52 protein-coding genes (1 of these 52 only partly in view) are annotated in these 57,671 nt (G+C 57.8%); 18 read left to right on the top strand and 34 right to left on the bottom strand.

Translation table 11 applies throughout. The features are described 5' to 3' along the window. A partial coding sequence (locus tag LARV_RS19145; RefSeq protein ID WP_075072415.1) for an IS3 family transposase occupies positions 1-553 on the top strand: 553 nt, incomplete at its 5' end. 166 nt (positions 554-719) lie between these two features. Here the strand turns inward: LARV_RS19145 and LARV_RS19150 are convergent. Further along, entirely contained in the window at positions 720-1,385 is a 666-nt protein-coding gene (locus LARV_RS19150) for an ester cyclase (protein ID WP_075075418.1), read from the bottom strand. Between the two features lie 177 nt (positions 1,386-1,562). Further along, on the bottom strand, positions 1,563-2,168 hold the full coding sequence (locus tag LARV_RS19155; RefSeq protein ID WP_075075419.1) for a transposase: 606 nt from the start codon (positions 2,166-2,168) through the stop codon (positions 1,563-1,565). Between the two features lie 317 nt (positions 2,169-2,485). Between LARV_RS19155 and LARV_RS19980 the strand changes: the two genes are divergently transcribed. Then, positions 2,486-4,381 carry an ABC transporter ATP-binding protein gene (locus LARV_RS19980; protein WP_083522782.1) on the top strand — a complete coding sequence of 632 codons (1,896 nt, stop codon included), beginning with the start codon at positions 2,486-2,488 and terminating at the stop codon, positions 4,379-4,381. 123 nt (positions 4,382-4,504) lie between these two features. Next, on the top strand, positions 4,505-6,325 hold the full coding sequence (locus tag LARV_RS19170; protein WP_075075420.1) for an ABC transporter ATP-binding protein: 1,821 nt from the start codon (positions 4,505-4,507) through the stop codon (positions 6,323-6,325). Between the two features lie 656 nt (positions 6,326-6,981). Here LARV_RS19170 and LARV_RS19175 read toward each other — a convergent pair. Together LARV_RS19175 and LARV_RS19180 are read right to left on the bottom strand one after the other, a co-directional pair. Beyond that, a complete protein-coding gene (locus LARV_RS19175; RefSeq protein ID WP_075075421.1) occupies positions 6,982-8,289 on the bottom strand; it encodes a hypothetical protein in 1,308 nt (435 codons plus the stop codon). Then, on the bottom strand, positions 8,286-8,969 hold the full coding sequence (locus LARV_RS19180) for an RNA polymerase sigma factor (RefSeq protein WP_172797948.1): 684 nt from the start codon (positions 8,967-8,969) through the stop codon (positions 8,286-8,288). The genes LARV_RS19175 and LARV_RS19180 overlap by 4 nt, the downstream gene beginning before the upstream one ends. Before the next feature lie 186 nt (positions 8,970-9,155). Here LARV_RS19180 and LARV_RS19185 point away from each other — a divergent pair, with 186 nt between their 5' ends. After that, positions 9,156-9,374 (top strand): helix-turn-helix transcriptional regulator, encoded by a 219-nt coding sequence (locus tag LARV_RS19185; protein ID WP_075075422.1) that lies wholly within the window; start codon positions 9,156-9,158, stop codon positions 9,372-9,374. Beyond that, the gene (locus LARV_RS19190; RefSeq protein ID WP_075075423.1) at positions 9,371-9,670 is read left to right on the top strand and encodes a hypothetical protein; all 300 of its coding nucleotides are present in this window, start codon (positions 9,371-9,373) and stop codon (positions 9,668-9,670) included. Before LARV_RS19185 ends, LARV_RS19190 begins: the two co-directional genes overlap by 4 nt. 413 nt (positions 9,671-10,083) lie before the next feature. Here the strand turns inward: LARV_RS19190 and LARV_RS19195 are convergent, their stop codons facing one another. The 5 genes from LARV_RS19195 to LARV_RS19220 all read right to left on the bottom strand — a co-directional run bounded on the left by LARV_RS19195 (position 10,084) and on the right by LARV_RS19220 (position 15,456). Then, positions 10,084-11,439 (bottom strand): DUF4367 domain-containing protein, encoded by a 1,356-nt coding sequence (locus tag LARV_RS19195; protein ID WP_075075424.1) that lies wholly within the window; start codon positions 11,437-11,439, stop codon positions 10,084-10,086. Beyond that, positions 11,432-12,007, bottom strand: a complete 576-nt coding sequence (locus LARV_RS19200) for an RNA polymerase sigma factor (protein ID WP_083522786.1) — start codon at positions 12,005-12,007, stop codon at positions 11,432-11,434. The genes LARV_RS19195 and LARV_RS19200 overlap by 8 nt, the downstream gene beginning before the upstream one ends. Before the next feature lie 248 nt (positions 12,008-12,255). Next, positions 12,256-12,525, bottom strand: a complete 270-nt coding sequence (locus tag LARV_RS19205; protein WP_075075425.1) for a FeoC-like transcriptional regulator — start codon at positions 12,523-12,525, stop codon at positions 12,256-12,258. A 1-nt stretch (position 12,526) separates the two neighbouring features. Continuing rightward, positions 12,527-14,743 carry a ferrous iron transport protein B gene (feoB, locus tag LARV_RS19210; protein ID WP_083522787.1) on the bottom strand — a complete coding sequence of 739 codons (2,217 nt, stop codon included), beginning with the start codon at positions 14,741-14,743 and terminating at the stop codon, positions 12,527-12,529. A 20-nt stretch (positions 14,744-14,763) separates the two neighbouring features. Further along, on the bottom strand, positions 14,764-15,456 hold the full coding sequence (locus LARV_RS19220) for a metal-dependent transcriptional regulator (protein ID WP_075075426.1): 693 nt from the start codon (positions 15,454-15,456) through the stop codon (positions 14,764-14,766). Between the two features lie 84 nt (positions 15,457-15,540). Between LARV_RS19220 and LARV_RS19225 the strand changes: the two genes are divergently transcribed. The 4 genes from LARV_RS19225 to LARV_RS19240 all read left to right on the top strand — a co-directional run bounded on the left by LARV_RS19225 (position 15,541) and on the right by LARV_RS19240 (position 18,761). Continuing rightward, positions 15,541-16,017 carry a hypothetical protein gene (locus tag LARV_RS19225; RefSeq protein WP_075075427.1) on the top strand — a complete coding sequence of 159 codons (477 nt, stop codon included), beginning with the start codon at positions 15,541-15,543 and terminating at the stop codon, positions 16,015-16,017. A gap of 152 nt (positions 16,018-16,169) precedes the next feature. Then, positions 16,170-17,336, top strand: coding sequence for a TolB family protein (locus LARV_RS19230; protein WP_075075428.1), 1,167 nt, complete (start codon positions 16,170-16,172; stop codon positions 17,334-17,336). Between the two features lie 62 nt (positions 17,337-17,398). Continuing rightward, positions 17,399-18,013, top strand: coding sequence for an HD domain-containing protein (locus LARV_RS19235; RefSeq protein WP_075075429.1), 615 nt, complete (start codon positions 17,399-17,401; stop codon positions 18,011-18,013). A 220-nt stretch (positions 18,014-18,233) separates the two neighbouring features. Further along, on the top strand, positions 18,234-18,761 hold the full coding sequence (locus LARV_RS19240) for a hypothetical protein (RefSeq protein WP_075075430.1): 528 nt from the start codon (positions 18,234-18,236) through the stop codon (positions 18,759-18,761). 161 nt (positions 18,762-18,922) lie between these two features. Here LARV_RS19240 and LARV_RS19245 read toward each other — a convergent pair whose 3' ends face one another. After that, positions 18,923-19,120 carry a hypothetical protein gene (locus LARV_RS19245; protein WP_075075431.1) on the bottom strand — a complete coding sequence of 66 codons (198 nt, stop codon included), beginning with the start codon at positions 19,118-19,120 and terminating at the stop codon, positions 18,923-18,925. A gap of 177 nt (positions 19,121-19,297) precedes the next feature. Here LARV_RS19245 and yjjX point away from each other — a divergent pair, with 177 nt between their 5' ends. Beyond that, on the top strand, positions 19,298-19,840 hold the full coding sequence (gene yjjX / locus LARV_RS19250) for an inosine/xanthosine triphosphatase (RefSeq protein WP_075075432.1): 543 nt from the start codon (positions 19,298-19,300) through the stop codon (positions 19,838-19,840). A gap of 260 nt (positions 19,841-20,100) precedes the next feature. Here the strand turns inward: yjjX and LARV_RS19255 are convergent, their stop codons facing one another. Both LARV_RS19255 and LARV_RS19260 read right to left on the bottom strand, forming a co-directional pair. Continuing rightward, the gene (locus tag LARV_RS19255; RefSeq protein WP_075075433.1) at positions 20,101-22,350 is read right to left on the bottom strand and encodes a transglutaminase family protein; all 2,250 of its coding nucleotides are present in this window, start codon (positions 22,348-22,350) and stop codon (positions 20,101-20,103) included. Beyond that, positions 22,347-23,714, bottom strand: coding sequence for a DUF58 domain-containing protein (locus LARV_RS19260; protein ID WP_152031888.1), 1,368 nt, complete (start codon positions 23,712-23,714; stop codon positions 22,347-22,349). The genes LARV_RS19255 and LARV_RS19260 overlap by 4 nt, the downstream gene beginning before the upstream one ends. Before the next feature lie 203 nt (positions 23,715-23,917). On the opposite strand from LARV_RS19260, the gene mgrA reads away from it, so the two are divergent. Next, positions 23,918-24,910, top strand: a complete 993-nt coding sequence (gene mgrA / locus LARV_RS19265) for an L-glyceraldehyde 3-phosphate reductase (protein ID WP_075075435.1) — start codon at positions 23,918-23,920, stop codon at positions 24,908-24,910. 63 nt (positions 24,911-24,973) lie between these two features. Next, a complete protein-coding gene (locus LARV_RS20480) occupies positions 24,974-25,150 on the top strand; it encodes a hypothetical protein (RefSeq protein WP_172797950.1) in 177 nt (58 codons plus the stop codon). A gap of 187 nt (positions 25,151-25,337) precedes the next feature. Here the strand turns inward: LARV_RS20480 and LARV_RS19270 are convergent, their stop codons facing one another. After that, entirely contained in the window at positions 25,338-26,195 is an 858-nt protein-coding gene (locus LARV_RS19270) for a DegV family protein (RefSeq protein ID WP_075075436.1), read from the bottom strand. A gap of 232 nt (positions 26,196-26,427) precedes the next feature. On the opposite strand from LARV_RS19270, the gene LARV_RS19275 reads away from it, so the two are divergent. After that, complete coding sequence (locus LARV_RS19275; RefSeq protein ID WP_075075437.1) at positions 26,428-27,246, top strand: class I SAM-dependent methyltransferase; 819 nt, start codon at positions 26,428-26,430, stop codon at positions 27,244-27,246. A gap of 96 nt (positions 27,247-27,342) precedes the next feature. On the opposite strand, the gene LARV_RS19280 is transcribed toward LARV_RS19275, so the two are convergent. From LARV_RS19280 to LARV_RS19320, 9 genes are all read right to left on the bottom strand, one after another. Next, complete coding sequence (locus LARV_RS19280; protein WP_075075438.1) at positions 27,343-28,074, bottom strand: zinc dependent phospholipase C family protein; 732 nt, start codon at positions 28,072-28,074, stop codon at positions 27,343-27,345. A gap of 16 nt (positions 28,075-28,090) precedes the next feature. Next, positions 28,091-28,345, bottom strand: a complete 255-nt coding sequence (locus LARV_RS19285; RefSeq protein WP_083522788.1) for a DUF1232 domain-containing protein — start codon at positions 28,343-28,345, stop codon at positions 28,091-28,093. Next, positions 28,342-28,506: a hypothetical protein gene (locus LARV_RS20485; protein WP_172797951.1), complete on the bottom strand. Its 165-nt coding sequence runs from the start codon at positions 28,504-28,506 to the stop codon at positions 28,342-28,344. Before LARV_RS20485 ends, LARV_RS19285 begins: the two co-directional genes overlap by 4 nt. A gap of 231 nt (positions 28,507-28,737) precedes the next feature. Then, complete coding sequence (locus tag LARV_RS19295; RefSeq protein WP_075075440.1) at positions 28,738-29,838, bottom strand: ABC transporter ATP-binding protein; 1,101 nt, start codon at positions 29,836-29,838, stop codon at positions 28,738-28,740. Between the two features lie 9 nt (positions 29,839-29,847). Next, positions 29,848-31,569 (bottom strand): ABC transporter permease, encoded by a 1,722-nt coding sequence (locus LARV_RS19300; protein ID WP_083522789.1) that lies wholly within the window; start codon positions 31,567-31,569, stop codon positions 29,848-29,850. Positions 31,570-31,650: 81 nt separating this feature from the next. Continuing rightward, positions 31,651-32,775: an ABC transporter substrate-binding protein gene (locus LARV_RS19305; RefSeq protein ID WP_201785963.1), complete on the bottom strand. Its 1,125-nt coding sequence runs from the start codon at positions 32,773-32,775 to the stop codon at positions 31,651-31,653. A gap of 99 nt (positions 32,776-32,874) precedes the next feature. Next, the gene (locus tag LARV_RS19310; protein WP_075075441.1) at positions 32,875-33,576 is read right to left on the bottom strand and encodes a response regulator transcription factor; all 702 of its coding nucleotides are present in this window, start codon (positions 33,574-33,576) and stop codon (positions 32,875-32,877) included. Beyond that, positions 33,545-34,546 (bottom strand): sensor histidine kinase, encoded by a 1,002-nt coding sequence (locus LARV_RS19315; RefSeq protein ID WP_152031889.1) that lies wholly within the window; start codon positions 34,544-34,546, stop codon positions 33,545-33,547. The genes LARV_RS19310 and LARV_RS19315 overlap by 32 nt, the downstream gene beginning before the upstream one ends. A 127-nt stretch (positions 34,547-34,673) precedes the next feature. Further along, entirely contained in the window at positions 34,674-35,210 is a 537-nt protein-coding gene (locus tag LARV_RS19320; protein WP_330219134.1) for a methylated-DNA--[protein]-cysteine S-methyltransferase, read from the bottom strand. Positions 35,211-35,450: 240 nt separating this feature from the next. On the opposite strand from LARV_RS19320, the gene LARV_RS19325 reads away from it, so the two are divergent. Beyond that, positions 35,451-35,891, top strand: coding sequence for a CoA-binding protein (locus LARV_RS19325; protein ID WP_075075443.1), 441 nt, complete (start codon positions 35,451-35,453; stop codon positions 35,889-35,891). Positions 35,892-36,129: 238 nt separating this feature from the next. Further along, entirely contained in the window at positions 36,130-36,714 is a 585-nt protein-coding gene (locus LARV_RS19330; protein ID WP_075075444.1) for a flavodoxin domain-containing protein, read from the top strand. 431 nt (positions 36,715-37,145) lie between these two features. On the opposite strand, the gene LARV_RS19335 is transcribed toward LARV_RS19330, so the two are convergent. The 5 genes from LARV_RS19335 to LARV_RS19355 form a co-directional block, all read right to left on the bottom strand. Continuing rightward, positions 37,146-37,721: a hypothetical protein gene (locus LARV_RS19335; RefSeq protein ID WP_075075445.1), complete on the bottom strand. Its 576-nt coding sequence runs from the start codon at positions 37,719-37,721 to the stop codon at positions 37,146-37,148. Between the two features lie 18 nt (positions 37,722-37,739). Next, a complete protein-coding gene (locus LARV_RS19340; protein ID WP_075075446.1) occupies positions 37,740-38,708 on the bottom strand; it encodes an RHS repeat-associated core domain-containing protein in 969 nt (322 codons plus the stop codon). Positions 38,709-38,842: 134 nt separating this feature from the next. After that, positions 38,843-39,169: a hypothetical protein gene (locus LARV_RS19345; protein WP_075075447.1), complete on the bottom strand. Its 327-nt coding sequence runs from the start codon at positions 39,167-39,169 to the stop codon at positions 38,843-38,845. A 10-nt stretch (positions 39,170-39,179) separates the two neighbouring features. Then, a complete protein-coding gene (locus tag LARV_RS19350; protein ID WP_083522790.1) occupies positions 39,180-46,214 on the bottom strand; it encodes an RHS repeat-associated core domain-containing protein in 7,035 nt (2,344 codons plus the stop codon). 531 nt (positions 46,215-46,745) lie between these two features. Beyond that, complete coding sequence (locus LARV_RS19355; RefSeq protein ID WP_075075449.1) at positions 46,746-48,872, bottom strand: Tex family protein; 2,127 nt, start codon at positions 48,870-48,872, stop codon at positions 46,746-46,748. Positions 48,873-48,994: 122 nt separating this feature from the next. Here LARV_RS19355 and LARV_RS19360 point away from each other — a divergent pair, with 122 nt between their 5' ends. After that, positions 48,995-49,369, top strand: a complete 375-nt coding sequence (locus tag LARV_RS19360; RefSeq protein WP_075075450.1) for a hypothetical protein — start codon at positions 48,995-48,997, stop codon at positions 49,367-49,369. A gap of 289 nt (positions 49,370-49,658) precedes the next feature. Here the strand turns inward: LARV_RS19360 and LARV_RS19365 are convergent, their stop codons facing one another. Both LARV_RS19365 and LARV_RS19370 read right to left on the bottom strand, forming a co-directional pair. Further along, positions 49,659-50,240, bottom strand: a complete 582-nt coding sequence (locus LARV_RS19365; protein WP_075075451.1) for a TetR/AcrR family transcriptional regulator — start codon at positions 50,238-50,240, stop codon at positions 49,659-49,661. A gap of 7 nt (positions 50,241-50,247) precedes the next feature. After that, a complete protein-coding gene (locus LARV_RS19370) occupies positions 50,248-50,607 on the bottom strand; it encodes a hypothetical protein (RefSeq protein ID WP_075075452.1) in 360 nt (119 codons plus the stop codon). Between the two features lie 547 nt (positions 50,608-51,154). Between LARV_RS19370 and LARV_RS19375 the strand changes: the two genes are divergently transcribed. Continuing rightward, positions 51,155-51,781, top strand: a complete 627-nt coding sequence (locus LARV_RS19375) for a GyrI-like domain-containing protein (RefSeq protein ID WP_075075453.1) — start codon at positions 51,155-51,157, stop codon at positions 51,779-51,781. Between the two features lie 128 nt (positions 51,782-51,909). Next, a complete protein-coding gene (locus LARV_RS19380) occupies positions 51,910-52,353 on the top strand; it encodes a YcgN family cysteine cluster protein (protein ID WP_075075454.1) in 444 nt (147 codons plus the stop codon). Between the two features lie 716 nt (positions 52,354-53,069). Here the strand turns inward: LARV_RS19380 and alr are convergent. The 5 genes from alr to LARV_RS19405 form a co-directional block, all read right to left on the bottom strand. Beyond that, on the bottom strand, positions 53,070-54,227 hold the full coding sequence (gene alr, locus LARV_RS19385) for an alanine racemase (RefSeq protein WP_075075455.1): 1,158 nt from the start codon (positions 54,225-54,227) through the stop codon (positions 53,070-53,072). A 698-nt stretch (positions 54,228-54,925) separates the two neighbouring features. Beyond that, a complete protein-coding gene (locus tag LARV_RS19390; protein WP_083522799.1) occupies positions 54,926-55,627 on the bottom strand; it encodes an ABC transporter ATP-binding protein in 702 nt (233 codons plus the stop codon). A gap of 14 nt (positions 55,628-55,641) precedes the next feature. Continuing rightward, positions 55,642-56,415, bottom strand: a complete 774-nt coding sequence (locus LARV_RS19395; RefSeq protein ID WP_075075457.1) for an ABC transporter ATP-binding protein — start codon at positions 56,413-56,415, stop codon at positions 55,642-55,644. Further along, the gene (locus LARV_RS19400) at positions 56,393-57,457 is read right to left on the bottom strand and encodes a branched-chain amino acid ABC transporter permease (protein ID WP_075075458.1); all 1,065 of its coding nucleotides are present in this window, start codon (positions 57,455-57,457) and stop codon (positions 56,393-56,395) included. Before LARV_RS19400 ends, LARV_RS19395 begins: the two co-directional genes overlap by 23 nt. Before the next feature lie 2 nt (positions 57,458-57,459). Continuing rightward, positions 57,460-57,671: the 3' portion of a branched-chain amino acid ABC transporter permease gene (locus LARV_RS19405; RefSeq protein WP_075075459.1), read on the bottom strand. 664 nt of this gene lie beyond the right edge of the window; only the last 212 of its 876 coding nucleotides appear in the window; its start codon lies beyond the right edge, outside the window — the gene reads right to left on this strand; the stop codon is at positions 57,460-57,462.

Raw genomic sequence — 57,671 nt, forward strand, 5'->3', positions numbered from 1 at the left:
CACCACTCAACGCCAGGCCGGAGTGATCCCTGCGCCGAACCGGCTCAACCAGAATTTCTCTGCCTCCGCGCCCAACCGGAAATGGGTTAGTGATTTCACCTACATCGAAACCGCCGAGGGATGGTTGTATCTGGCAGTGGTACTGGATCTGTTTTCGCGCCGAGTGATTGGCTGGGCAATGAGCGCCAAGATGGATACGCAATTGGTGGTGTCTGCCTTGGAGATGGCGTTGCTGGGCCGCCGTCCACCGGCTGGCCTGCTGCATCATTCCGACCAGGGTAGCCAGTACACCAGCGCCGCTTACCTCAATTGCCTCAACACCGCCCTGGCGGAACTCAGCATGAGCGGGGCAGGCAACTGCTACGACAACGCCGTGATGGAGAGCTTCTTCAGCACCCTCAAAACCGAATGCGTCACCGGCGTTTTCTTGACCCATGCCCAGGCTCGCACAATCATCTTTGAATACATGGAGGTTTGGTACAATCGCCAACGACTACACTCGACTTTGGGCTATCGCAGCCCGGTTGATTTCGAACTAGGTCTCACCCTTTAATTGTGTCCATTAAATCGGGGTAAGCCCAACCTTCATGTCGGATCTCCGGGGGCAAGCACTCCAACCAGTAGCACAGCCGGGTCGCGCCTCCGATTCGACCTACAAGACACTTTTCCCTTCTCTTTTTTTTCTCCGTGTACTCTGTGTCTCCGTGGTGAATCCCCTCTTATTCTTCCGGCGGCGTGAAGCGGAAGCCCTGCTGGCGCATCCAGGACTGCCCGTCCTCGATGCCCCAGCTCTCGACGATCCTGCCATCCGCCACGCGGAAGATATCGCACTCGGCCCACACCGCCTGGCGGTTGTACTCGCTGCTCGTGGCACGGTTGATGGCGTACACCGCCACCAGGTCGCCCTGCTCGACCACGCGCTCGACCGTCGTCGTCAGGTCGCGGGCCTCCTCTTCCAGGTAGTGGATGAAGGCGTCCCGGATGGCGCCGAAATGCTGGTCGAAGCCGGCCACCAGCCCGCGTTCGACCGTCGCCTCCAGCAGTTCCTCGCCGCGCCGGAGTTGAAGCACCACCCGGGTGCCGATCACCCCCTGCCCCCACAACCCGGCCTTCAGAGCCTCGTAACCGGTCCAGGTGTGCTGCGCGTCGGCCGCCTCCAGAATCTCGTCACCCGGCAGCACCAGGCCCACGGCCGGGCCGCCCGGCGCCACCAGCCGCACCAGCACCTTGTCTTCGCGTTCGGTGGTCAGCAGCCCACAGCCGACATAGGGTGGGTTGTGGCTGATCGAACTGGCGTCGAAATACTCGTCGATCAAATCGAAGCGCCGTTGATTCAGGATTTGCTCGAAAAAACCAATCACCGTCTCGCGGGGCATGCGTTTCATGGGTCACCTCCTGAGGAGAACAAGAACCGCTGAGGTTGAATCAGCGGCTGGGAAGAATGAGGAACGTGTTCCGCACGAGGATGAAGTTGGCAAAGGTCAAATTCATTATAGGGAGTTTGAGAGGTAGAGGCAAGGAAGAGAATTGGGGGAGGTGAAGAGTGACGCGGTAGGGGCAATTCATGAATTGCCCCTACCGCTGATCGGGTTTGCCCTTAAAGGGTTTTCATCGTCCTCCGTCCACTTGCCCGGGTTACCGACGATGTATGACTGGATGCGCTGGTATTCTTCTTCGCTTTGTATGATGTGCTCGTAATAATTTCGTTGCCAGACGAGGATGACAGGCGAACCCAGGATCTGATTGATCCGTTTTGCAGTGTTCATTTTTAAGTAACCAACCACCAACGGCAGGGTCATCCGACGCAGTTCCATGCGTTGGGATAATCGATCCTCCGGGAAATTCTGTAGAGGCAATTCATGAATTGCCTCTACAGAATTTCCGGGGGCTGCGGCGTCATCCTGAATCTCCACCACCCCGTGAAAATGGTTAGGCCTGACAATCGCCGCGCCCAAATCGATGGGTGGATACCGGTTCGGCAAGGACATCCAAACCTCCTCGACGATGCGCCTGATGGCGTTCAGGCGCATCTCACCGTTTACAATCTCGCCGAACAGGCTTTCACGCCCGCGTGTGACGAGCGTGATGAAATACGCGCCGGGCTGCGAATAATCATACCCGGGCAGGCGGATCGACTGGCGGTCGTGAATCGAGTGATCGAAATTCATGATTGCCCTCCATAGAGATGAGTGGCCAGGCCGATCGTGTAAGGGCAATTCATGAATTGCCCTTACACGATCGCCAATTTTGAACTAAATCATAGCATGCGGCCTCGCCCGGTCACCGCCAATCCGCATTCCGAATCCACGCCTCACCCCCTCACGCTTCACCTCCCACATAGAACAAACTATCCAAAAGTACAGGGGAGTCCTTTCCGCTTTGCGGTAAAATGGAGGTCGCCTCTGTATTCAGCTCTTAACGTTTCCTCTGAGCTCTCTGTGATCTCTGTGGCTTTTTTCTTCCCTTTCTTATCTCTTAGGACTCTATGAACTCTGTGGCTACCGCTTCCTCTTCCACCTCTGAATTCACCCTCCCCGACCGCTTTCACACCGACCGGCGCTCGCCCTGGCGTTGGGTGTTCTCGCATGCCGTGCACAACTGGCACCTGTGGCTGATGGCCATCACCGGCTCGATCACCAACGCGGTCGCCGCCGGCTGGGGACCCATGCTGATCGGCGCGGCCTTCAACTTTATCGTTTCCAAACCCTCCGACTTCCATTTTCTGGGTCAAATCGCCATTCTGATCGCCATTTCGCAGGGCTCGCGCGGCGTCTTACAGCTCATGCGCAACTTCGGCTTCGAGCTGCTGGCCCAGCGCGCCGAGCGCGACGTGCGCGACGAGCTTTACACCTCGCTGCTGGGCAAGAGCATGACCTTCCATTCGCTGCAGCCGGTCGGCGACACCATGGCCCGCGCCACCAACGACGTGCGCGAGGTCAACTTCATGTTCAGCCCGGGCTTCAACATGGTCATCGGCTCGCTCATCTTCCTGGTGGTGCCGGTGGTGATGGCCGTGCAGTATCACCCCTCGCTGGTGATCACGCCCATCCTGTTCATCATCATCTACTTCATCCTGCTGCGGCGCTACCTGCGCTCGCTCGAACCGGTCACAGACGAGGTGCGCGTCTCGTTCGGCGCGCTCAACATGCGCCTGGCCGAAGCGCTGGACGGCATCGAGGTCGTCAAGGGCTCGGCCCAGGAAGCCAGCGAAAAGGAGCGTTTTGCGCACAACGCCATGCGCTTCCGCGACGCAGCGGTCCGGCAGGGCGACATCGAAGCCCGCTTCCTGCCCTTCCTGGTGCTCAGCATCGCCTACGCCTTCGGCCTGCTGCACGCCATTTTGCTCTACCGCCAGGGTCTGCTGCGGGTCGGCGACGTGGTGGGCTACTTCGGCCTGCTGCTGATGCTCGATTTCCCCACCTTCAGCTCCATCTGGGCCTACTCGCGCATCGCGCTGGGCCTGGCCGGAGCGCGCCGCATCCTGGAAGTGATCAACCGCGAGAACAACCTCGACCAGAACGCAGCCGGTTTCAAGGGCCCCATGCGCGGCGAGATCGAATTCGACGCGGTCAGTTTCTCCTATTCGGCCAATTCGGCTGCCGCCGGCGGCGCGCTGGTCATTCCCGGTTACACCGATGAAGGCGCCCGCCATCCGGTCCCGCCCCGCGACCTGGTCCGCCCGCTGGAACCGATCGAAACCGACGCCCCGAACGATTCGCTGGCCGGCCTGAGCTTCAAGGTGCCAGCCGGCAAGACCGTGGCCATCGTCGGCCAGACCGGGTCCGGCAAGACGACGCTGGCGCGCCTGGTCAACCGCACCTACGATGTGAACGCCGGCGGCGTGCGCGTGGACGGGGTGGATGTGCGCGATTGGAACCTCGAAACGCTGCGCCGCGGCATCTCGATCATCGAGCAGGATATCTTCCTCTTCTCATCGACCATCGCCGAAAACATCGCCTTCGGCCAGCCCGGCGCCACCCAGGAGCAGATCGAAGCCGCCGCCAGGGCCGCCCAGGCACATGAATTCATCATGACCTTCCAGGACGGTTACCAGACCGTGGTCGGCGAGCGCGGCGTGACGCTTTCGGGCGGCCAGCGCCAGCGCATCGCCCTGGCGCGCGCCTTCCTGACCGATCCGCGCATCCTCATCCTGGACGATTCGACTTCGGCCATCGACTCGGCCACCGAAGACCGCATCCAGCGCGCCATTTACCAGGCCGCCAAGGGCCGCACCACCCTCATCATCACCCACCGCCTCTCCCAGATCCGCTGGGCCGACCAGATCGTCGTCCTGCGCCAGGGGCGCATCTCCGCCATCGGCACGCATGACGAACTGCTGAAGAGCAGTGAGGCATATCGCAGAATTTTCGCGGGGGCGTGACGGGTCAATGAGTTCTGTGTTCTGAGGAAGAGACCGGAATTTCGTCTCAACCACTGATCTCTTCCCCCATTACTCTTCACGCCTCACGCTTCACCCATTACTCATCACTTACACAGGTTCACCATGGGATTCTTTGCTGGCCTCGACGCCGAAAAATACGACAGACAATACTCCGACCGGCAACTTGCCCGGCGGGCGGTGGCTTATTTCAAGCCCGTCGCCGGAAAACTGGCCTGGCTGGTGCTTTTTACGCTCATCGTCGCCGGCTGCGGCGCGCTGCTGCCAATTATCGTCTCCAACGGGATCGATTCGATCCAAAATAACCCCGCCGCTTCCCCGGCCCTGCTGATCGCCGGCTTGGTGTTGCTGGTGGGCGTCACGGGCTGGTGCGCCAACTGGGCCGCCCGGCGCCTGGCCGTGCGCGCCATCGCCACGGTGGTCTACCAGTTGGCCGTGGACGCCTTCGCGGCCGCTTCTTCTCACGACTTGTCGTTCTACGACCAGTTCTCCTCGGGCAAGGTTGCCTCGCGCATCACCTCCGATACCCAGGATTTCGGCCAGCTCGTCACCCTCATCAACGACACCGCCGCCCAACTGGTCGAATCGCTCATTCTGGTGGTCGTCCTGCTCAACATCGACCCACTGATGACACTCTATCTGCTAGCCATCGTGCCCGTCGTGGTTGTGCTGACCCTGCTCTACCGCAATCTGGCCCGCAAGGTCACCCGCAACGGCATGCGCGCCATGGCCAATGTCAACTCCACCATCAAGGAAACCGTCAGCGGCATCTCGGTGGCCAAAAACTTCCGCCAGGAAGCCCACATTTACACTGAGTTCATGCAGGCCAACCGCACCGCCTACAACGTCAATGTGCGCCGCGGCCTGGTGCTGACCATCGTCTTCCCCACGCTGAATGCGCTGGGCGGCCTGGTCTCCGCTGCCCTGGTTTACTTTGGCGGCCTGTCGGTGGCGGCCGGCGCGGTCACCATCGGGGCCTGGTACATGTTCCTGATGAGCTTCGACCGCTTCCTTTTCCCGGTCCTCAACCTGGCCTCCTTCTGGACCCAGGTGCAGAACGGCCTCTCGGCCGCCGAGCGCGTCTTCGCCCTCATCGACGCCGAACCCGCCGTCACCCAGGTCGATGCGCAGCCCGCCGGTTCGCTGCGCGGCGAGGTCGAATTCGACCACGTCACCTTCGAATATAAAACCGGCGAACGCGTGCTGGACGATTTCAAACTGCGTGTAAAACCCGGCGAAACCCTGGCCCTGGTCGGGCACACCGGCGCTGGCAAGTCCTCCATCGCCAAACTGATCGCCCGCTTCTATGAGTTCCAATCCGGCAACATCCGCATCGACGGGCGCGACATCCGCTCTTTCGATCTGACCGATTACCGTAAACACCTCGGCATCGTCTCGCAGTCGCCCTTCCTCTTTTCCGGCAGCGTGCTCGAAAACATCCGCTACGCCGTGGCGGACGCCAGCCGCGCGGAGATCGAATCCATCGCCCACCAGATCGGCGGCGGCGAGTGGCTGGAAACGCTGCCGGACGGGCTGGACAGCGAGGTCGGTGAACGCGGCGCGCGGCTTTCCATGGGCCAGCGCCAGCTCGTCTCGCTCATGCGCGTGCTGGTGCAGAAGCCGGCCATCTTCATCCTGGACGAGGCCACCGCCAGCATCGATCCGTTCACCGAAGTGCAGATCCAGCAGGCCCTCAACCTGATCCTCAAGCGCACCACCAGCTTCCTGATCGCGCACCGCCTGTCCACGGTGCGCTCGGCTGACCGCATCATCGTCATCGAAAAGGGCCGCATCATCGAGGAAGGCAGCCACGATGGGCTGCTGGCCCGGGGCGGCCACTACGCCACGCTTTACAACACCTACTTCCGCCACCAATCGTTGGAATATATCGAACAGGCCCGCGAGCGGTTGGCGATTAGCAGTTAGCGATTGACAGTTAGCGATTGGCTGTTAGCGGTTCGTTTTGTAGGTTGGGTTGAGTGATGATAACCCGAGCTCTGAGGTGTATGGGCCGGAACGAAACCCAACATTCCGCAACGGCCGTGAATGTTGGGTTTCGGGGTGAATTCGATTCCGTCGAAATCCCGAATTTCCTCACCCCTCAACCCAACCTACGATCTGTTAATAACACAATCTAAAAGAATGTTTCATCCGTGGGGGATGGTATGGCCAGAGCAAAAACGTCTTGTCCTCCCTACGAAACCAGGGTACTTGTAGATTACGTTCAACATTGGTGGCAAGATAGTCCATACAATGGTGATGGCGGAACGCGTACTACAAATCTCCCCAATTAATCGATAACGACCTTCAATTTAGCACCCGTGCCATTGGATCATTGCGACCCTGGCACGGGTGTATACGATTGATCGCCGATTACAACACCTACTTCAGGCATCAATCACTGGAGTACGTCGAACAGGCAAGGGAGCGGTTAGCAGTTAGCCATTAGCCATTAGCCGTTAGCCTTAGCTGGCGCAGGCCTGCCCCGCTATTCAGGGTTTCCAACCCCCTATCGGGTACAGGCCGAGCGCCTCTTCTCATCGGTCTCCGACCACTTTGCTGACCACCTGCCAATTCCTCCTTTACGGAGTTGGATTGAATTCAAAATCCCAGGGTCCTTCGATGGTATGGATCAATAAATTTTGGACCGCCTGATTGGCTTCGGCATCGGTCATTCCGGCCGGTTTCCTGAGGATCCGCCACAAATGGGCATTGTCAAGACTGATGGTTTCAAAATCCACCTCGATGCCTTGCTGCGCCAGTTTCTCTTTCGCATCCTCTTTGAATGAGTCGGTTAAATTACCTTCGTTTTCAATCGCCAACAATCGCGCAACATGGACATTGATTCGATTGACTTCTTGATTCGCTGGCTCAGGAATGGCATACCCCACCGTCTCACAAATCTCACCCTGCTCGTTTACAAACGGTCCATTCAATACTTCGTTCATTGGAATGGGTACACTGCCGATCCAATCCAGCGTAACCCCATCGAGCATCCATTCAATTCCGCTCCTCGGCAATTGGGGGTTGACCGGAGATTGATAGCACAGTTGCAGATCGATATAAGAAGGGTTCAAAGTGACTTCATTCAACCGCATCTTGATGCCGTTCTTCTCGACGGTCTGGCCGGGCAGGATGCTGACGCCCGGATAAACGGGGGTCTGGAAATCCAGATGGTAGTTGCCGTAGACAGGATATGGGGTCATTTCGGGTAAATTATTCTCTTCAAAATTCCAATACGGCCCGCAAGGCCCGACGGTTAAATCCAGACTCAGGTTGATCGTGCTCTGCTTGCTCGCGTCCAGTCTTTGGTATCCAATGTAGGTCAGGTCGATCGAATTCCATTGTTGATCGGCGTGAATATTCACATCAGCCAGGTTAACGCCGATGTGGACGCCGCTATCATTCGTGATGTATGGATTACACACAAAATTGTTGATATCAGCCGCCTGCTGAGCGTTCAAACCCGTAATCGTGATTTGAAAGGCGACCCGGGCCTCATCCGCATAAGCCCAATTGAGATTCACCTTCAAATTCTCGATCGAAGGGGTAGCCGTTCCGGCCAGGTTTCCGGCCGGGCTTGTTTGTCGGGCAAAAAGGGTGGATTGGGCAGGTTGATTCTTTACTGAAACCAGTCCCGCATCCTGGACTGCCTGCAACCCTGGGTCGATCATGATTCGGTAGAAAGCATACGCTGCCGCAGTCACCATCACCAAAGCAATCAATACGATCAGCGGCGCCCCCGAAATCCTCAGCCTGGCGACCGGCTTCTCAATCTTATCTTCCTTTATCAAGATCGCCATAATTTTTGGCCAGGGATTGGCATGCTTCGAAACCCCTGCCTTCGCTAATTCATCCAGGGCGTTGGAAATTAAAAGATCCTGGTTCACGGCTGCATCCTTTCTGGTTTGAGCAGCGCGGATAACTTCTTCCGCGCCGCGTTTAACAACCATTTGACCGTGCCTGGAGCGGAGTTGAGTTTTCCCGCCATCTCTTTTTCATTCATCTCCAGATAATATCGAAGCACGATCACTTCCCTCTGGCGGGGAGAAAGCTTCTGAATTACTTCCCAAAGTCGAGCGCTCAATTCGGAAGCCTCAGCCAATTCTTCAACGGACGACCCTCTGGAACTCAACAGCTTCACCAGATCGAAATCCTCTTCGTCGTCATCCATCGAAAGTTGTCGGGCCTGTTTTTGAGAAGCCTGTACTGCCTGATTGGCGACAATGCGGAAGAACCAGGGTGCGAAAGGGCGGCTTGCATCGAATTGTTGAATCGACCGGAAAACGTGTAGAAAAGCATCCTGAACGATGTCCTCGGCTAATTGGGTATCTCCGGCGATCAAATAGGCAACCCGAATCGCTTTCTCATGATATTGATTTACAACCCACTCCAGCCCACGGATGTCTCCCTGCTTCAGGCGGTATATTGCTTGATGTTCATCCATGATTCTCCTGTGATTATTTTTTCTGCCTGAAAGGTGTGGCCACATCATATATATCATCGCACGATCAAAAAGGTTGGGTAAAGAAAGAAAAGAATCTACTTCTTTCGTGCGTTTCGGGGTCAACCTCCGCTCCATTGCCAATTCCTTTCAGCCCTCCCACCCCAACCACATTCATCTTCTAGTAGTGACGACGTCAATCATCGAATGGCGGATGTTGTCGGTACGAAATGACAGCCATACTTGTCAATTTGACTGGTATACTTGACAATCCTCTGTTTTTTTTCTATAATAGGGATGAGGATGATAACCATGGCAAACCTACGATTGGGGAATCGTATAAAAGTAGCCCGGGCAGAGAAAAACCTGTCCCAGGAGGAGTTGGCCGTCCTGGCGGGCGTCACCCGCCAGACCATCAGCTCCATCGAAACGCGCCAGTATATTCCGTCGGCTTTGCTGGCCTTTGTGTTGGCCCAAAAACTTGCCAAAAACGTGGATGACCTTTTCTTTCTGGAAGGAGATGAAGAATGAAGAACGAGCCCATTCTCCGCGATGAACGCTTTTACGCCGTCGAAAACGCCAGCTATAAAATCGGCTTTACAATTTTTACTTTCGGTTTGTTTGCGGTGATCCTGTACCGGTCCATCTTCCGCCACGAGGCGAACTGGGACCTGTTTGCGCTCATCGTAATCGCCAGCGGCGCGGCGACCATTTACCAGGGTGTGCACAAAGTGCTGCCCTTCCCCTGGAAGAAGTTGGTCCTGTACATGGTCGGCGTGGCCGTCCTGGCCGCCATTACCACCTGGATCCTGGTTGCCCTAAAATAGTTTTGTGGGTTGGGTTGAGTGGCGACAACCCAAGCGCTGAAGTGTATATGCCGGAACGAAACCCAACCTTCCGCAACCATTACGAACGTTGGGTTTCGGGGTGATTACGATACCGTCGAAATCCCGACTTTCCTCACCCCTCAACCCAACCTACGATCTTGAAATAGTATTGTAGGTTGGGTTGAGTGGTGACAACCCAAGCGCTGAAGTGCATATGCCGGAACGAAACCCAACCTTCGCCAACCGTTACGAACGTTGGGTTTCGGGGTGAATGCGATACCGTCGAAATCCCGACTTTCCTCACCCCTCAACCCAACCTACGATCCACCATCTGAAATCCGTTTGCCGGTAAGCAGCCAAAAGCCAATAGCAAATCGCTAAAGGCTGATGGCTAACAACTAAAGGCGGATGGCTTATTTCATCGAACGCGCGATCTCCAGCACCTGCTCGGTGGTGATCTTTCCACCGTACTCCGTCGATACCAATACCTGCATCGAGTAAACCAGGTCGCCGTGTTGCCAGACCAGGGCGTGCGAAGCATCACTCCACGAGAAGTACTTGCCCACCTGACCGTTGATATCGACTTCCTCGCTGGCAGCCAACATGTCCCGCGGATCGATCATAACGCCCAGTTCGATTGGGTCCTGCCAGAATAACTCGGCCGGTTTGGCGCGAATGGCGATGCTGGTGTAACGGAAATCCTGGTCGGGCGGCGCGTAATAATACTCGACCTGCGATTCGGCTTCGTCCCATGTGGCGTGGCTGTAGACAAAACCCTCGGGCAGCAAAGCCGGTTCCAGCAAGTCAAATCCGCTGATTTGTTCGGCTTCAGCGGCGCTCTTCAGGTCATTCGCCCGCAGCGCGCTCTCCTCGACGGGCTGCCCGGTTAACGTCAACGCCAGTTGGATCAAGCCATCCGCGCTCGAAAACGCCTGGGCGCCGCTGCCGCGCAGCCGGATCTCATACCAGCGTTCCGCATCCATCCAGCGCAGCGTGAATACGGGTATGTCGGAAAACCAGGCATACGATTGCGTGGCGCTGTCAAAGGCAAACGTCCCGCGGACGTACTCGCCCGCGAATTCGCCCACCAGCACCGGCTGAATCGCGTCCGCCGGCACATTGGATGCGTCCTCTGGGAACAGGTTACCCCATCCCTGGGTCAGGTCGAGCCCGGTTATTCCGCCGGCCTGTATATAATGGATCAGTACATAATTATCTGGATCGACGTAAACCCCTTCGAGCCGCAGGCCAGCGGGATCTGTCGCGAATACCATCAGGTTATAGCCAACCTGTTGTTCTGTTTTTTGCAGGGCTTCAGCGAAATTGCACGGATCGTCTTCGCACGTTGGGGTGCGTTGATCCGGCCATGCCGTTTGTGCGGGTGTGGGCGTCGGCGTTGGCAATACGCTGCCGGCCGGGGCCAGGGTCATCGAAAAAGTCGGCTCAGGCGTGGGGGTGAAATAGATTTCCGAATGGTCGATGGGAATTTCAGTCACCGTCGCAATTTTGAACAGGTGCCCGATCGCCTCGGCCAGCGCCCGACCCTGGGGCGCGGCAAAGAAGAACAGCGCCAGCAGCAGCGCGGCAGCGCTCAACCCCAGTCCCCAGCGCAGGCGCGGCGCCAGGCGCGCCCGCCGCGCCATTCGAAGGTCCGCTCGATGCATCAGTTCCGCTTCCAGTCGGTCCGCGAACGCGTGGTCGATTTCCGGCGCGCCGAAAGACCGCCCAATCTGGTCTTCGAACTCAGGCCCAACTTTTTTCTCATTCATCGGATTGCTCCACCTGGCTGTGCAACCGCGCCAGCAAACGGTAGGTCGTTTTTTTGATCGCATCTTCACTGCGTCCCAACAGGCTGCCCATCTCGCGAAAGCTCAACTCGCCCAGGTAGCGCAGCCGCAGGATCTCCTGCTCCTCCGGATCGAGGGCCCGGATCAGCCCCGCGAGCGCCGCGGACTGTTCCGTTCGGATCGCGCCGGCCAGTGGATCGGCTTCGCCGTCCGTTCCAACTGCCTCATCTAACGCCAGGTCCGTGCGCCGGACGCGGTAGGCATCCACCGCCTTGTTGCGCGCGATGCCAAACAGCCAGGCCGCGAAGTGTCCGTCCCCGCGGAAACGTTCGAAAGTCTCGAAAGCCGCCAGGAAGGTCTGTGCGGTGAGGTCTTCGGCTTCATGGATGTCGCCGTTGCGGCTGTAGAGGTACCGAAAGACCGGATTCGCGTAGCGCTGGTACAACGCGCCGAATTGATGCGGGTCCCGCCGGGCCGCGGCGATCAATTCGCCGTCGTCCGGTTCGCCCGGGAGGGTTCGAGTCCCCAATGCCATATCGCTTTCTGCCATGTAGGTCCTTTTCTATTCCGATCCTGCAGGTAGGAATGTTTGAGCTCATTATGTATGTCGAGAAAAACGAGTAAAAGGGACAGGCAAAAAACAAATAAAGAAATCCCCCGAAATCAAATAATAATCTGGATCAACGGCTAAAACTTATTCATGGATCATTCTACTGGATATTCTTTCAGGAATTGAACCGTTCCCGCAGAAAAACCAGCGGCGTGGGTACTACCAGAAAAGAAATCTGCATTCAGCCTTCAGCCTTGCATTCCGCTCACGGCGGCTCTCCCCTTTTCAGTCAGCACCCACTGCCGGCCGGCCGGTTGGCACTTGCCCTGAATCGGGCAGCCCGCGCAGCCCGGTTGGACCGCGTCGCACTCCAGCCGGATTTCTTCCAGATAGCCCCGGTCCGCCATCTCACCGGCCATCCGCCGCACCATGTCCACCGAAACGTTCATCTGCCGGGCGATCTCCAGCAGGCTCTGGAATTCTCCGGCCTGAATCAGGCTCAAGAATCGTTGCAGCATCTTAGAAAAGGCTCCCGATTTGGTACACGGCGGTCGCCAGGCCCAGTGAAAGCGCAAGTTGCGCGCCGATGCTGGCGGCGGTCCACTTCCATGAATGCGTTTCCTGGCGAATGGCCGCCACCGTGCCGACGCAGGGCACGAACAGGATTTGAAAGACCAGGAAGGCCAGCATGGCCAGCGGCGTGACGACGCCGGTCAGCGAACCCAGATTGCCGTAAAGAATTCCCAGGGTCGCGATCGTATTTTCCTTGGCCACGAAACTGGTAAGCAGCGCCACCAGCAGCGGCCACGGCAGCCCCATGATCTTACCGACCGGCTCCAGGAATTTTCCGGCCTGGCCCAGGTAGCTGCTCATCACGTTGCCGCTCGGGAAGTAAGACAGCCCCCACACGACCAGCGAGGCGACCAGAATGGTGGTCCCGGCTTTCTTCAGGAACCCCAGGACGTTGTCCTTCACATAAAAGCCGATCGTCCTCCGGTTGGGTAAATGATAGAGCGGCAGCTCCATGATGAACGGGACGTGCTCGTTGCCAAAGAAAAAGTGATGCAGCAGGAAGCCAAATCCTGCCAGCAGCACCAGGCACAGGCCCACCAGTCCCCAGGCAATCCAGAAGGCGTTGGCGCCAAAGAACACCCCGGCCAGCACGGTGATGACCGCCATGCGCGCCGTACACGGCACCAGCGGGATTAGCAGGGTGGTCAGCAGGCGGGCGCGCGGCGATTCGATGATCCGGGTGCCCATCACGGCCGGCACGTTGCAGCCGAAACCCAGCAAAATGGGCAGAAAACTCTTGCCGTGCAGGCCCATCATATGCATCCAGCGGTCGGTGACATAGGCCGCCCGCGCCATATAGCCCGTGTCTTCCATCAACCCCAGGATGAAGAAGAAGATGACGAGAATGGGCAGGAAGGTCAGGACCATGCCAATTCCGCCCAAAACCCCACCGGCGCTGAACTCGACCAGCCATTTGGGGACACCCGTCCAGTTGGCGCGCATGGATTCCGCCAGCAGGCCGAGCAGGCGGCTCAGCCAGGCCTGGATCGGGCTGCCCACCTGGTAGGTCAACCAGAAGGTCGCCCCCAGGATCGCAATCAGCGAGACGGTCCCCCAGATCGGATGCGTCAGCACCCGGTCCAGGCGCGTCGTCAACCCCACCCGGGTCACCTGGGGCTCCACCACCGCCGCCCGGATCACGCGGGCCACCCACTCGTAGCGCGCCCCGGCGATATCCAGGATGGCGTCTTCATGCTGGTACAACAGCGCGTGCACCTTTTCGGAAACCTCCGGCGGCGCGCTGGCGTCGATCAGGCGGGACAATTCTTCGTCCCCCTCCAACAGTTTGAGCGCCACCCAGTCCTCGGGGTAACCGGGCGGGACGTACGGGCCGATCAAATCCCGCAGTTGATCCAGCACCGGCTTGTGGGCAGGCAGGATCGAAGGCCGCCTGGGCTCAAAGGGCAGTTCATGGCGCGACATGCGCAGAATGGCCTCTTCCAGCTCCGGGATGCCCGCTCCCCTGGAGGCCGCCATCGGCACCACCGGAATGCCCAGCGCCGCCTCGAGCACCTTGGGTTCGACTTGCAGGCCCTCCTGTTCGGCCACATCCGTCATGTTGAGCGCCAGCACGATCGGCGCGGGCAGAAGCAGGATTTCGGCCACCAGGTACAGGCTGTGTTCCAGCGCGGCGGCGTTCACCACGGCCACGATCAAATCCGGGCGCTGCTGGATGATATAGTCGCGCGCGATGCGTTCTTCCTCCGAGCTGGCCGTCAGGCTGTAAGTCCCCGGGAGATCGATGAGGTTGAAGTTCGTGTCTTTATAGGTGAAGGCCCCCGTCTTGCACTCCACCGTCTTGCCGGTCCAGTTGCCGACGTGCTGGTTCAGGCCGGTCAGCGAGTTGAACACGGACGATTTGCCGACGTTGGGCTGGCCGGCCAGGGCGATGGTGAAGTTGTTGGCCGAGGCGACCCCGGAGGCCGGGGGTTTTGCTTCAGCCAGCGTGACGAAAATGTGCCCGGCCTCGCCCTGCCCCAAGGCCACCCGCGATCCGCGCAATGAAACCAGTAAAGGCCCGTGATCGCCGCGCCGGATGACCGTGATCATGGCCCCGGGCGTGAACCCCATGGCGGCCATTCTCGATAACAGGGTTTTTCCACCTTCGATCCGTTGAACGACGGCGGCTCTTTCAGGTTGTAAATCCAATAAGTTGCAGTGCATTTCCCCTCTTCGATGCAGGTTCAGGTCGCTGGTTCCACGAAAATGTACCGGGCCACCGCCAGCCCCAGGGCCACCGGATGTTCTCCGACTTTGACGGTCAGCGTCTGGTTGAACGGTAAAATCTCGGTCACTTCCGCGCGCGCCCCGGGGACGATCCCGTTCGTTTCCAGGTATTCGAGCAGGTCCGGGTCGTCTTCGATGATCTCGTGAATTCGTCGGATGGTGACTCTCGTCCCGCCGGGCACTTCCGTCAACGCGATCCACCCCTCGGCGACGTACTCATAACCGGGCAGCGGATTGCCGTGCGGACAAACCTGCGGGTCGTCCAGGTTCGAGCGCAACTGTGTCTCGATCTGGTCCGAAATGGTGTGCTCGATCTGGTCCGCCTCGGCGTGCACCCGCGACCAGGGCACCTTCAGCATGCGCGCCAGCATCCACTCGGTGAGCATGTGCCGGCGGATGACCGAACGGGCTGCCTCCAGCCCCTTCGGGGTGAGCCGGATGGCCTTGCCCGGCTCCGCGCCAATCCAGCCGTCGCGTTCCATGCGTTTGACCGTCACGGTCACAGTCGGCGCGGAAACTTCCAGGGCGTCGGCCAGGCGCGCTGCGATGACTTCACCCCCATCCCGTTCGAGCACATAAATCACGGCCAGATAATCTTCGATGGTCGGGGTGGGACGTTTTTGCTGCACAGGAGTGTCGGATTTGATCATAGGGTTATGCCTCGAGAATATTGGTTAGCATATGCTAACTTTTTTCTTTAGATCGATTATACTACCCTTTTTCGGGTTGTGAAAATGATTGCAATTCCGGCGGCTTCGCGCTATTCTGGGTTCATGAAACGATTCCTGGCCCGCCTGAGCTGGCCTGTCCTGTTCCTCCTGGCCGCGGCCGCGGTCGTCTATTTTCTATTTCCCTACGGCATCTTCCCCAAATCCGCCTCGCCGAACTGCGGCCCCGAAAGCTGGCACTGGCTGGATTTTCACCCCCAATCGGAGGCCGAATTCATCGCTTACCTGCGCGAACACGAGCTGCAGTACCTGAACGGCTCCCAGCTCCCGCGCCTGGAGGCCGGGATGAACCTGAACAACACCCCCATGGGCCAACCCATCGATTATGACCGGCTCGCCGCCGACTTGCGGGTCCAGCGCCGCCTGGGCTACGTCATCTACTCCCTAACCTACACCCACCCGGCCTGCGATCCGACCCAGCATTACACGCTCCGGATCACCAGCTACGGTTTTGCCTCGCTCTACGGCTGCTGCGGAGTGTGATTTTTCAGGATTCTTTTACAGTCGGCTTCAACCCGATCCCGCGGCTGCGAAACTCCATCTGCATCGCCGAATTCCATTTTTCGCCCCCGACCGCGCTATACTGAATTTATCCGCAATTCCGCGATCTTCTGATTTCTGGGATACATTCGGCCATGAAACCCCGGTCCGGTCGGCTGTGGTTGGTTTGCTCCGGCTTCCTGGTTTTCCTTCTGGGAGGCTGCTGGGCGGGGGTTGCCTTGCTCCCGGCGCCGGTTCCCACACCCGCACTGCCGCCCACCCCAACCCGGCCGGCATGGCCAACCTTCACACCCACCCCTTCGCCGGTCCCCCGGATTCCGCCCACCTTTACTCCTTCGCCCGAAAATCGACTGTCGCCCACACCCACCCCCGTGGGCGGCGGATCCGGCGATCTCATTTTTCAGCGCAATTTCGACGTCTACACCGGCCGGTTCACGACCCTGCCCATGGAAATCGCCTATCAGGCCCGTGGAAGCGCCCAACCCGGGGTATTGATCGCCACTCAGGCGGGCATCGACGGCATGGACTGGTCGCCGGATGGGAAACGCCTCATCTTTTCGACCCGCAATTTCCTGGGTGTGTCGCAGCTCTTTGTGGTCGATGTCGCCCGCGACGGAATCAACGGCCTGATGAACACGCAGCAGCTTTATACCGGCCCGGAAGGCGGCACCGACCCATCCTGGTCGCCGGACGGAACGCAGATTGCCTTCCTTTCCGGGACCGCCGAAACCGGGAATCTCAGATTATGCATGATGAACTCGGACGGCAGGAACACCCGCTGCCTGGTCGAGAATTTTGGGCGAATCGCCGATCCGGATTGGGCGCCGGATGGGCAATCGATCGTCTTCTCGGCCAATTACTTCGGGAATTTTCACCTCTACACCGTCAATCTGCGCGGCGATCCGCCGTTAAGGCTCACCGATCCGCTGGCCGGCGCGTATTCGCCGCAGTTCTCCCCGGCCGGCGATTGGATCGTTTATTCGACCGACCTGGATGGGAACGCCGAGATCTACAGGATCCGTCCGGATGGTACGGACAACACCCGCCTGACGAACGATCCGGCGGCCGATTCGACGCCCGCCTGGTCACCGGATGGCCAGTGGATCAGCTTTTTCAGGCAGCTCCCCGCCAGCCGTTCCACCACGCTGTGCACCCTGCCGGCCAGCGGCGGCAGGCTTTCCTGCCGCGCGGATTTTCCGCCCGGGACCAATCTCTATCCGCGCTGGCGGCCCGCAATCACCACCCTCCTTCGCCAGCGCCGCCCCATGGCCGATCTATCCGGTCCAGACCTGCGCCCCTGATTTCAGCATGGCTGCGTCCCGTACCGACCGGCCCCGGATGACACCCTCCTGATCAGATCGATATGCATCCCCTGATATCCGCCCTGCTCGAAAACCTGAACCTGCCCGCCGATCCCGCGCTGGCCGTTCCGCTCTTCCTGGGAGCCCACGGCCACCCGCGGACCTGTGCTCATTGCGCCGCGGTGGCCGCCGAGTGCCGCCGCCTGGGGCTGCGTTTTGGCGTCGATCCGGATCTCGCCGCCCTATCTGGATGGCTACACGATATTTCGGCCGTCTGGCCGGCGTCGCAGCGCCTGAGCGTGGCGCGCGAACTGGATCTGCCCATTCTGCCCGCCGAGCGCCAGCATCCCATGCTGCTGCACCAGCGCCTCTCGGCCGGGCTGGCCGAACAGGCCTTCGGCGTCAGCGATCCGGCCGTGCTTTCGGCCATCGCCTGTCACACCACCCTGCGTCCCAATCCCGCTCCGCTGGACCTGCTGCTCTTCTGCGCCGACAAACTGGCCTGGGACCAGCCCGGCCAGCCGCCTTATCTGGACGCAATGCAGGCCGCGCTGGATGACTCACTGCCGGCCGCCGCAGCGGTTTACCTGCGCCACCTCTGGCGGCAGCGCGAATTCCTCCCCGCCGTCCACCCCCTGCTGATCGAAGCCTGGGAATTCTTCGGAATCGAAGAATGAGCCAAAACGGTGAAACCGGTTTTCCCCAAAAATTCATCTCCGTATAAACTGGAATTTATAGGTTTATTTGTTTTGATCAATATGTATACTATATGTATCTATTAATAATACATTGTTCCCCTTATTGCTTAGTCTTTTACTTTCCCGCTTACTGACAATTTACCCGTAACCAACCGTCTGAAAAGTGACTACTTTTTCCGCTTCAATTCAGGAGGTTATGATGTTACGCATGAACCGGTTCTTCACCCTCGTGACAGTATTGGCGCTGGTCCTTTTCGCATCGCAGTCCACCAGCACATTCGTTCTGGCCCAGGACAGCGACCCCACTGGCGCAGGTCCAAGCGACACCAGCGGTCCGGGAACAGACTCAGCCGTCCTCGCGGCTGCCGTACCCGGCGGCCCAGGCTATATCGCGATCAGTCCGTTCGAATTCACCCCCTACATATCGCCATCCTTCCCGGGTCAGCCGCCGAATTATTCTTTCCAGTCCATTTACAATCCCGGTCCGAATGCGAGCTGGTTTGATGCGCCCTTGCTCCTGCCAAACGGGGTCATCATTACGAAATTAGTCGCCTATTATTACGATAATAATCAAACCGGTAATATGGCCGTTTACTTATACCAGTGTCCATTGGGCTGGGAGGGCTGCAATACAATGGCATCTGTGAGTACAACCGGCTACTCCGATTCCTTCCGTACGGCGGAAGATACGACCATCGCCTATTCGTCAATCGATACGTCTTCCTAAAGTTACCATCTTGAAATGTCTTTACCGCCTGGATCGACTGTCCGCGTTCAGGGGTTTCGCATCGATTACGCGAATACCAGTCTGCTACCGCTCATCCAGAAATAAGGCCTGCTCCATTATTACGCCGGAGGATTGCGAGATCAAAGAAGTATTCCTGCCGTTCATCCGTCGTTGACCGACCTGTTTTCGTTGATTACGCCGCGGCCTGGAGGATACTGCTCCAGGCCGCGCCATTTTTTCGACCCGCCTTTTTCCCATTTCTTCTTTTCTAATTTTTTTCTCTGTGGCTCATCTTCTCTCTTTTTCCTTCTCTTTTTATATATTTCCTCTCGGTGGTCTCTGTGTTCTCTGTGGTTCATCTTCTCTCTTTTATCTTCTTCTCTTATAATTTTCTCTCAGTGGTCTCTGTGTTCTCTGTGGCTCATCTTTTCTCTTTTATCTTCTTCTCTTATAATCTTCTCTCAGTGGTCTCTGTGTTCTCTGTGGCTCATCTTTTCTCTGTGGTTATTCTTCTTCCCCCGAAAGGCCCTTCCCGTATGAAAACCCTCGTCGTCGCCTCCACCAACCCCGTCAAAGCCCAGGCCTCCCTGAACGGCTTCCAACGCATGTTCCCCGCCGAAACTTTCGCCGTCGTTCCGCTCTCCGCGCCTTCCGGCGTCAGCAACCAGCCCATGGACAGCGCCGAGACACTGCGCGGCGCGCTCAACCGCGCCGAGGCCGCCCGGGCGCTGCATCCCCAGGCCGATTTCTGGGTGGGCATCGAGGGCGGCGTGGAGGAAACCGGCGGCGAACTGGCCGTCTTCGCCTGGGTGGCCGTGCTCTCCCCGGCCGCCACCGGTAAGGCCCGCACCGGCACCTTCTTCCTGCCGCCGGCGGTCGCCAAACTGGTTCGCCAGGGCATCGAACTGGGCGAAGCGGACGACATCATCTTTGGGGCCGTCAACTCCAAGCAGCAAAACGGCGCCATCGGCCTGCTCACCGGCGACGTCATTGACCGCGCCGCGCTCTACGAGCACGCCGTGGTGCTGGCGCTGGTGGGATACAAGAATCCGGACCTTTATCAAGATGGCAAATTTTAGGTTGGGTTGAGTGACGATAACCTGAGAGTCGGGAGTATATGCCGGAACGAAATCCAACGTTCCGCAACGGCCAGGGACGTTGGGTTTCGGGTGGATAGGATACCAGATAAATCCTGGATGGTCTCACCCCTCAACCCAACCTACAGCTTTTTCTCTCTTCTCCGTGGTCTTCGTGTCTCTGTGGCTAATTTCTTCCACTTTTTCTATATATTGATGCTTCAACCGAAGGATCTATAAATTCTTCTTTTTCTCTCTTCTCCTTAGACTTTTCTTCTCCGTGTCCTCCGTGTCTCTGTGGTGATTCTTCTTCCTAAAATCCACACCCCCAGTTCACCCCGCGCCGCGCGCCAGCGCGCCCGCGCCGCGGCCAGTTCGCGTTCGGCCACCCGACCCGGCGCGAACCGGTCTCGCACATATAGCCCGGTCAGCTCCTCCACTGCGCGCAGCAGGTTCGGACGCGCCGCCAGCGCCGGGCGGCAGTCCTCCAGAAATTCGAGCGGCGTTACGGTGGCCGGCGCGGATTGCCCCGCCCAGGCCAGCCCGCTGCGCAGCCGCCAGTACAGCCGTCCGGCCGGGCTCTTTGCGCGCCTTGCGCCGCGCTCGAAGCGCACGACGGCGACCATGGTTGCCGCCAGCACCCCGGCGGCCAGGCCAATGCCCACGATCAACGCCAGCCGCCCCGCGTCGAAGGGCAGCCCCTTTTTCCGCGCCTGGGATTGCCCCGCGCCGGCCTGTCCGGCCGCCGTCAGTTCGTAGCCCGGCGCCTGAAACGCCGGCGTGGGTTCGAACTCGATCCAGCCGTAGCCCGCGAAGTACACCTCCACCCAGGCATGCGCCGCCGAGGCCGGCACGCGGAACGCGCCGCGCTCCGGGTCGTACTCGCCGGTCAGATAACCCACCGCCACCCGCGCCGGCACCCCCTGCGCCCGCAGCAGCACCGCCATCGCCGTGGCAAAGTGGCTGCAAAATCCCGCCCGCGCCTCGAATAAGAAATTGTCCACCTCGTCCGTCCCGGCCGGAGGAGGCGCCACCGTCAGGTCGTAGGGATAGGTCAGGCGCAGGTAGTTCTGGATGGCCACGGCTTTGGCGTAGGCCGTATCCGCGCTGCCGGCGATCAACCCGGACAGGTCGCGCACGCGCTGCGGCAGACTGGCCGGCAACTGGGTGTAGGTCTTCACAATATCCGGCGGCGCCGCCTGCGGATCGGCCGCGCTGCGCGCGGCCGCGTCCACATCCGGCACCCACGAAACCACCTGGTAGCGGCTGGATTGCCCGGCCGCGATCAACGATCCATCCGGCACGCTCGCGTACAGGTCCGCTCCCGAAGCCTCCAGGGGTTCGTTGGCAGCGAACAACATGCCGCTCGACCCGCCCGGCAGCTCGAAGGTCTGTTCGAGCGGTTTGCGGCGCGCATAGGTCGGCGCCAGGCTTTGCGCGGCCGGTTTTGGGCTCAGGACCAGCGCCGCCGCCTGCCAGCCGCGGCCGGTGTAGACGCTCATCACCCCGCCCCGCCAGTAATGGCGCGGAATTTCGTAGGCCGAAGCCGGCATGCCGGTCTGCGCCGCCGGCAGCGGGTCGCTGGTGCGCACCCACAACACCGTGTCGTTGCTCTCCGGCAGATACAGGCCGATGACGCTCAGGTCGATCGATCGCGCCGGCAGCGGTTGGGACTGGTAATTACTCACCGGGGCCGGGGTGGCGGCCTGTTCGTTCTGGGTGGGTTTGAACCAATCGTTGATCTTCTGCCAGCCCTGCGGTGAAGCCACCGCCGGCGCGGCGCGCGCCAGCAGCATCACCGCCAGCCCCAGCGTGGCTGCCGCCGCCATCCAATCGCCGGATAACTCGTCCGGGTAATCGACCCGGCGCCGTTCCCAACTGGCGATGCGTTCGCGAAAGTGGGCCAGCCCCAACAGCACCAAAGCCACCAGGGTGAAATACGCCAGCAGCCACAGATTCTGTCCGCCTGCGTTGCCCACGAAGGCCAGCAGCACCCAGCCGGCGACCAGGCCCCAGAACACGCGCCCGCGTCGGGCGTGGAACGCCATCCAGGCGCACACATTCCAACCCACCAGCAGCAGCATCAACAGCGGCAGCCCCGAATCGAAGTTCGACAGCCCGCTCCGGGCCAGATCCAACCAGCCGCTGAGGCGCTGCGCCAGAACGTGCAGGCGCAGGTTGACCAGCATCAACCCGTCCAGCCAGCCCAGCCCGCCCCACTGCGCCGCGGGCGGCACGGGCTGCCCGATGACCTGCAATCCGGCCGCCAGCGACATGAAAATCGAATACAGCCCCCCGAACCAACCCGGCCAGCGCGTTTGCGCCAGCAGCAGCCCGCACAGCAGCCCCGGCCAGACCACCCAGGCCGGTCGAATCGTCCAATCCAGCCAGGGGGCCTCATTGAGGCTGACGCCGACCATTGCCGCGGCGCCGGCCAGCAGCAGCAGCGGTACCCAGACGCCGGCCAGGCGGTGGCGGAGTCGCTCCCATACGCGCTGCAGCAGGGCCTTCATCGCGGCATTCCTGCGACGTCGCGCGGCCGCTGGCGCACCACCGCCCGGCCGGTGCCCAGGGTGATATATTCCCAGCGCCGCAGCGCGCCGTATGCGCCGCTGATGGGGCGCACGTCCTCGCGCCGCACCACGTCGGCCGGGAAGCCCTGCCTGCGCAGCAGATCGGCCAGCGCCGGAGCCGCCGATTTCACGTCGGATGGGGTCGCATCGAGCAGCACCACCTGCCCGGATTGCCCGCCCGGGCGCCTGGCCAGCCCCTGCAGGGCCGGCATCCAGCGCGGGCTGATGTCCGGCGTGATCAGCAGGTACAGGCTGCGCTGCGAAATCATCTCCCCGGCGCGCAGCAGGGTATCCTCCAACGGTTGCGGCGCATCGGCTTCGATTTGCGCCAGCGCGCGCAGCAGCGGCCCCAACGCGGTCAGGCCGTTTCGGGGCGGCAGAACCTGCGGCCGCAAACCCAATGCCAGCAGCCCCACCGCCAGCCGCCCGCGCAGCAGTTGGTCGGCCAGCGAGGCCAGCAGCACGGCCATCGTTTCCATGGTCGCGGAATCACTCGCGCCGGAATGGAGATCCGCGATCAACCACACCGCCGAGATCGCTTCGGGATCGAAGATGCGCGTGTACAGCGCGCCCTTGCGGGCCGTGGTCGGCCAGTGGATGAAGCGCAGCGGATCGCCCGGCAGATAAGCCCGCGCGCTGGCCGCCGCCACCGTGTCCGCGCCCAGCATGCGCCGCAGCGGGCGCTGATCGCCGCGTGTGCGCCCGCGCGGCAGCAGCGCCGGCGGCAGCGGCGCCAGCGGCGGATAGACCAGCACTTCGCTACGCTGCGGATAAACCTGCTCGACTGTAAAAATACCGAACGGATCGCTGAGGTGCAGTTCCCAGGGTCCCAGGGTGAACAGGCCGCGCCGCGTGCAGACCACGGCTGCCTTCCAATCGGCGTGCCCATCGCCCTCCACCGCGCGCACGCCCGCCACCGAATGCCCGGGCAGATCCGAGCGGTCGATGAATTCGGCCGCCAGCACCGGCAGGCCCGAGGTGTTGCGCAGCGAAACCTGCTCCTCCAGTTCGTCGCCCACCTGCAGCGCCGAGGAAAGCAGCCGGCGCGATCCGCTGACCCGGCGCGCCATCTGCCGCGCCCACAAATAGGAACTGAGCATCAACCCCAGCCAGGCGGTCACCAGGAGGACTGCCTGCTCGGAAGGCAGAACGAGATGCCAGATCAAGGCAAGCAGGCCGGCCGCCAGCGGGAGTCTCTGCCGCAGGCGGATGCGCGCCTGGTGGTCGGCGAACTCGAAACGCGTCAACCCGATCCACCAGCGCCGCAATCCTGACCCGATTCGAAACCGGAATGTGAACATCATTCGTCATTATTATACGAGATGTACTGGATCGAAACGTATCCTGGGCCGGCCAGGATGCGTTTGCCTGCCTTTTCCGGGCCCCCGCGCGGGTATTTCATCTGAAACGCTTCCGGCGGCAAATCGAACGCCCGCCGGCAGGCTTTACATCACTGGTAGAATCATAAATGTCAATTCGGGTCGAACGATGCTGAAAGGAGAACCCCATGACTTATGTAGCTGCTCAGAACCGGTACGAGGCGATGCGTTACAACCGCTGCGGCCGCAGCGGGCTCTTACTGCCGGCCGTATCCCTGGGCCTCTGGCATAACTTTGGCGGCGTGGACACGCTCGAGAACGCGCGCGCGATGGTGCGCCTGGCTTTCGACCAGGGCATCACCCATTTCGATCTGGCCAACAATTACGGTCCTCCGTATGGTTCGGCCGAGACGACCTTTGGTGAAATCCTGCGCAAGGACCTGGCGCCGTATCGGGACGAACTGGTGATCTCGACCAAAGCCGGTTGGGACATGTGGCCCGGGCCTTACGGCAATTTTGGCTCGCGCAAATATCTGATCGCCAGCCTGGACCAGAGCCTCAAACGGATGGGGTTGGATTATGTGGACATTTTTTATCACCACCGCCCCGACCCCGAAACCCCGCTCGAAGAAAGTATGGGCGCGCTCGATCAGATCGTTCGCAACGGCAAAGCCCTGTATGTCGGTATTTCTTCCTATTCCGCGGAGGAGACCCGCAGGGCCGTCGATATCCTGCGCCAGATGGGCACCCCACTGCTGATCCACCAGCCGTCGTATAACCTGTTCAACCGCTGGGTGGAAGGCGGGCTGCTGGATGTGCTGGCGAAGGAAGGCGTGGGCTGCATCGTCTTTTCTCCGCTGGCCCAGGGCCTGCTGACCGACCGTTACCTGCAGGGCATTCCCGAGGACTCGCGCGCCGCGAAGTCGGGCATCTACCTCAAGAAGGATGACGTGTCCGCTGAAAAGATCGCCAGGGTGCGCAGGCTGAACGCCATCGCCCGGCAGCGCGGGCAAAGCATGGCCCAAATGGCCATCGCCTGGGTGCTGCGCAAACCGGTGGTTACCTCGGCCCTGTTCGGCGCCAGCCGCCCGGAGCAGGTTCTGAACGTCGGGGAGACGCTGAAAAACCTGGAATTCTCCCCGGAGGAGCTCTCGGCGATCGACTCGATCCTGGCCGGTTGATCCGCCCTGCAACTTTATCCCATCCCGTGCGTATACCTTGTAGATTATGAAAGGAAGGTAACCATGGGACTGTTCAAATTCATCATCGACATCATCGGCGGCTTGATCGCGCTTGTGGTCGGCCTGGTTGGCGGCGTCATCGGGCTGGTCTTCGGAGCGTTGGGCCTGGCCGTGGGAATCCTGGTGCTGGTGGCTTTATTTCTCGGCCTGCCCATCCTGCTGCTGATTTTGCTGCTATAGAAAGAAAGCCACAGCACCCTGCGGGTGCAGGCAAACTCAGAGAAAAAAGCAAAAGAAAGAGAAGAGGGATTGCTTTTTACTCAGCGGGAAGACGGCCTGAAAATAAAAAGAGACAAAAGCAAACCAGCTTTTGTCTCTTTTGTCTCTTTTCTTTCTTTCTTCTCAGTGTTCTCTGTGTTCTCTGTGGCTAATCCTCCGGCTCTCCGGCCTGATAGGCGATCGACACCGTCCCCGGCCCCACGTGGCTGCCCACCACCGGGCTGACTTCCGAGAGGATCAGTTCAACCGGCTTGAACCTCTCCCGGCAGGCAGTCATCAAATAATCTGCCGTGTCGCGCGCCAGGGCATGGAAGACCGAGATGCGCACCGGCTTGCGCCCGCCGATGCCCTCTTCGACCAGGTCCAGCAGGCGTTGGACGGCCTTGCGCCGCGAAATGACGCTCTCCACCAACTCGATCTTCCCATCGCGGATCTCCAGCATGGGTTTGATCATCAAAGCCGCCCCCAGAATGCGCTTGGCGCTGCCGATGCGCCCACCCGCCGCCAGGTATTTCAGCGTATCGACCGTGAAATAAACGCCGATGTGATCGTAGACCTTCTCGGCGACCCGCTTGCATTCGGCCAGGCTCCCGCCCGCCGCAGCCTTGCGCGCCGCGGCCAGCACCTGAAAACCAAGCGCCATCGAGACCAGGTGGGTGTCGATGATCGCCACCCGATCCGGCGGGTAATTGGCGGCCACGCTGGCCGCCGTCGAATACGTGCTCGAGATCCCGCTGGAAATGAGCAGCATGAGCACATCATAGCCCCTGGCGAGCGTCTCGTTCAGAACCCTTTCGATCTCGCCGGCGGCAATCTGGCTGGTGGTGGGCAGCGTGGACGATTTCGTCATGCGCTTGTAAAAATCTTCGGCCCGAATGTCGACGCCGTCGCGGTAGGTTTGGCCGTCCCAGTTCAATGTGAGAGGCTCGACGCGGATCGGATGGCTGGCCACAAGATCGGGGGGGAGATAGGCTGTACTATCGGTCAGGATCATTACAGGATTCATAAAGTTCACCCTCTCAACAACGAGTCTCTGCGCAATTTGCCGGTAGAATAGAGTGTCCGGCAAAATGACAATGTTTTTATACCACAAGTATGAAAATAGTGGAAATATGAACGGATTCACATTCAGGGTCACAAAAAATCGTTTATTTCAATAGGAATCCGCAAAGTACAACCCGAATTCCCCCCTTCCCGTGCCCCGAACTCGATTTCCTCACCCGGACAGGAGAATATCAATGGAAAACAAAGGCATGCAGGCCAATCGTCGAATGTGGGATGCCTGGGCTCAGGTCAATCTTCACTCCGCAATGTACAACCACGCCGATTTTTTGCACGGACGCAACACATTGCACGCGCTCGAATTGGCCGAACTGGGCAGCGTGCAGGGCCAGAGCCTGCTGCATTTGCAGTGCCACTTCGGTCACGATACCTTCTCCTGGGCGCGCCTGGGCGCCAGCGTGACCGGCATGGACTTCTCGCCCGAGGCGATTAAAATCGCCCAACAGACCGGCGTCGATTTGAACCTGCCGGCGCGCTTCATCTGCTGCAACCTCTATGACCTGCCGCAGCACCTCGCCGAGACCTTCGACGTGGTCTTTACCTCTTACGGCGTACTCACCTGGCTGCCGGATGTGCGCGAATGGGCGCGCATCGCTGCGCGCTACGTCAGGCCCGGCGGCGTCTTCTACATGGCCGAGTACCACCCCTTCTCGATGGTCTTCGACGATGAAGGCCAGCGCGTCGAACAGCGCTACCCTTATTTCAACGAGGGCGCCATCGTGCTGCCCGTGGACGGCACCTACGCCGACCGCGCCGCCGACGTTCACGGCGAAACCTACGAATGGTCGTATCCGTTGGGCGAGGTCATCAGCGCCCTGATCGACGCCGGCCTGCGTATCCAGTTCGTCCACGAATTCCCGTATACCAATTACCCCGCCTTCCCCTGGCTCGAACAGCGCGCCGACGGCAATTACTATCCCCAACCCGGCATCCCCTCGCTGCCGCTGACGTTCTCGATCAAGGCCGTGAAGCCATTGGGAGAGGGCAACGAGTGATGCGGCGATACGGTACGCGGTATTTGGTATGCGGCTTTTCGAGTCAGGATTGCCGTATCACCGGTTCATCTTCAATCAACAATCCGAAATCAGCAATCAGCAATTCTCCAGCATTTCCAACGCCGAAATTTTGCCGTCCACCGCAGCGCTTTCCACCCATAAGGAGCGATAGATCTCGGCCAGCTTCCGGCTTGCCCCTTCGATGAACGCGTCCACCTGGCCCTGATTCAGGTATTCGAACGGCCGGGCCAGCATGGCGCGGATCCCGGCGTCGTCCGAGCGGTACCAATCTTGAATATAAGCCAACTGGCGGTGCACGGCCTCGGGCGGCAGGAAGGGCAGGTCGTCGCGCTCATAGCGGCAGTGGACGAACACCCGCCAGAACAGCGACCCGGGGTGCGCGCGCACGTAGGCGTGATCCAGGCCGTACCAATCGCCCTTGATCTCGTCCCAGAAGGCCGCGTCTGAGGCAAAATCCGCCCGCCAGCGCTGCACCGCCGGCCGCCCCACCTGCTGGTACCACAGGTTGTCGGTCACCAGGTGAAAGAAGTAGCCCAGTCGAATGGAAAACAGGGCCGCGTCCGGCTCAGACCCGCGCAGCGGCAGCAGGTGCTCGCGGTAGAAGCGCAGATCCTCGCTGCGATAATGTGGGTGATCGGATATCTGGAAGTGGGTCACCTTCGGCGGCGGGTCGAAGTGCTCCCATTTCTCGTCCGGGATGCCCGAATCAGGCGCGATGTTGCCCAGCGCGAAGGCGGACTCATCCAACCCCGGCGCCTGTTCCAGCAGGTTTTCGGCAATGCGTAGATGAACGATCCAGGTGGCCATGTGAAGGGATCCTGTTTTACGGCTTTGGGTACTTGCGGCCTTCGAAGAACTCGACCAGCCCGTACCAGATCATCATGAAGGCCGCGCCTTCGTCGAGGTTGCCGATGATCGGCAGGTTGTCGGGCAGCAGCTCCAGGAAACCCGCCGTAGGGTTGAGAATGTAGATCAACCCAAGGACCGCCACCAGATAAACCAGCCAGGTCGGCCAGCCGCGCAGCGACAGCGGTGTGGTCAGCACGCCAAATTTTTCATTCGGAGGAGGAGTGTTCATTGTTTCTCCATGCTTTCAAGGTATTCATTGATTATACGGTTTGAATCGGTTTTTGTTGCTTGAAAAATCGTTGGTTCGCTTTTCGTCGATTCGGGATCCGGTTTACCCGGCCCTTCTTTGGAATGGCGGTCAGCGCCTGAAAACTGGTTGCCGGGTTTCACTTCCGGCTCCAACGAATCGGAGAATATCAAAAATGGGCCGCCGCCGCGCCGAAAATTCTGTTCGAAGCATCGAGGCGCCGATCGCCCACCGGTTCCGGAAGGGATAAAAATTGAGACCGGCGCGTTTCCGCCATCCGGTCTCTTTTCCGGCCAGCCCAAAATAGCGCTGCTGGACAAATTTCATTCAGTCACAGTTCTTCCCGGCGAAATTCGATTGTGGCCCCCGGGTTTTCACGACGCTTTGCCGTCGTAAGGCAGCAAATAACTTCGATCCGGATCGATGTAGATCCCCACTTTCCTGCCTTCGGATAGCAACTGGTCGTATTTGGGGCTTGCGTCCACTGCCAGTAGATTCATGCCCTCCGCTTCCAGTTCGTATTCCACGGTCGATCCCAGGTAGATCGTCGAAACGATCTCGCCTCGCTTCACCGCATGAACATCGATCAGCTTGATGGCCTCCGGCCTGGCCATCAGATAAGCTTTTTCACCAACCCTCACGGATGGATCGCTGACCACCCAATAATCCGTTGCAAAAACGTTCACCAGGCAGGAATCCCCATTCCGCCGGAGTACTTCCGTTTCGATGAAGTTCGCCCGCCCGATGAAATCGGCCACGAACAGGGAAGAAGGCCGCAGGAAGACCTCTTCCGGCCGGTCAACCTGTTCGATCCGCCCCTTGTTCATCACCACAATCCGATCGGAAAGGCTCATGGCTTCCACCTGATCGTGTGTGACATAAACGCTGGTGATCCCTAACTGCTGCTGCAAGTGCCTGATCTCCAGCCGCATTTGGGTTCTCAACTTCGCGTCGAGGTTCGAGAGCGGCTCATCGAAGAGGAGTACTTTGGGTTTCATGACCATCGCCCTGGCCAGCGCAACCCGTTGCTGCTGTCCGCCGGATAGCTGCGCCGGGCTGCGCTTTTCCAACCCCACCAGGTTCATCATGTTGAGAATCAGGTCGACCGTTTCTTTGACCTCGTTTTCGCGCATATGTTTCAAGCGCAGCCCGTAGGCCACATTTTCGAATACATTCAGGTGTGGAAAAAGGGCGTAACTTTGGAACACCATGGCCATCGAACGCTCGTTTGGCAGTTGATGGCTGATCTCTTTGCCGTCCAGGATGATCGATCCGGCGGTCAGCGATTCGAAACCGGCGATCAGTCGCAGGGTGGTGGTCTTGCCGCAGCCCGAAGGACCCAGCAGGGTGATGAATTCGCCTCCCATGATCTCCAGCGAAATATCGTCCACGGCTTTGACGATGTTGTTTCCCTGCTCGAAAGTCTTGCTTACATTTTTTAAGGATAGAAAACCTGCTTCTTTACGCGGTTGCATGTTCTGCTCCTATGAGGATACCCTTAGGTCCTGTCCGACGCCGCCGGCCTTGCCCACGACAAGGTATAGAATGCCGATTACAGTCAAAACGATCAAAATAAGAATATCGCAATAGGCAAATGCATTGCCAAAACGTCCGGCGTCTACTTCATTCAAGATCTGTGAAGTCATCACCTTGGCTTCGGGCGTTGTCAGAAAAATGACGGCTGAAAGCGAGGTCATGGAACGCGCAAAGCTGTAGACGAGACCGGTCAGGAAAGCCGGCCGGATCAGGGGAAGGGTCACTTTCAAAAATGTGGTGGCATTGTTCGCGCCCAGGCTGATGGATGCCTCTTCGATCGAGGGATCGATCTGCTGCAGCGATGAAATCCCCGAACGCACTCCCGCCGGAACGCTGCGAACGATGTAGGCCAGGATCAGCGCAATGATTCCCCCGGCCATCGCGGTCCCGCCGGCCAGCGGCGGCAGGAGAATCTTCGACTGGAGGGTCACTGAATGGTTGAAGGCCAGCAGATAACCGATACCAAGGACCGTGCCGGGTACGGCAATTCCAAGCATCGAAATGAAATCCAGCCATCCCCGTCCGGGAAAACGCTTCCGCACCACCAGCCAGGCGATCAGCATCCCCAGCAGGCCGGCGATCGGCGTGGCGATCAAGGCCATTTTCGACGTGTCCAGGATTGCTTGCGAACCCAGGCCAAAGATCACGTATTTGAAGTGTTCCAGCGTAAAGGTATAGTTGATGCCAAAAAGTTTTGTGAACGCGCCGACGAAGATGGTGCCGTAAATGAGTAAAATCAAGCCCGAGAAAAACATAACCAGGCTGAACAATCCCCACCGCACAAACGGATTGGTCACAACCATCATGCGTCCGGAAGGTTTCCCGGTGACCGAAACGACGGATTTCCGGTTGACCCAATATCTCTGCAGAACGAACACAGTCAGGGATGGGACCAGTAAAACGAATGAGAGCACGGCGCCGGCAAAGATATCGTATTCGCCGGCGATGGCGATGTAGACCCTCGAAGCCAGTACGGTAAAATCTCCACCTAGAACCAACGGGTTTGCCAGGTCGGCGATCGCCTCGACGAATAGCAGCAGGAAAGAACTGGCAATACCCGGGATCAGCATCGGAATGGTCACCGTGCGAAAGACATCCCATTTTGTCGCCCCCATATTGGTCGCAGCTTCATCCAGGGACGGGTCCAATGCGCGCAGCATTCCCTGAAAGTTCATATAGGCCACGGTGAAGAGCGATAATACAAGGACGCCTGTCAGCCCTGTAAATCCGTAGATGTTGTAACGGATGCCCAGCAGGTTGTAGGTGATCAATCCCGACCTGCCGAAAAGCTCGATGGCTGCGGTGGCGACCGCAAAAGGCGGGCTGATGATGGGCATCAACGCCATCAAATGGATGAAGCGCTTGCAGGGCACATCGGTGCGCACCTGCACGTAGGCGAACAGGAAGCCCACCGCGGTTCCCAACAGCCCGACAACAAGGCCGAGCTTGACCGTGTTCCAAATGATTCCGAGGTAAACAGGCGACTTGAAGAAATGCTGATAATAAGGAATGGCATCCTTGCTGATCGCGGTTCCCAGGATCTTGAACAATGGAAACAGGATTGCAATCAGGAGAAACAGGGTGATGACGATCAATCCAAAGGCCAAACCCTTATCGATGGAAATCCTCGGGAATATTTTGATGATCCGTTTATTGACCGTGGATGACATGGGGTTCCTTTTTAGTCAGGGCTATTTACCGAAGGATTGGTAAATAGCCCTGTGAAGATCATCTGGGATGAAGTCGGGAAACTACTCTTTTGGCGCCGGCGCAATATCGGCGTCGAAACGCTCCGTCAGCGCCTTCTTGGCAGCGGCGGAGGCGACAAAATCATAATCGACCAGTTTGATCGTACTCAACTTGACGGCTTCAGGAGGAACCGTCGCATCGGGATTGGTTGGCAACTGGTAGGAGCCCACCGTGGCGGCGATCTCCTGGGCTTCGGCGGTCAACGACCAATCGACCCACATCTTTGCAGCGTCCAGGTTTGGGGTGCCATTGATGATGGCCACGCCGCCGATCTCATAACCGGTACCTTCCGCGGGGAAGCTGACTTTGAGATCGGTCATGCCCTGTTTCTGATACATCACGCAATCGTGCGAGAAAATGATCGCGACGCCGATTTCGCCGCGTCCGGCCATGGGACCAGGCGCTGACCCCGTCTTTGTGTATTGAAGAATGTTATTATGCAATTTCTTGAAATAGGCAAAGGTCGCTTCCTGATCGAAATTATTCAGGGTGTTGACCGTCCAGAAGGCCGTAAAAGCTGTACCCGATGTGGCCGGGTGCGCCATGGCAACCTGACCCTTGAGCGCCGGGTCGAGCAGGTCATCCCAGGACTCGGGCACATCCACGCCCAGGTTTTTGAGCACCGCAGTGTTCGAGCAGAAGCCCAGCGCCCCCACATAAATTCCGGTCCAGTAGCCGTCGGGGTCCTTCAAATTATCCGCGATCTGCGCGGCATTTGGCGATCCGTATGCCTGAACCAGGCCCTGGTCCTTGGCCTGTTGGTATCCGTCCACCGGGCCGCCCCACCAGACATCGAATTCGGGGTTGTCTTTGGACGCGCTCAGGCGCGCGATCGCCTCGCCGCTGGACAATCGGACGTAGTTGGTGGCGATGCCGGTTTTCTCCTGAAATGCCTTGGTTGCGGCAATGCACCAATCTTCCTGGGGACCGCAAAGCACGGTCAATTTCATTTTGGAAGTATCCAGCGTTGGCGCTTCGGTTGCGGCGGCTTCGGTTTTTACCACCTCGGTGGCAGGCGCGACCGTTGGCGATACCGGATCTTGAGTCGGGGCTGCGGAATTGGAGCATGCAGCCAGAATGGTCGCTACGACCATGATCGAGATAGATACGATGATACGCCTTGACATGCTTATCCTCCTTCTATGTCGTGGTATTGGGACGCTTACAAAATACCACGGGCCCGATCCGGCTGGGTCACGTCCGCGTTACGCTTGGTAACAAAAAAGTTACATTCTATTTTCAGCGTGAAGGATCATGGTGTAGCCGACTCCCCGAATGGTCAGGATGAACTCCGGGTGATCGGGGTTGTCGCCGATTTTCTGCCTCAACCTGTAGACGGCCATCTTCACCATCTCCTTGCCGCCCTCCCAGATTTCCAAGCCCCAGGCATTTTTCAGCAACGACTGCCAGGATAATACTCTGCCGGGATGACATGCCAGGCAAACGAGGAGAGAAAATTCATTTGGCGTCAGGTGCAGGGATTCCTCGTTCATCATGGCCTTATGGGCCACCGGATCGATTTTCAGTTTTCCGACCGTAATGGTCTGCGCGTTCATCTCTCCGCAGGTTCGCCGATAAACGGCCTGGGCCCGCAAGGCCAGCTCTCGGGGACGGAACGGCTTGGTAATGTAATCGTCGGCGCCCAGTTCGAGCCCGTGAATGATATCTTCGTCCTCTTTGCGGGCTGTAAGCAGGATCACCGGGGTGAAGGTCGTTCCTCGAATGCGCTGGCAGACTTCGAAACCGCTCATCCCGGGCAGCATGACATCCAGGATGACCAGATCGGGTTTTTCCTCCTCGAACTTCTTCAGGGCTTCCCGGCCCTCGTAGGCCTGGACGACCTCGAATCCCTGGGTCTCAAGAGCATAGGCAACGATGGAAACCATCTGAATTTCGTCATCCACCACGAGCGCTCTCGGTTTTTTCATTTTCCTCTCTCCAATAGGGCAGACTGAAAAGCACGGTCGTACCCCGGCCAAGACTGGTGTCGATCATGATCTTGCCGCCATGCAGCTCGATGATCTGCTTTGTGATCACCAGGCCCAATCCGGTCCCATCCCCCAACGGCTTGCCGCTGGAGAATTTCTTGAATAGATTGCGCCGGTCCTCAGACGACATGCCCACGCCGTCATCATTGATCGTCACCACAGCACTGCTGTCGTTCCGCGATAACGAAATGTAGATATGCCCATTCACCGAGGTATGCCGGCTGGCATTCAGGATCAGATTGTTCAACGCCTGCAAAATCAGGCGGCCATCGGCATAGATCCAGAGGCCGACCTGAGGAAAATTGGTGACGAAGTGTTGCCGCCTTTTTTCGGTCAGGAACCGGGATTGTTCCACCGCCAGCCGGACGATGCTTTTCAAATCCACCCGTTGAACGTGCAGCTTGAAGAGGCCGGCCTGAATCTTGGCCTGGATCAGCAAATCTTCCGAAAACGAGATGAGATGCTCGCAATTATGGCTGATGGTATTGAGAAAAACGGTTTGCTGCCCGGTCAAAGGGCCGGGGTTGCCCTCGATCAGGAGCTCGACCGAACCCTTGATCAACGATAGCGGGGTGCGGATTTCATGCCCGAGCATGGCGATCTGATCGGCCCGCGCATCGATCAATTTCTTCAGGCGCTGGACTTCCGCCTGATGGTTCCGGTAGCGCTGATACAGAAAAAAGCCGATCGCCAGCGAAAGTATGAAAGCCAGGTTCAAAAGGACCCCGGCGGTGGTCGGGTCGAAAAAGAAAAATGCCAGTCCACCCAGTCCCCACAGCAAGGCAAGGCCAAGTTGACAGATGAATATCTTGATCTGGCGGCAGCCGTGTGCAAAAAGCCAGACGATGCCGACCAGCGGGGACAGGAAACCGATTGCGAAGGAAAGGATCGCAATGATATTTTTTAGCACATCCAATTCTATATTAAAAAGAATATTCCAGCCACCGGACCGTCGGGGGACAATCTTGCTGACCGGGCGATGGTACTAAACCCCTGCCTGAATGAATGGCCGTGCGCCAATGGCCACCCACGAACCGCTAACCGCCAACCGCTTTTTCCAGTTCCAGCAGACGCTGCTTTCGCCACAGCCCGCCGCCGTAGCCGATCAGGGAGCCGTCCGAGCCGATCAGGCGGTGGCACGGCACCAGGATCGCAATCGGGTTGTCGGCGTTGGCCTTGCCCACCGCGCGCACCGCACTGGCATGTCCCAACTCCTCCGCAAGCTGGCGGTAGGAACGCGTCTCGCCGTAGGGAATGGCCCGCAGGCCCGCCCAGACTCGCTGTTGAAACGGCGTGCCTGCCGTCGCCAGCGGCAGGTCGAACTGCCGGCGCTGCCCGGCGAAGTATTCGTCCAGTTGGGTCTGCAAGCGCTCGAGCAGTGGGCTCTCCCCCGGCCCGGCCGCCGCTCCCAGGCGTTTTTCAAGGCGGCGCAATTCGGGCCCGGCGCGCCCGCTGTCCGCGAATTCCAGCAGACAGATGCCCTGCTGCGCGGCGCCGGCCAGCATCTCGCCCAACGGCGTGCGCATGGACAGGGTGAGGATGGTGGATTGGGTTGGCATTGGATACGGTTCCATTCGATCGTTCTCCTGATTGTAGCACGACTGGTAGCCTGAATTTCCTGTTGTCACATGGCTATGCGCAATCCAAAGCGGGCGGTCCGCTTTCCCACCCGTTATAATGCGACCCACCGCCCCAGTCCTGCTCCGGACGGCTCGAATTTCATCCGAAAACCCAAAAATCTGAAACCAAATTCCGCGCAATCCGTATTATTCATGTAAGATATTAACATCCGAAATTTTAGAAAAGGGTTTCGTATGGATCCTAAAATTCAAGACTTTCTCCAGGCCAAACACCTGGCCGTGGTCGGCGTGTCGCGTTCCCCCCAGAAATTCGGCACGGCCGTCTACACCGAACTCAAGGCACGCGGTTTCGACGTCTACGGCGTCAACCCCAACATGGACACCATCAACGGCGACCCGTGCTACAAATCGCTCACCGAGCTGGCCGGCAGGATCGACGGCGCGGTGATCTGCCTGCATCCCCAGCAGGCCGCCGCGGTGATCCGCGAAGCGGCGGCTGCCGGCATCACCCGCATCTGGGTGCAGCAGGGCGCCCAGTCGCTCGAGACCGCCAAGGCCGCCCGCGAAGCCGGCGTCACGCCCATCGAGGGCAAGTGCATTCTGATGTACGCCGGCCAGGTCAATTCGGTGCATGCCTTCCATCGATTCTTCGCCCGGGTATTCGGGCAATATTGAGGCTCAGACAGGGATTAAGATAGCCACAGTACCCCAGGGGTGCAGGCGACCACAGAGATCACAGAGGAAACAGAGATTTTTGAGACCTGAAGGATGGGTTACGGGGCAGGCAGCGCCGTTGACCGATTTCAGTGCCGTTGCCCATCCACCCATCCTACGTGTTTTTTCTCTCATCCTTCCTACTTTTCTTCTCCGTGTTCTCCGTGTCTCCGTGGTGATCCTCTTCCAGGTGTAAACAATGAGTAAGATATTAATCACCTACTCCACCAATTCCGGCTCGACCGCTGAAGTGGCCGCTGCCATTGCCGCCGAACTAAACCAGGCCGGCCACACCGCCGAAGTCAAGCCCATCGCCCAGGCCGCCGACCTGAGCGCCTACGACGCGGTCGTCATCGGCGCGCCCATGATCTTCGGCTGGCAGGCCGCTGCCCGCAGCTTCCTCAAACGCCACGCCGCCGAACTCGCCCCGAAGAAGGTGGCCCTGTTTGCCTGCGCCATGCGCCTGACCCGCGTGCCTGCAGAGCCCCTGCCCGCCGTCCCGCTCATGCTCGACCCCAACCTGGTCTCCGAACCGCTCAAACCCGGCTCGCTGACCCTCAAGGAGCGCTTCACCAGCCTGGGCTACTACCTCAAACCCATGCTGGCCGCCGCCCCGAGCGTCAGGCCGCTCAGCGTGGCCTTCTTCAACGGCCAACTGGATATGCGCCGGCTCAAATGGTGGCAGGCGGCCTTCGTCATGATCGTCGTCCAGGCCGTCCCCGGCGATTACCGCGATTGGGAGTATATCCGCGCCTGGGCGAAGGCGGTGGGAGAGAGGTTGTAGATCGAAACGGTAGTAACGACGTCCGTCGTTCTCCCAGCTTGCGCCCGCCTGCCCGGCTTTTGGGTATGCGCGTCTTCTCCCCCGCGTCTCCGACCGTTTGTTGGCTGTGCTGGTCCTCGAAACACTTGGGTTGGCGTTGGAGCAGGAGGCTCGACCGTCGGAGTAGGCCCGGGGGTGGGCGAAGGTTCTGCCACCGGCATGTTCGCCACCCGCATGGCAATTCGCTGCCCAGCGACGTTGTGATCCATACGCCAGGTGTTTGACAATTGCTTGGGCAAAATGGGATGGGTTAGGTAATAGCCAGAATTAACAACGAATTGCTGCCCTGCGTCTCCACGCCGATCTGGATTACGGGGAGGGAAGAATTGAGAGCGAGAGATTTGGTCGGAAAAATGCGCTCATCGAATAACCGATGCATATTCATTTTATTGTTATGACACATAATTAAATAACCGCACGACAAAGAAATCACCAATGGTTTCGATTTTGTCAGCACCTAATAATGCCCTTTTCAATAAGAAATCAGATGCTGTTTGGAAATCATCGAAAAGTTTGTTTTTATTTAAACTGTTTTTCCATTTTTGCAAATCACCTAATGTTCTTACAAGCAAATCCTGATGGATCGCGGAGTAAAAATCACCAGAAACACAAGACACATCATAGCCAAGAAATTCCCATTGAGTTTTCGGCGGTACACTCACAAATGGCATAGGCAAAATCGTTTCAATCCGCAGTAAACGAACCAAAAGCATTTTTGATCTACAGTATTCCCAGTATTTTAGAGTAGCTTCCCAATTGGTAGTGACTTCAGCATAAATTGTTTCTCCTGACTTCAAATAATGATCGATTCCCAGTGACTCCTCTAGTAGGGGGTCTTCAACTGAAGGAAGACTTTTTAATGGCCAAACAATTCCATAAATTCCTCTATATTTGACATCAAGAACTCCTTGATCATCTTCTACGACGATAAATCCATTTACTGTTAGCGAAGGGAAATTTGTATTCATATTTCTCCTTTCAAATGTCTATTTTGGTACATATCCATTGTGTACTGGAATATGGCGCCCGTTGATATGGATATGAGGAATAGGTTCCCCCGTATTTAATGGATCCCAATGTCCACCTTCGATATGGCTCTTATCTGTGTCTACCGATAATCCTGCTTCATTTGCAAGTTCAGACAATGCATCTGCTTCTTCAGTGGTCAGGGGAGGTTTTCCTCGCCTTGGCCGGTTCGCTGCTTCAGATGCCCAATTATCTACAGTTTGCTGCTCATCGGTTAATCTCTTGCTTGTTTCCGCAAATAGTAAGTTTATCCCATTTGTTACTTGAGCAGAGAAAGATTCGATTACTGGAGCTAATCCCTCTGCAAAAGCCTCTGGTCCACCTGAAGCATAATAAACAACGGCTACTACCGCAACGGCTCCAATTGCTACCCAACCCGCAGGACTGATTAATGCCAATGCGGCAAGGATTGCAAAGTGCCCGGTTGGATCGACATAACGAATTGGATTATTGAGGGAATAGGCATAGCGGTCGAATGCTAGCGGATTGTTGGGAACGCTGGGCATTCTTCCATTTTGATTTTCTAAAAGGTATTTGTTCTCTCGATTTAACTGCTCCAAGAATTGGTTTTCGTGGAAAGCAACCGTCAGGGCAGAATTATTAGCGTTTGCCAAATACCCAACTGCATTGGGATTGTCTCCTTCTCCTATGTTTGGGACAATGGAATCAGGAGATATAAATCGTCCTAGCGACGGATCGTACCAGCGCGTATTGTAGAAATACAGGCCAGCACCGGCTTCTTCTATTTGACCGGTGTATCGCCGTTCAGTTGGGGTTATGCCCGAGTTATCCCGAGTCTTCCCCCAGGCGTCGTAGCGAATTTCTGACTTGACACTACCGTCCACATTCAAAGTGACCGTGGTGCTGCCCAGGTGATCGCTGAGCAGGTAGTAGACTTCACCAATCGGTGCAACGACCGCCAAGGTCATTTACTACAGCGCGGCCGCTGAAAATCAACTGCGCGATGAAATAGAATGTTATGGTTTACAAGTGAAATATTTGATTTCCTGCGACACTTCCTAACTAACTAAGCCACTCATAGCATTTTTTGTCGATCATACAATTATCCATCGAGTGGTGCTAATTCAATCGCACCAATACCTATATACTTTAAATTAGTAAAATATTTATCCTTATCGAAAGGACGTTTGTTATCAATTGGTACAGCAATATCTACAATTAACTTTTTTCCATGTACGATATCGTCTACACCGAAATTTTCATAGCGTGGCGATACAACAAAAACCTCGGCCGATTGAGGTCCAACAATGAGGAGATAAGGAGAGTCATCCTCACCAGTAAATAATTGGGTAACTTTTCCATTTATTACTCTATATGAATCCCAAGGCTCATCGATTGTTAAAACAATTCTAGCCCCTATTATTTCCATAATCTCTCTCCTATTGCAGCTTCAATATTGATTTTATCAAAACTTGGACTGGATCACTACTCCAATACTCAATTCCTTTTCCATTTTGTCCATATTTAGGCCTAACAACACTGGGTCCAGTAATGTTTGGAGAATTTGTTATTGAAAAATCGATCTTGATTTCTGGGGGAGCATATAACGAAAGCTTTTCTTGCGCTTCTATTGCTGAAAAATAATTATCCGTAGTAAAGTATGTGTCTCCCGGACGAGCGCCACGAAGATAACCTGTCTCATTTATAGCTTCTAGTTCGGCCTCTGAACAGTATCGACAATATGAATTTTCCCGATTATCTTGTGGGGACTGAGTGTTACCTGTACTTGACGCATTTGCTACACTCGAGAATTCTAAGGCCGCCTGACCCAAGGTTAGCCACCCATACGCCTGAAGAGCGGAATTATCCAACGCCTGTTGTGAAGCTATAGGATCGTTTATCAGCACAGGATCTGGATCACTGGGACCAACAAAAGACAATATCGCGCCTGATATTGCGATACTTGTAATGATGGCAGCATTATCCGCAATAAAAGCGGCAGCCATGAGGCAGAGGGGTAATAATGGCCCAATGCAATGCCCGGAAGAATCGGAATAACGAATGGAATTATTATTCGAATAGGCGTATCGATCCCAGGCTAGAGTACCCTGGATGGCTTCGGGAACGATGCTATCAGGTTGAATGAATCGCCCCAATGAATCGTCGTACCAGCGCGTATTGTAGAAATACAGGCCAGCACCGGCTTCTTCTATTTGACCGGTGTATCGCCGTTCAGTCGGGGTCGTGCCCGAGTTATCGCGGGTCTTTCCCCAGGCATCGTAACGTATCTCCGATTTGACACTGCCGTCCACATTCAAAGTGATCGTCGTGCTTCCCAGGTGATCGCTGAGCAGGAAGTACACTTCACCAATCGGTGCAATGACCGCCGCAGGCGCTTTCGAAGCAGCCGCGTAAACCGGTTGTGCTTCAAAGAGATCTTTCAAGAACGCCACGAAGCGGGTAAAGATATTTTCCTGATGCGCAGATTGGGTCGGCGCGGGATAAGGCTCGACCGTCGGAGTAGGCCCAGGGGTGGGCGTGGGTTGTGGTTCAGCGATGGGCATCTCCGCCACGCGCATGGCTACTCTTTGCGCACCAGCGTAATAATACATGCGCCAGGTGATCGATTCCTGATTGGGTATTATCGGGTGCGTCAGATAGAATCCCGGGCCAACCTGCGGCGCAACACTGCCCGTCCCTTCGCCGTTCAGGATCATGGGCAGGTAAAGCTTATTGGGCAGTTCCCCTTGAACCAGGTCGGGCACGAACACGGGGTAAGTTGTCTCTGTACCCAGTTCGGCTTCGAAGTAGTTGCCGATGTAAACCGTAGTGATGCCATCCTCGACTGCGATCACGCGGTTTCCATCGCCGTCGTACACATAGCGGGCGTTCGAGCCATTACCGGTGATGTTCGTCAGGCGATTCTCCTTATCGTAGGTAAGGCCGTAAGATTCTCCCGACACGCTGCGGGTAAACATATTGCCGTTATTATCGTAGGTGTAGGAGTTCCCGTTGGTCGTCGCGGCCACGGCATGGACGTGATCCGGGTCGTAACTGTAAATGATCGAGTTCCGGGATGCGATGTTCCCGGTGACGGCGTCGTATGCCGGGTCCTCGCTGTACGGGCCGCCGGCCGTGTCGAGCCGGTTGAGGGAATCGTAGGTAAAATTCAGCGTTTCGTTCGCGACCGCGTCGGTGATCGACTTGATATTTCCGTTATCGTCATACGTGTAGGATAAATTCTGGTAGGTCTGCGCGCCCGTGGTGGTGAGGTTGCTCAGACGTCCGCCTTGGATTGTCCACAGGTTGAACGTATAGCTCTGCGCGACGCCGTTGCCCAGTTCGCGGCGGACAACGCGGCCGCTCTCGTCGTATTGGATGCCCGAAACGTAATCATGATAATCGTAAGTGCTGTCCTGGATCGATGACACCCGCTCCAGTAAGCCGTTGGCGTTGTAGGCAAAGGTGACGGCCTCCTGGTTGGGATAGACCATCTGGTGGACGCTGTCGTTCGAATAGTACGTCCAGTAGGTGTTGTACTCGCCCAGGTCGTTCACGCCGTCCAGGACGTGTTTGCTCTCATGAATCACCCGCCCGCGCGCGTCGTACTCCCAGGCCGTGCTGCCCGAAGCATCCGTCATGCCGGTGCGCTGCCCGACGCCCAGGCTGGTTTCGCTGCTCTGGTCGTAAGAATAGGTTGCCAGGGGATAGGCAACAGGTTCTTCTTCATCCGTATAGGTCCCTTTTACCAACAACCGGTTGAGGGAATCATATTCCATCCAGATCTTATGGCCTTCGGCATCCGTCTGCGAAGCCAGGTTGCCCAGGGCGTCGTAGGAATAGCTCCAGTAGCCCATATCCGGGTCGGTCATGGATGTTTTGCGCCCGGCCAGGTCCAGGGTCAGCGTGGTCGTGGCAAAAACGGCGTCGGTGTTCCGGTTGACCTGATCAACTTCCTTCAGGCGGTCCAACTCGTCGTAGCGGTAAACGATGAATGGGCCATCCGGCGCGCTCACCTGAACCGTCCGCCCGCGGCTGTCGGTGTAGGTGTGGGTGACATGGCCGAGCGCGTCCATGGTTAGCGTATCCAGCACGCGCTGGGGCGCGCCTAGGATGGAAAAATCCTGAATGGCATACGCGTTTTGGGTGGAAGCGCCATCGGGTTGGGCCATCAGGAGGGTTCTGCCCAGGATGTCGGCCTGCACCGTGGTCCAATCGTTGGCGGTGTGGCTCAGCGCCTGCCATCCCGCGCCCTGCGGAACCGCTTTCGAAACGGCCGTACGGGTGAAGGAGCCGTTCCCGTTGTCTCCGTACTCGTGATCGATCACGATATCGCACACATCCGGCAAAAGGTCTGCGTCCGAGCTGCAATAGTTGTCCGCAAATTCCACACCCGCCGTCTGCTCCTGGACCAGGTTGCCCAGGCCGTCGTAGAACTTGCGCGCGGTTTGAGAATTCGTCCCATCGATCTTTTGCTTGAGCTCGGTCCAGAAGGGAACCGTCTCGGCATGATATGAAAAGCTCAGGCTGGGTGAAGAGGTCGTATCCCCCGGCCGGATCAGCTTGGTCATACGGCCAAAGACGTCATATTCGGCGCTGGTGACAGAGCCGTTCGGATCAGTTTCGCTGGTTGGCAGGCCCAGCAGGGGGTGATACGTCACCGTGGTCGTCCGTTCGACCGGCGAACCGCCCGGCACGATATGGGTCGTGGTCACAGGGTAGGTGTGGTAAACCGGATCATAGGTGGTCGTGGTGGTTTGCGGCCCATCCGAAGCGACCGCGGTAGGCGTACCGTAGCCGGTGTAGGTGGTGACGCTGGTCGGCATGGCCCATTCATCGTAGACGGTGAATGTGTCTTGATATTGGTCGGTGGGTTCATTCGCGATCAGCTTGCGTACCTGGGTGAGCAACCCTTGGGTCGGCTGCTGATTGACCGTCGTGGTCGGGCTCAGGCTGTCGTAAATATACGAGGTCGAACTCAACCGGGAATCATCCAGCGGAATCGGGTCGAGATCGTCGTAGCAATCCCCGTTCTGGCTGCTGGCGGGGCAACTGTACACATTGGTGTACGCCGGCAGCCCGACGATGTATCTTGCCTCCCCCGTCTGCTCGTCCCGCGGGTAGTATTCCGACCAGGTCAGGCGGTAATCCTGCCAGACGGAACCCGTCCAATAGGACTGCACAGTCTGGGTCAGGTCGCCGTATTGCTTGGCGCACTGCTGATCCGGTTGATAATGATACTCCGTGCGCTGTCCCGTCCACGTCAAGGCCGGGTCATCGTCAATTCCGGCCGGAACGGCGACATCGCCGTTGTAATTCCGGATTACCTCCGATGCCGTGAAAACCCGGTATCCTAGCAGGTCGGTGTAGGCCGTGCCGGACGCGTTCTTCGGGAAATAGGCCGCGCCGGTAGCGAGCGAATATGGGGTAGAGGTGTAGGTATTGATGTTTTCGCTGAAGATTTTGTCAGCAGCGTTGGCGACGGTCACCCGGCTGACGCGGCCCTTGAGGATGTCGTCCTGGTGGAAATAGGTGGTGACGACCTGGCCGTTGGAATAGGTCTCCACCACGCGTTCGTGCCCGCGGAACTCGGTGTAGGGATCGTTGTAACGGGTCTCCTTGGGCTGCGAGGCGGCCGCAGAGGTGGCGGCATCGTTCATCGCCGCACCGAAATACTGGTAGGTGACCGTTTGGATGGGATTCGCATCCATTGGCGAGGCATACAACTTCTTGGCTTCCACCCGATAGCGGGTCGGCAGCAGGGTAAATGAGTGGCGCTTGATTCCACAATTGCCTTGTGCTTCATTCGCTGTAAGGCAATTCGCAATCAAACGCACACTTCCGATATTCCCGGGCAGATAGCCTTCATAGCTATAATAATTCCAGCCACTGAGCAAAGTGGTGCTAGTCCCTTGAGGAATGCCGCCGTTGATCCACAGGGTCAAATTTTGACCCGCTCCGGCGAGATACAGCCTAAACCGGTACCATCCCCCCGGCTGGAAGTTTTCAGCAATGGAATCATTATAAGTATGCCCGCGCAGGGTCACGTAGCCATAATCTGAGGTTATGCAAGAGACAAAATCAGTGCTATCAACTGCTTCCCACCCAAGATCATTCCCAGAAATTTTTTGTGGAATATTGTTACCACAAACCCCATCTATATTATTGACCACATCATCATCGAATCTACCTTCCACTTTCCAATCCTCAGGTGCATCTTGGGAGTACCAAGGTTCATCTTCGTAATCATAGACGACTTTTCCACCGTAACCATTCGTAGCCGATGTCAGATGCATATTGTCTTCGTATGAAAAGGTAGTTTCAGGCAGTGTGGACGTGCCGTTTGTACCGACCTCTGTTATCGATTTTAGCGTCAGCGTTTTTCCACCGGCCGACCAGGTCAGCCCGGGAAATACGGAATTCTCAGTGTTGGTGTAGTAATTCAGTAAGTACTTTCGTACCAATACCCACGTGCTTCCGTTGTATTGCTCAACGATAATCGCGCTAAGCTTCTTTGTCGTATAGCGGATGTTTGCATTTATATTATTCCAGGCGGTGTCGTAATCTGTACGATCGCTTAATGCGAAGTAAACGCGGTAATTTCCATGAGGATAAACAATCTCCTTCGGATAAACAGCTGCATCGACGCTGTAGGACGGGGATAAAGAACTATAATCGACTGTTTTAACAATATTTGTGTACGAATAAGTCAATGTTTTGTTGGATGTATTCGTTACAGCCGTCAGTGACCAGCGCCAGGGACGTAAAGCTCCCCAGTCACCATCTGGATAATCGCCACCTTCCCATCCTTTATGCCATTCCATGTAATAGCTGGTACCACCATCGCCAGCCACATTAGAACCAAAATAATATTGATTCCCGGATTTGTCCCAGGCCATCCAGTAAGAGCAATCTTTTGTCACTTGGGTGAAATTTCCATCCGAAGAATAACCGATACATGCCGTCAGGTTATACCGACGAATGCGCCAGAAAGAATCATTGGTGGTACGGTAGTCAATGGTGGTTGGATCGCCATCTCCTTCGGATTCTGGAATGGGCAGCAAGGTATCGCTGACGCCATTAACAACGATCGAAAATGTATCATCGCTGGTTGGATCGTACGTCGAAGAGTGTCCCTCCGAGATCATTCGATCCTGGGTGTCGTGGATGTTCCGTTCGATGTAGCCCGTATCCAACGACCAGCCCATGCCGACCCAACTGGCCTGCATGCGGCTTAAAGCACTGTCCACGACCTGGCTGTTGTACGAAAGGTTGAGATCCGGTTGTAGTCCACCGGGGCCGGCAGGCACTTCAAATGGATAAGAATAAGTGGCCGCGCCGGTAAAAAGGGAGGTCTGGAATCCTTCCATCGAAGGCAGGCGCGCCGCTTCCCATTTATTAACGTCGATGTCATAAAATGACAGGTGGTCCGAATACCCGGTTACCACATTGTTCTTCGTATCCACCAGGCTGGGAACCGGAATCCAGGTGTTTTCCTCTTCGGAAAAATAGAACAGGGATAGATTTTCCTCATCCCCCAAGGAATATGCCAGATCGCTGTATTGGAACTCGATGGTGATCGGTTGATCAAAATGCTCAACCGGGGCTCTGGTTTCATCCTGTCGGGCAATGATCGTGATGGGGTTTCCAGAAAGTGAATAGGGAATGTCTTCCATATCCGTGCTATAGGCATAGAAAATGGCATCGCTGGATAGAGCCCCCTCAGGAATTTTGAGATTGATTCGGCCCTCTTTTGTTACTGAATTAAATTTCTTATCCACTGTGTGAAATACTTGCGCTGCATGTAATTTAATATCAGCTGAGTATTCAGTTTTTTCTCCATCGTAGAGTACCGCTCGAAAGTATAACGATTGTTTTAAATCAGCGGCTGTCTGGAAAATCAGACTCCCGCTTTTCTCAGCGATATCTACCATGATAAAACATGTATTGTCCTGATCTCCACCTTGTGATTCATCACTCATACTTTCGGTGGAACATTCTGAAATATCTCCCTGAAAGGTAATATTTTTTGAATAAAAGATTTTTAAGGTGGGTTCGGAAATCAAGTCCGTTGGTTGGAGTTTCCAATCCAATATTATGGTATTTCCGGGTACATAGAATTCTTCCTCCGCGGCTAGGGTGAGCACGGCGTCCGGATGGGTTGGATCACCGCCATTATCCCCTGCAATTTCCGTTGGTTGTGCAGTTGGGGAATCTGTTGGAACCAGGGCATCCGTTGGAACAGGTGTAACCGAAGAAGTAAATTCCTGCGTAGATGTCGACGTGGGAATCAGGGTCGAGTCAGGTGTAGGTGTCGCTTCGACGGGCGGCGGATAGCCATTGCTATTCGGCGTTGCATCCTGGGTTTCTTGCAACGGATGTGAAAGGACTTGGATTTTCGGAATCAAATTACCAGGGATGATCTGGTTTACAAGAAAGACAAGAGTCAGCAATGCGCGCGCGATGTTTGCCATGGATACGACCCCGTTCGATGGATAGGTTGATATCGGACCAGTAAAGGTTATATTTTTGTTAACACACCGACAAAAATAAATTTAATGTTGTTATTTTATTTCAAATTCACAGATTTGCATAATCGAAACCACCGGAAAGATATCTTCGATCAGGCGGGTTTCAGTCCCCGATTTGGCGCGAGCAACGTCTTTGCCTGCGGATACGATCCGATGCCGGTCCGGACCTGCTCATCCTAGTATACTGATTTTCTCAAAATGTGTAGAACCGTTGACGGGCGCCTGAAAAAAAGGCGATCCGCCCATCCGCGCAGACTCTCTTTCGTGTTCTTCGTGTGTTTCGGGGTCTTTCGAAATACCGTCCTTCAACGACTGACCTCGTCACGACAAAAAAAAACCGCCCGGCATTTCACCGGGCAGCCTCTTCTTCAATCAGCAACCCAAAATCAACAATCAGAAATTCTTTTCATTCATTATTCACCCTCGAAGAGGGTTCAGCATTCAGCATTCAACCTTCTACATTCAGCATTTCTTCTACCCCCACCCCAGCGAGATCCTTCCTCTTTCCGCTTCCACCTTCAAAATCTGCACCTCGATCACCTGGCCCACCGCCAGGGTCTCTTCGCGCGGGATCTGGGTGCGGTGCAGCAGGCCGTCCTGCTTGACGCCGATATCCACGAAGGCGCCGAAATCGACCACGTTGCGCACGGTGCCCTTCAGGTGCATGCCCGGGGTCAGGTCTTCCATCTTCAGCACATCCGAGCGCAAAATCGGCGCGGGGGCATCCGCCCGCGGGTCGCGGCCCGGCAGTGCCAGTTGATCCAGAATATCGGTCAGGGTCAGCTCGCCCACGCCCAGCCCGGCCGCCAGGTCCGCCAGTTTGACGTCCCGGCGCAGCAGGGCCAGCTTGCGGCGAATCTCCTCGGGGCGGGCGCCCGCTGCCACGCCGGCGCGCTGCAGTGTGGCCGCCGCCGCGGCATAGCTCTCGGGGTGGATGGCGCTGGCGTCCAGCGGGTTGTCGCCGCCCGGGATGCGCAAAAAGCCGGCCGACTGCTCGAAGGCCTTGGGACCCAGCGTCGGCACCGCTTTAAGCTCCTCGCGCGTGCGGAACGCGCCGTGCTCGTCGCGGTAAGCCACCATCTTCTCGGCCAGTTTGGGCCCGATGCCGGCCACGTTGGTCAGCAGGGCCGGCGAGGCCGTGTTCACGTCCACGCCCACCTGGTTGACTACGTCTTCCACCACACCGTGCAGCGCATCGGTCAGCGCGGTCTGATCCACGTCGTGCTGGTACAGCCCCACGCCGATCGAGCGCGGCTCGATCTTGACCAGTTCGGCCAGCGGATCCTGCACGCGGCGGGCAATCGAAACCGCGCCGCGCAGGCTGACGTCCAACTGTGGGAACTCGGCGCGCGCCAGCGGGCTGGCCGAATAAACCGACGCGCCGGCTTCGTTGGTGATGATGTACTGCAATCCCTTGACCTCGCGGCACAGCCGCGCCGCCAGGGCTTCGGTCTCACGCGAGGCGGTGCCGTTGCCGATCGAGATCAGGGTCACGTGAAATTGATCGATCAATCTGCGCAGCGTGGCCGCCGATTCTTCGAGGTGCTTCTGGGGCTCATGCGGGTAAATGGTGGTCGTGTCCAGCAGCTTGCCGGTTTCGTCCACCACGGCCACCTTGCAGCCGGTGCGGAAGCCCGGGTCCAGCCCCAACACCACCTGCCCGGCGATGGGCGGCACCAGCAGCAGCCCGCGCAGGTTATCGGCGAACACGCGGATGGCGTGCGCGCCGGCGGTTTCGCTCAGGCGGCGGCGCACATCCCGTTCGATGGCCGGGATCAGCAGTCGTTCGGCCGCATCATCAATGGCTATGCGCAGTTGGTCCGCGAACGGCGAACGCTCGTCCACCTTGTAACTGGCCGTCACCGCGCCGCGCCAGGCCGGCTCGGGGAGCGTAAAGCGCACCCGCAGTACCTTCTCGGCCTCGCCGCGGTCGATCGCCAGCACCTGATGCGGCCGCAGCCGCCCGGCCAGCGATTCGAACTGGTAGTACAGCTCGTAGACCTTCTTCTCGTCCGGCGCGTCCTCGATTTTTTCCACCGTCAGCAGGGCCTGCTGCAGGGCGCCTTCGCGCGTGCGCTGGCGCACGTCGGCGTTCTCGGCGATGGTCTCGGCCGCAATATCCCGCGCCCCGGCCAGCGCCTCTTCCACACTGGCCACCTGCTCGTTGAGGAATCCCTGCGCCATGTGTTCGGCGTCGTGCTGCGTGCGCGCCTGGGTCAAAATCCAATCCGCCAGCCCCTGCAGACCCTTATCCCGGGCGATGCTGGCCCGCGTGCGCCGCTTCGGCTTGTATGGCAGGTACAGGTCCTCCAGAACGGTCATCGTTTCGGCGGCCTGGATCTGGGCTTCCAGTTCGGGCGACAGTTTACCCTGCTCGGTGATCGAAGCCAGCACGGCCGCGCGGCGTTCGTCCAGCGCTTTCAGGCGTTCCAGCTCGGCCTGCACCTGGCGAAGCTGCTCTTCGTCCAGCGTGCCGGTCATTTCCTTGCGATAGCGGGCGATAAAGGGGATGGTGTTGCCCTCTTCGAGAAGCTGCACAGCGGCAGTCACCTGGGTGGGCTTGATTTTGAGGGTTGTGGCAATGCGGTCAGAATAGGTCATGTTTGCCTGTGGGAAATGGAATCCTTGCAACGCGGGCAATTCTATCACGATTACCCGGCCGCGCAGGCAACTCCGGCCGGGTGGAAAATGAGCATTTCGGCCAGATATGGTAAGATAGCGGCATGAGACGCTTCTTCCGCTGGTTACCCATCCTGATCATCCCCCTGCTGCTGTGCGGTTGCGACAGCTCCAAGAGCAGCGCTTCCTGCGAATCGACTTTCAGCGAGGGCAAGACGTTCGAGAACGCCTGCCAGTTCACCGTCACCGATGAAACCGCCCACGCCGATCTGGTCTTCACGGCCCACCTGTCCGCAGGCACCCTGCGCTGGTCGCTGACCGATCCGCAGGGCACGATCATCGAATTCGGCGTCGTCACGCCCGACGCGCCGGTCTCCTACGGCAAGGTCTTCGACGCGCCGGATACCGGCACCTGGAAATTGACCCTGGATTTGAGCGCCGGCGTCGGCAATTACAGCGCCGAATGGAAGGCCTATTGACGCCCCTTCCGGCCGCTTCACTCTCCCCCACCCGCCGCGCGGCGGGTTTTTTCTACCCTGACCGGGGCCTTTTTTTCTACCCTTAACCCCTGAGTTTTTTCTATCCACTATCGGGCACCGGTCAACAATTGGCTACACGAAATTTCAGGAAAAACGGCCGGATTCAACCTCCGGAATAAGAAAATCGGTCCAAAAAGGCGCGGCGAACCCGCGGGTTGCCCCCCTTTTAAGGACCGACTCTCTCGATTTTCACCCACGATCGGATGGAAAAGCGCGTTCGTTTCTGAAATTAACCCTCGAACAGGCCGTCGATCAACCCGTCGACGTAGCGTTTGCGTTCCTCCGGATTGCGCATATCGATCCCCAATTCGGCCTGGATGCGTTCGGTTCGCAGGAAAGCCCCCTGCAAAACCATGCACATCGTCACCGTCGCCTGTTTGGCGTCGCGCTGCGATTGCCTTTCCCGGCACACCGCCTCCACCAGCGGAAGGTAGGCCGCGATGGTCTGCTCGGTATTATCCCCCGCCCTGCCGTTGCGCAGGTCGCTCAAAATGGAAATCCTGGAGATATTCTCGTTGCCGTACAGAAAGGTGACCGTCGCATTGGCCGCGTATTTGAGCCGGCCCATGGCCGAGGTCGTCGGCCATGGCGCCAGCACTTCACCAAAATGCGCAATGACGTTTCCGATGATCTGCTGGACGCACTGCGCAATCAGGTTGTCCTTGGACTCGAAATAGTAATTGATGATCCCCACCCCCACCCCGGCTTCCTTGCAGATCTCCCGGACCGTGATGGCGTCGGGATGACTGCCCTTATCCTGAATCAGGCGGATGGTGGCTTGAATGATCTCGTTCTTCCGGTCTTCTCTCATGATCCTTTTATTTTATAACCGGAGACGCCAATCTGGCAATCAAACCCATGGCCAGCAGGCAAAATGCCAGGGCGTACAGGGCGATTCGGGGGGCCGTGATGAGCGGCAGGTCCCAGTGAAAGACCTGCACCAGGAAAATCAGCATGGCCAGCGACCCAAATAGGTAGCCGAGGATCGACCCGGGGTGGGCCGGCACGGCGATGAACTTGCCAACGCTGATCAGGCAAAACAGCATGCCCACGATCCCCAACACAATGACCGCCGACCTTTCTCCCCCGATAAAGAGAATGCTCTTTTGAGAGACACCGATATAGACGATCGCAGCAGTGACTGCGAGCTCCACGAAAAATATCGGCCAGGATTTCATCGAATTACCTCCATATATGAATAGCAATTTGAACTGTGTTTTGAACGTTGTTCAAATTATAGAAGCAATTCTTCTGCCTGTCAACCCTTTTCTGAAAACGGGCTGTGCGTTTGTGTTTCCCCCGACTTACCCCGGCTTGAAACGTCGGGTTTACGGGGGAAGCCCGTATCCACTCCGGCCATCGATACCCTTCCCCCTCCAACCCTGTCTACGGAAAATTACCTGTGACTTTCCGTAAACCCATTTTTTCCCCCTTTCCTTTGAAACGGGCAGTGCGCCTGTGTTTTCCCATACTTGCGTCGGCTCGTAACGTCGGGTTTGCGGGGGAAGCCTGTATCCACTTCGGCCATCTTTTCCCCTTCCCCCTTCAACCCGACCTACGCAAAATTACTTCTCTTCACTCTTCACGCTTCACTCTTCCCTCTTCACTCCGTGTCCTCTGTGGCTTCTTCTTATTCGAAACCTGTGGTTTTCTCTCTTTTTCCTCGTTTATACAACGACACTTTTTTTCACTTTCCGCTATAATTTACCCACAGGGAGGCGTTTCATGGCAAAACTCGATCTACGCAAGCAGTACAAGGATCTCTACAAAGCCGGCCCGGAACCGCATCTGCTCACCATCCCGCCGTTGCTGTACCTTTGCATCGATGGCCGTGGGGATCCAAACCGCTCGCCTGATTTCGCTGCGGCCATGCAGGCGCTCTACGCGCTGGCCTACGGCGTCAAATTCGCCGCCAAGAAGCAAAACACCGGCCATGACTTCACCGTGATGGCGCTCGAAGCGCTCTGGTGGGCCGAAGACATGAACGCCTTCAGCCTGGAAAAACGCGATGAATGGCTCTGGCAGGCCGTGATCCTGCAGCCCGACTTTATCACCCCCGCCCTGCTGGATGAAGTGCGCGCCGATACGTTGAAGAGGAAACCCGAATTGGCAGCCGCGCTGAACAAAACCACCTTGAGCCGGCTGGATGAGGGCCTGTGCGCCCAGATCATGCACATCGGCCCCTATTCGACCGAAGGTCCAACCGTGGCCGCCTTGCACGCCTTCATCGACGCCCAGGGCCTGCGCAAGACCGGCAAGCACCATGAAATCTATCTCTCCGACGCGCGCCGCTCCGAACCCGAACGCCTGCAAACGATCATCCGGCAGCCGGTGGAGAGCCGGGAAGAGTGATGCGTGATGAGTGATGCGTGAACCGGGATTGATGAAACGCCCAATCAGCATTCACCATTCATCATTCAGCATTTCTTCTCCTGGGCTTCACTTTTCACTCTTCACCCTCTTATCGTATAATTCCCCTCATGCTTCCCTTCTGGAAAACCAAACCGCTCGCCGACCTGTCGCGCGAGGAGTGGGAATCGCTGTGCGACGGCTGCGGGCGCTGCTGCCTGTTCAAATTTCAGGATGAAGACACCGAAGAGGTCTTCTACACCAGCGTGGCCTGCCGGTTCTTCGACCGCCACACTGCGCACTGCACCTGCTACGGCGAACGCAGCGTGCTGGTGCCCACCTGCCTGACGCTGGATACCGATCTGGTCCACAAACTCAACTGGATGCCCGAAACCTGCGCCTACCGCCTGCTGGCCGAGGGCAAAGACCTGCCTGCCTGGCACCCGCTGGTTTCCGGCAGCCCGGCCAGCGTCATCCGCGCCGGCGTCAGCATGCGCGGGCGGGTCATCCTAGAGAGCGAAATCGACATGGACCGCCTCGAAGAATACGTCATCGACACGTTGGATGGCTGTTAGCGATTAGCTGTTAGCTGTTAGCGGTTAGCTTTTAGCGGTTAGTCGTAGGTTGGGTTGAGTGATGTTAACCGGTGCTGCGGTCGATCCTGACCGAAACGAAACCCAACATCATTTTTCGCTCAGAATCTTGCTCCCCATCCTGCCAATCCTGTTCATCCTGTCGGTTTCTTCTCGGCGGATTGTTTGCCATAAATCCACGCCGCGTGCAGGTGCGGGTCCAGCTTGGCGCCGATGGATCAACGCCCACGCATATTCCCCGCTGGACCCTTACGCCGTTATGGATCCGAAACGAAACCCAACATTCTTTTCCCCCTCGGAATCTTTCTTCCCATCCTGCCAATCCTGTCCATCCTGTCGATTCCTTCTCGTCGGACTGTTGGCCATAAATCCACGCCGCGTGCAGGTGCGGGTCCAGCTTGGCGCCGATGGATCAACGCCCACGCATATTCCCCGCTGGACCCTTACGCCGTTATGGATCCGACCCGAAACCCAACATTCTTTTCCCCCTCGGAATCTTTCTTCCCATCCTGCCAATCCTGTTCATCCTGTCGGTTTCTTCTCGTCGGATTGTTTGCCATAAATCCACGCCGCGTGCAGGCGCGGGTCCAGCTTGGCGCCGATGGATCAACGCCCACGCATATTCCCCGCTGGACTCTTACGCCGTTATGGATCCGGCCAGGTCAATCATCCTCTACATCCTCTGGATCCCTGTTTTCTTATTCCCCAATCGCCGTCGTTTCCACCACCTTACCGCCGCGCAGATACAGCCTTGCCACGCGCGGCAATAGACTGGTGGTGACCTCGTAGTTGATCGTCCCGGCCAGGCGGGCCACTTCCTCGGCGCTGATTTGCTCGCTGCCCTGCCGTCCCACGAGCACCACCTCGTCATTCAGCTCCACCCCAGGAATCTCGGTGGCATCCACCACGAACTGGTCCATGCACACCCGACCGATCAATGGCGCGCGTTTGCCGCGAATCAGCACCTGGGCTTTGTTCGAGAGGATGCGGTGAAACCCGTCCCCGTAACCCACCGGCACCAGCGCAGCCACCGTCTCACGCTGGGTCACGAAGGTGCGCCCGTAACTCACCCCCGCCCCCACCGGCAATCGACGCACCCGGCACACCCGGCTCTTCAAGGTCAGCGCCGGATGGATCTCGAAGGTCGGGGTCCAGTCGTCGCTGGGCGGCATGCCGTAGAAGGCAATCCCGGGGCGCACGGCCTTGAAGCGCGCCTCCGGCAGGCGCATGATGGCCGCCGAGTTGGAGGCGTGCGGCAGCGGAATCTCGATCCCGGCGGCATGCAGCGCCGACAGCACCTCATTGAACACCGCCAACTGCCGGCGCACGTGCGTCAGATCCAGGCTGTCGGCCGTGGCAAAATGCGTGAAAAGGCCCTCGAGCTGCAAATTCGGCAGTTTGACCAGCGCCCGGGCAAACTCCAGCACCTCGTCCGGCATCAGGCCGTAACGGCTCATGCCCGTATCCACCTTGATGTGCACCGGCAGGGTGCGCCCAACCGCGCCGACCGCCGCCGAGAGAGCCTGGGCGAACTCCAGCGTCATCAGGCTGGCGGTCAGGTCGTGCTGGGCAATATACGGTGCGCCGTCCGGGGGTGTGTAGCCCATGACCAGCACCGGCGCGTCGATGCCGGCCTGGCGGAGTTCGCCGCCCTCGATGGCGCGGTGCACGGCCAGTCGCGTGGCGCCGGCCTGCAGCGCCGCCTTCGAAACCGGCGCGGCGCCGTGCCCATAGGCATTGCCCTTGACCGCCGGCATGATTTCCACTCCGGGCCCAACCTGGCGCCGGATCGCCTGCACATTGAAGGCGATCGCGTCCAGGTCGATTTCAGCCCAATTGACAAATGCGTGATCCATTGTTGCCTCTCGATACCTTTATCTTCTTCAACGCCCGCAGAAGGGTCGGGTGTCCAAAATCTTCCGGGTTCCCCCCAAAACCGCGCTTCGATTCCGCCCTGTAAATTCCTTTATCTTACCGCTCTCTTCCCATTCCGGCGGAAATTTCTTCACACGAGATCGATATCGGGATGTTTGGAAAAGCGTCCGGCCCAATCTTCCGGCGCAGGCCGGCGGTGCGCCCCCAATCGATCCAAGGCCTGGGGGCTATGAAAGAAGATACCCATCGACATTCTCGTCCAACATTGGCAGGCTACACACAGGTCGCCCTCTACAGGGATCGGCGGAGGGGTACACCCGTCGGCTTCCCAGGCGTCCCCGGCAAGAGGGCGACACGCAGGCCGCCCTCAACAGGGATCGGCAGAGGGGTACACCCGTCGGCTTCCCAGGCGCCCCCGGCAAAGGGGCGACACGCAGGTCGCCTTCGACAGGGATCGGCGGAGATATTGGAACGGGCTGATAAACGATCCGTGTCCTCGGCGCGCCATACTGGAAGAGGAGAGAGATTGATGTTTTCTTCATCCAATCCGCGATCAGAAATCAGCAATCTCCTCCTCTTCTCAACCGGCCCTCGGAATGGGCTCTGCGTTCATCATTCAGCATTCTTCATTCAGCATTCATCATTCCCAGAGGGTTTCCCAATCGAAGATTGTAATTCTTCACCCGCCCAGGTAGGCCTCCTTGACCCGCGCGTCGCCCAAAAGCTGCTCGCCGCTGCCGGACATGCTGATGGTGCCTGTCTCCAGCACGTAGCCGCGGTTGGCGTGCCGCAGGGCCATGTTGGCATTTTGCTCCACCAGCAGCACCGTGGTGCCGCTGGCGTTCATCTCACTGATTACGCGGAAGATTTCCTGCACCAGCACCGGAGCCAGGCCCATCGACGGCTCGTCCAGCAGCACCATGCTGCCGCGGCTCATCAGCGCGCGTGCCACGGCCAGCATCTGCTGCTCGCCGCCCGAAAGGGTCCCGCCCGGCTGGCTGAGGCGTTCCTTCAAGCGCGGGAAGATGGTAAACACGCGCTCGAAATCCTTGCTGATCTCGGATTTATCCTTGCGCTGCCAGGTGGCCAGTTTGAGGTTCTCCTGCACCGTCAGGCTGCCGAAAATACCGCGCCCCTCGGGCACCTGGGCGATTCCCATCGCCACGATGCGGTCCGCCGGAACACCTTTCAGCGTCTTGCCGCGATAGTTGATCTCGCCGCCCCACGGGATGACCCCTGAAATGGCCCGCAGCGTCGAAGATTTGCCCGCGCCGTTCGCGCCGATCAGCGTAACGATCTCGCCTTCATGCACCTCGAACGAAATGCCTTTCACCGCCTTGATATTGCCATAGGAGATGGTCAGATTTTTGACTTCCAACATCAGATTGCTTGCGCTCATCCCACACCTCCTGGTCCCAGATAGGCTTCCAGCACGCGCGGGTTGTTTTGGATCTCCTTCGGCAGCCCCTCGGCAATCGTCGCGCCAAAATCCACCACCTTGATTCGCTCGCAAATGCCCATGACCAGGCGCATCTGGTGCTCGATCAGAATGATGGTCAATTTGAAATCCTTGCGAATCCACTGGATGAAATCCATCAACTGCTCGATTTCATTGGGGTTCATGCCCGCCGCGGGTTCGTCCAACAGCAGTAAAGATGGGTTCGTCGCCAGCGCGCGGGCAATTTCCAGGCGGCGCTGCTGGCCGTAGGGCAGGTTCTTGGATATTTCACCCGCCAGGTTATCCAGCTTGAAGATTGCCAGCAGGTCCATGGCCTGATCGGCGATGCGTTCCTCCTCCCGGATGTTGGCCGGCAGTCCGAGCAGCGCGCCGCCCAGGGTGGTATGCACCTGCCCGTAGCAGGCAGTGCGCACATTATCCAGCACCGTCAGGTCTTTGAACAAACGGATATTCTGGAAGGTGCGCGCGATACCCCGGTTGGTGATCTCGTTGGGTTTCAGCCCCACCAGTTCCTTTTCCTTCAAACGGATGCTGCCCTTGGTGGCCTTGTAGACCCCCGTGATCAGGTTGAAGATGGTCGTCTTGCCGGCGCCGTTCGGGCCGATGATGCCCACCAGTTCGCCAGTCTCCAGGTCAAGGTTGAAGTCATTGACCGCGCACAGCCCGCCGAAGTAATGTGTGACGTGATCAATCTGCAGCAGCGGTGTCATGACCGGCCTCCTTCTTGGCGCGCCAGCGTTTGATGGCGAACAGGTCGTAGCCCGGCACGAACCAGCGCAGCTCGCGCAAGCCCATAATGCCGCGCGGCCGGAAGATCATCAGCAGCACCAGCAACAGGGGCATGAACACCATGCGCCACTGCCCCAACGGGCGCAGGATTTCCAGCAGTACGGTGTAGATGGTCCCACCCAGGATCGAGCCGGCGATCGAACCGATGCCGCCCAGGTAGACCATGATCAGGATATCCGTCGACTTCAGGATGTCGAACACCTTGGGGCTGATGAACTGCAGCACGTGGGCAAACAGGGCACCTGCCACCCCGGCGAAGAACGACGAGATGACGAAGGTCAGCAGTTTGGAGGTGCGCGTGTTCACGCTCATGAGTTCGCTGGCGATTTCGTCCTCGCGGATCGAAAGCACGCCGCGCCCGTAATTCGAGTAAATGAAATTACGAATGACCCAGATCGAAATGACCGTCCAGATGAACACCCAGGGCAGCGTGGTCAGCTTCTCCACGCCTGGGATACCGCGCGGTCCGCCGATGACATCGATATTCTCGATAACCGACTTGACGATCATGTTCAGGGCCAGGGTGATGATGGCCAGGTAGTCGCCGCGCGTGCGGAAGGACGGGAAGGCCACGATCAAGCCCACCAGCCCGGCTCCCAGGCCGCCGGCGATGACCACCAGCGGGAACAGGTACGGGTTCAATTGGGTGGGAATGATCATCGTCGTCAACACCGCCGAGATATAGGCGCCCACGGCCATGAACCCGGCGTGCCCCACCGAAAACTCGCCCATGTAGCCGTTGACCAGGTTCAGGCTGATGGTGAGGATGATGTTGATTCCAACGTACATCATGATCAACTGAATGTACAGGTTGACCAATCCGAATTGTGGAATGGCAAACGACAGCACCAGCCCAACTACCAGCAGGATCGGCAGCGCCTTGCGGCTGCTGGCGATGCGTTCCCAGGCGGGGGCCAGTTTATCAAATGTATTTTTGAGAGTGGTTTTCTTTTCGGCAGCCATGGTTACACCTTTTGTATGCGCGGCTTGCCGAGGATGCCGTTGGGCCGGAAGATCAGCAAAATCAACAGCAGGCCGAAGGCCACGAAATCGCGGTAGGAACTGTTGGTGTATGCCGCCACCATGATTTCCACCGTGCCCAGGATGAAACCGCCGATCATTGCGCCACGGATATTACCGATACCGCCGACCACCGCTGAAATAAAGGCCTTCCAGC

It is taken from the genome of Longilinea arvoryzae (assembly GCF_001050235.1).
In the GTDB taxonomy this organism is placed as follows: Bacteria; Chloroflexota; Anaerolineae; order Anaerolineales; family Anaerolineaceae; genus Longilinea; species Longilinea arvoryzae.

Excerpts from the sequence above, each read along its gene's own strand:
- LARV_RS19365 (WP_075075451.1), bottom strand. The coding sequence starts at position 50,240 with ATGAGAGAAGACCGGAAGAACGAGATCATTCAAGCCACCATCCGCCTG.
- LARV_RS19275 (WP_075075437.1), top strand. The coding sequence starts at position 26,428 with ATGGAAAACAAAGGCATGCAGGCCAATCGTCGAATGTGGGATGCCTGG.
- LARV_RS19355 (WP_075075449.1), bottom strand. The coding sequence starts at position 48,872 with ATGACCTATTCTGACCGCATTGCCACAACCCTCAAAATCAAGCCCACC.
- LARV_RS19395 (WP_075075457.1), bottom strand. The coding sequence starts at position 56,415 with ATGACACCGCTGCTGCAGATTGATCACGTCACACATTACTTCGGCGGG.
- LARV_RS19230 (WP_075075428.1), top strand. The coding sequence starts at position 16,170 with ATGAAACCCCGGTCCGGTCGGCTGTGGTTGGTTTGCTCCGGCTTCCTG.
- LARV_RS19360 (WP_075075450.1), top strand. The coding sequence starts at position 48,995 with ATGAGACGCTTCTTCCGCTGGTTACCCATCCTGATCATCCCCCTGCTG.
- feoB (WP_083522787.1), bottom strand. The coding sequence starts at position 14,743 with ATGCACTGCAACTTATTGGATTTACAACCTGAAAGAGCCGCCGTCGTT.
- LARV_RS19335 (WP_075075445.1), bottom strand. The coding sequence starts at position 37,721 with ATGAATACAAATTTCCCTTCGCTAACAGTAAATGGATTTATCGTCGTA.
- LARV_RS20480 (WP_172797950.1), top strand. The coding sequence starts at position 24,974 with ATGGGACTGTTCAAATTCATCATCGACATCATCGGCGGCTTGATCGCG.
- LARV_RS19390 (WP_083522799.1), bottom strand. The coding sequence starts at position 55,627 with ATGTTGGAAGTCAAAAATCTGACCATCTCCTATGGCAATATCAAGGCG.
- LARV_RS19400 (WP_075075458.1), bottom strand. The coding sequence starts at position 57,457 with ATGGCTGCCGAAAAGAAAACCACTCTCAAAAATACATTTGATAAACTG.
- LARV_RS19370 (WP_075075452.1), bottom strand. The coding sequence starts at position 50,607 with ATGAAATCCTGGCCGATATTTTTCGTGGAGCTCGCAGTCACTGCTGCG.
- LARV_RS19190 (WP_075075423.1), top strand. The coding sequence starts at position 9,371 with ATGAAGAACGAGCCCATTCTCCGCGATGAACGCTTTTACGCCGTCGAA.
- LARV_RS19380 (WP_075075454.1), top strand. The coding sequence starts at position 51,910 with ATGCTTCCCTTCTGGAAAACCAAACCGCTCGCCGACCTGTCGCGCGAG.
- LARV_RS19310 (WP_075075441.1), bottom strand. The coding sequence starts at position 33,576 with ATGAAAAAACCGAGAGCGCTCGTGGTGGATGACGAAATTCAGATGGTT.
- LARV_RS19150 (WP_075075418.1), bottom strand. The coding sequence starts at position 1,385 with ATGAAACGCATGCCCCGCGAGACGGTGATTGGTTTTTTCGAGCAAATC.
- LARV_RS19205 (WP_075075425.1), bottom strand. The coding sequence starts at position 12,525 with ATGCTGCAACGATTCTTGAGCCTGATTCAGGCCGGAGAATTCCAGAGC.
- LARV_RS19155 (WP_075075419.1), bottom strand. The coding sequence starts at position 2,168 with ATGAATTTCGATCACTCGATTCACGACCGCCAGTCGATCCGCCTGCCC.
- LARV_RS19285 (WP_083522788.1), bottom strand. The coding sequence starts at position 28,345 with ATGAACACTCCTCCTCCGAATGAAAAATTTGGCGTGCTGACCACACCG.
- mgrA (WP_075075435.1), top strand. The coding sequence starts at position 23,918 with ATGACTTATGTAGCTGCTCAGAACCGGTACGAGGCGATGCGTTACAAC.
- LARV_RS19240 (WP_075075430.1), top strand. The coding sequence starts at position 18,234 with ATGTTACGCATGAACCGGTTCTTCACCCTCGTGACAGTATTGGCGCTG.
- LARV_RS19300 (WP_083522789.1), bottom strand. The coding sequence starts at position 31,569 with ATGTCATCCACGGTCAATAAACGGATCATCAAAATATTCCCGAGGATT.
- LARV_RS19220 (WP_075075426.1), bottom strand. The coding sequence starts at position 15,456 with ATGATCAAATCCGACACTCCTGTGCAGCAAAAACGTCCCACCCCGACC.
- LARV_RS19260 (WP_152031888.1), bottom strand. The coding sequence starts at position 23,714 with ATGATGTTCACATTCCGGTTTCGAATCGGGTCAGGATTGCGGCGCTGG.
- yjjX (WP_075075432.1), top strand. The coding sequence starts at position 19,298 with ATGAAAACCCTCGTCGTCGCCTCCACCAACCCCGTCAAAGCCCAGGCC.
- LARV_RS19245 (WP_075075431.1), bottom strand. The coding sequence starts at position 19,120 with ATGAACCACAGAGAACACAGAGACCACCGAGAGGAAATATATAAAAAG.
- LARV_RS19270 (WP_075075436.1), bottom strand. The coding sequence starts at position 26,195 with ATGAATCCTGTAATGATCCTGACCGATAGTACAGCCTATCTCCCCCCC.
- LARV_RS19195 (WP_075075424.1), bottom strand. The coding sequence starts at position 11,439 with ATGAATGAGAAAAAAGTTGGGCCTGAGTTCGAAGACCAGATTGGGCGG.
- LARV_RS19255 (WP_075075433.1), bottom strand. The coding sequence starts at position 22,350 with ATGAAGGCCCTGCTGCAGCGCGTATGGGAGCGACTCCGCCACCGCCTG.
- LARV_RS19235 (WP_075075429.1), top strand. The coding sequence starts at position 17,399 with ATGCATCCCCTGATATCCGCCCTGCTCGAAAACCTGAACCTGCCCGCC.
- LARV_RS19375 (WP_075075453.1), top strand. The coding sequence starts at position 51,155 with ATGGCAAAACTCGATCTACGCAAGCAGTACAAGGATCTCTACAAAGCC.
- LARV_RS19980 (WP_083522782.1), top strand. The coding sequence starts at position 2,486 with ATGAACTCTGTGGCTACCGCTTCCTCTTCCACCTCTGAATTCACCCTC.
- LARV_RS19295 (WP_075075440.1), bottom strand. The coding sequence starts at position 29,838 with ATGCAACCGCGTAAAGAAGCAGGTTTTCTATCCTTAAAAAATGTAAGC.
- LARV_RS19280 (WP_075075438.1), bottom strand. The coding sequence starts at position 28,074 with ATGGCCACCTGGATCGTTCATCTACGCATTGCCGAAAACCTGCTGGAA.
- LARV_RS19225 (WP_075075427.1), top strand. The coding sequence starts at position 15,541 with ATGATTGCAATTCCGGCGGCTTCGCGCTATTCTGGGTTCATGAAACGA.
- alr (WP_075075455.1), bottom strand. The coding sequence starts at position 54,227 with ATGGATCACGCATTTGTCAATTGGGCTGAAATCGACCTGGACGCGATC.
- LARV_RS19320 (WP_330219134.1), bottom strand. The coding sequence starts at position 35,210 with ATGGAACCGTATCCAATGCCAACCCAATCCACCATCCTCACCCTGTCC.
- LARV_RS19330 (WP_075075444.1), top strand. The coding sequence starts at position 36,130 with ATGAGTAAGATATTAATCACCTACTCCACCAATTCCGGCTCGACCGCT.
- LARV_RS19345 (WP_075075447.1), bottom strand. The coding sequence starts at position 39,169 with ATGGAAATAATAGGGGCTAGAATTGTTTTAACAATCGATGAGCCTTGG.
- LARV_RS19350 (WP_083522790.1), bottom strand. The coding sequence starts at position 46,214 with ATGGCAAACATCGCGCGCGCATTGCTGACTCTTGTCTTTCTTGTAAAC.
- LARV_RS19305 (WP_201785963.1), bottom strand. The coding sequence starts at position 32,775 with ATGTCAAGGCGTATCATCGTATCTATCTCGATCATGGTCGTAGCGACC.
- LARV_RS19325 (WP_075075443.1), top strand. The coding sequence starts at position 35,451 with ATGGATCCTAAAATTCAAGACTTTCTCCAGGCCAAACACCTGGCCGTG.
- LARV_RS19185 (WP_075075422.1), top strand. The coding sequence starts at position 9,156 with ATGGCAAACCTACGATTGGGGAATCGTATAAAAGTAGCCCGGGCAGAG.
- LARV_RS19340 (WP_075075446.1), bottom strand. The coding sequence starts at position 38,708 with ATGACCTTGGCGGTCGTTGCACCGATTGGTGAAGTCTACTACCTGCTC.
- LARV_RS19200 (WP_083522786.1), bottom strand. The coding sequence starts at position 12,007 with ATGGCAGAAAGCGATATGGCATTGGGGACTCGAACCCTCCCGGGCGAA.
- LARV_RS19170 (WP_075075420.1), top strand. The coding sequence starts at position 4,505 with ATGGGATTCTTTGCTGGCCTCGACGCCGAAAAATACGACAGACAATAC.